Genomic DNA, 45,132 nt, shown 5'->3' on the forward strand with positions numbered 1-45,132 from the left:
GCTGATCGTGGGGGCCACCTGGGCCGAGCAGGCCTGGGGTCGCTACTGGGGATGGGACCCCAAGGAGGTCTGGACGTTCGTCATCTTCGTGGTCTACGCGGCGTACCTGCACGCTCGCGCCACCGCGGGGTGGACCACCCGAAAGGCCACCTGGATCGCGATTGCCGGAGGGATCTGCATCGTGATCAACTACGCCGTGGTCAACGTCTTCTTCTCCGGGCTCCACTCTTACTCGGGACTGTAAGACGTGCTGCGCTACACGGTCCTGCGGCTGCTGGTCTTCGCGGTCTTCCTGCTGGTCTTCATCTGGCTGGGAGTCCCGGACCTGTGGGCGCTGCTCTATGCCGCGCTCTTCTCCATGGTGACGTCCCTGTTCCTGCTGCGCGGGCAACGTCAACAGATGGCCGACCAGCTCGCCGCCAAGGTCGAGCGCCGACGGGCGCGGCGCGCGGACCGGATCGCGGCCGGCCGCACCGACGAGGACGACGAGGACACCGAGATCGAGGGTCCTCGCGGCTAGCGCCAGTTTCAGGCGGACAGCATCAGCCCGGCGGTGAACAGCACGGCGTAGCCCATCTGGAGTATGCCGGTGGCCGTCAGCACCGGCACGAGACCGCTGCCCGTCGTGCCCGCACGCACGGTGCGCACCGGTCGCCAGGCCAGGGGGGCAGCCGCCAGAGCGATCAGGACCCACCACGACCCGATGGCGGCCACCGGCACGACGGCGAAGGCGACGAGCACCAGTCGCTCGTAGAAGCGGCGTGTCTTCTCCTCACCCCAGGCGACGGCCAGCGTGCGCTTGCCCACCTGCTCGTCCCCAGGGATGTCCCGCAGGTTGTTGGCGACCAGGATCGCGCAGGACAGGGCTCCGACTCCCACGGCCCCGAGCAGGCCGGAGATGCTCAGAGCTCCCGACTGCGTCCACTGGGTGCCCAGGACAGCGACCAGCCCGAAGAAGACGAAGACGGCGGTCTCGCCCAAGCCGCGGTAGCCGTAGGGTCGGGCTCCTCCGGTGTAGCGCCACGCCGCCACGATGGCGGCGCCCCCGACGAGCAGCAGCAGCCAGGCGTTCGCCAGCGCCACGAGAGCCAGTCCGACCACGGCTGCGGTCGCCAGGGAGAGCACCGCCGCGGCTTTCACCGACCCAGGGTCGGCCAGACCCTGGCCGACCAGGCGCACCGGGCCGACCCGGGTCGCATCGGTGCCGCGCACGCCGTCGGAGTAGTCGTTCGCGTAGTTCACCCCGACCTGAAGACTGAGCGCGACCACGAGCGCGAGCAGGCCCATGCCGAAGTTGGCGCCACCCTGTTCGAAGGCGGCACCGGTGCCCACGCAGACCGGCGCGGCGGCGGCCGAGAAGGTCCGTGGTCGCGCCCCAGCGACCCACTGCGCGACGTCGGCCATCGAGGTCAGATGCCGCGCAGGAAGTCGGGGTCGTCATCGGGGCCGCGGGGCCCGCGAGGCTGTCCGCCGCCACGCTGCCGCAGACCGCCCGGACGCCCGGCGAACAGCCAGGCGAGGCCGCCGAACGGCGTGAACAACATCGTCACGGTGACCCAGGCCAGCTTCGGCAGATGCCGCACCCGTTCCTTGTCGGTGCGGACGACATCGACGACGCAGTACACGGTGAACGCCAGGAGCGCGATCGCGACCAGGAAGCGGATCAATGGTGACCTCGGGGAGACGGATACGGAACCCTTATAGTCTCTCACCTTCCTGGGTAAACGCTGCTCGGACCCCGGCGTGGTCGACCTTGCCGCTCGCGAGCCGGGGGAGGGTGTCGGACCAGCGCACCTGCGTCGGCAGGGCGTAGCGCGGCAACGTCTCCCGCAGTCGAGAACGGACCCAGCCGGTGGGTCGCGTCAGCGCCTCGACGGGCGGACCGCCCGCGGCAGGGACCAGCATGGCCACCACCCGTTCACCCCACTGCGGGTCGGGCAGTGCCACCACCGCCGCGTCGACGACCGGTTCCATGGCGCACAGCGCCGAGCTCACGTCGTCCGGATGCACCTTGTGTCCGCCCGTGTTGATGACCTCGTCCACGCGACCCAGAATCTTCCAACGCCGCCGGACTTCGTCGTAGCGGCCGAGGTCGCTGGTGCGGTACCAGCGCACACCGGCTTCGGTGACGAAGGCCTCAGCGGTCGCGACCGGGTCCTGCAGATACCCCTGCGCAAGGATCGGCCCGCTCAGCAGGATCCGGCCTCCCGCCGGCCCCTGCTCCAGGCGCACCGCGACGCCGGGCAGGGGGACGCCGTCGTAGACACAGCCGCCGGCGGTCTCGGTCATCCCGTAGGTGTGAGTCCACCGGACGCCGGCCCTGTCCAGTGCGGCCACCGACGCCGCCGGCAACGGAGCCCCACCGATGAGCACCCGGTCCAGGCTCGCCAGGGCCTCCCGCCCGGCCGGCTCGGCGAGTAGCCGGTGTACCTGCGTAGGGACCAGAGCGGCATAGTGCCTGGTGCCGGGCCGCATCGCGGCGACCGCGGCGGTGAAGGAGCCGGCGCCGAACGGACCGTCGTCCTCGAGGGTGGCCGGAGGGATGCCGGAGACGGCAGAGCGGAGGTAGACCTGCAGCCCACCGATGTGGCGCGGGCTGAGAGCGGCCAGCCACTGACCGGGGCCGCCGAGGAAGGACAGTGTGGACTCGGCAGAGGCCTTCAGTGCCGACATGGACAGCAGCACCCGCTTCGGCGGCCCGGAAGAGCCGGACGTCGGGACGACCACGGCGCGCTGCGCGGCCACAGCCTCCTGGACCAGCCGCACGACTTCGCCTCGGCCGGCTCCGGTCAGGTCGAGTGCGTCCACCGGCTCGCCGCGCTTCCGGTCCCCGCGCGGTCGACCCGAACCGTGCTCAGCTGTTCCCCTGGAAGCTGTTCTCGAGGTCGACGTACCACTGCTTCTCGACCCGCTTCAGCGTGATCTCCTCGTCGCCGAAGCCCTCGGCGAACAGGTCGGAGAGGTTGTCCTTGTCCACGATGGCGGTGTTCCCGTTGACCTCGGCGCCCTGGACCTCGATGACGTCGATGATGGCGGCCTCCTCCTCGCCGACGAGTCCCTCGAGCGTGGAGGGCAGCACGTCACGGCAGGTCTTGAGGTCCTCCGGGGAGTCCTTCATCGGTGCCTCACCGTCGAAGCCGAGGATCAGCTGGCAGATCTCCGGGTCGGCGTTGACCAGTGCGACGATGAATGCCTTGGTCCGGGCCGCGGCGGCCCGGCCCGCAGCCCCACCCTCGACCGAGCCCCCCGCGGTCCCGGCGCTGGACTCCTCGTCGTCGGCGGGAGCCTGCGTGCTCTGCTGCGCGTCGTCGGGCTCGGCGCTCGACTCCTGGGCCTCCGAGGGCTCCTCGGTGGTCTGCTGTGCCTGCTCGCTCTCCTGGCTCGAGGGCTCGTCACCGCTCGGCTCGTCGTCGGATCCGCACGCTGTCAGCAGCAGAGCCGGCACGGCCAACGTGGTCACAAGTGCGCGTCGCATCGGTGTCGGGCCTTCCACAACGTCGGATCGGAGCCTGCCGTGCTCACGGTACCCCTCCCTCACCGGCGAGGGCAGCGCGTCCACTCGATCTGCGCCGCCGGCCCGCACCCCCCGGCACGACTCAGAAGTACCACGGGTAGTCGGTCCAGTCGGGCGAACGCTTGTCCAAGAAGGCGTCCCGGCCCTCGACCGCCTCGTCGGTCATGTAGGCCAGGCGGGTGCTCTCGCCGGCGAACACCTGCTGCCCGGCCATGCCGTCGTCCGCGAGGTTGAAAGCGAACTTCAGCATGCGCTGCGCCGTCGGCGACTTGCCCAGAACCTCGTCCGCGACGCGCAGGGCCTCCTGCTCCAGCTCGCGGTGGTCCACCACCAGGTTGACCGCTCCCATCTGCTGCATCTCCCGCGCGTCGTAGGAACGCCCCAGGAAGAAGATCTCGCGGGCTCGCTTCTGGCCGACCATCCGGGCCAGGTAGGCCGATCCGTAGCCGGCGTCGAAGCTGCCGACATCGGCGTCGGTCTGCTTGAACCGGGCGTGCTGCTGGGAGGCCAGCGTGAGGTCGCACACCACGTGCAGCGAGTGCCCGCCCCCGGCAGCCCAGCCGTTGACGACGGCGATGACGACCTTGGGCATGGTGCGGATGAGTCGTTGGACCTCCAGAATGTGCAACCGGCCACCGGCCGCCTTGACCCGGGCGGTGTCGACCGTCTCGGCGGACTCGCCGGCCGCGTACTGGTAGCCGGAGCGACCGCGGATGCGCTGGTCGCCGCCGGAACAGAAGGCGTGGCCTCCGTCGGTGGGGCTCGGGCCGTTACCGGTCAGCAGCACCACGCCCACGTCGGGCGTCATCCGCGCGTGGTCCAGCGCTCGGTAGAGCTCGTCGACGGTGTGCGGACGGAAGGCGTTGCGCACCTCGGGACGGTCGAACGCCACCCGCACACAGCCCAGCCCGCGGGCCCGGTGATAGGTGATGTCGGTGAACTCGAACCCCGATACGGGATCCCACGCGTTCGGGTCGAAGAGGCTGGCTCCGCTCGCCGGCTGGTCGGTGGGGTGGGACTCGTTCGGTTCGCGGCTCACGAGGTCGACAATAGGCCCATGGTGCCCACCCCGGCCGAGCTGCTCGAGTGCGCCCACGTCGTCGACATCCCCTTGCGGGTGCCGTTCCGCGGGCTGACGCGCCGCGAGGCGGTGCTGCTGCGCGGGCCGTGCGGCTGGGCCGAGTTCGCGCCTTTCGCCGAGTACTCGGACGCGGAGGCGGCCGTCTGGCTGGCGGCCGCCGTCGAGGCGGGCTGGAACGAGCCACCGACCCCGGTCCGCGACAGCATCGACGTCAACGCCACCGTGCCGGCGGTGCCGGCGGCCCGGGTGGCCTCGGTGCTGCAGGCCTTTCCGGGTGCCCGCACGGCCAAGGTGAAAGTGGCCGGCGCGGGCCAGGACCTCGCGGCCGACACTGCCCGGGTGGCGGCCGTCCGGCAGGCTCTGGGGCCGGGGGCCGCGATCCGTGTCGACGCCAACGGGGGGTGGGACCTGCAGCAGGCCCGGAGCGCGCTGCGGGCACTGTCGGCCTACGAGCTGGAGTACGCCGAGCAGCCCGTGGCCTCGGTCGAGGACCTGGCCCGGCTGCGGGTGGCGCTGGCCCGGGACGGCATCGAGGTAGCGGTGGCTGCGGACGAGTCGGTCCGTCGGGCAGGCGACCCGATCCGCGTCGCGCGGGCCGGGGCTGCCGACCTGGTGGTCGTCAAGGTCGCGCCGCTCGGTGGTATCCGTCGCGCTTTGAGCATCGTGGCGGACTGTGGGCTCCCGGCTGTCGTGTCCTCGGCCCTTGACACCACGGTCGGCATCGCGAGCGGAGTGAGGCTGGCGGCCTGTCTGCCCACCCTCCCCTACGCGTGTGGCCTGGGGACGATGGCCCTCTTCGACGGTGACGTGAGCCGGGAGTCGCTGCGTCCCGGCGGCGGGTCGCTCACGCTGGAGCAGGCCCGCCGCGGCGTGGCCACCGTCGACCCCGAGCTGCTGGCTCGGCACGCGGCCGGTCCCATCCGGACACAGTGGTGGCGTGAGCGCCTGGAGCGCTGCGCAGGAATTTACCTCGACGAAACGTTGGGAACGCGCTCGTAACACCGAAGGTCCCGACCGGTAACACCGGCTGCTCAGACTGTGAGGACCGGCGCGCCGCGTGGAGCCGCGCCCTGAACGATTCGATGGAGACACTCATGGAACTGACCTCGGGCGACGTATGGGTCATGGTGTCATCGGCACTCGTGCTGCTGATGACTCCGGGCCTGGCCTTCTTCTACGGGGGGCTCACCCGCGCCAAAGCCTCGCTGAACATGATGATGATGAGCTTCGTCTCCATCGGCATGGTCGGCGTGATCTGGGTCCTGTGGGGCTACTCGATGAGCGGGGGCGACTCGGTCGTGGGCGGCCTGTTCGGTGACCCCACGGCCTCCTTCGGGCTCTCGAACCTGGTCGGGACGAGCGACCTGATCGGCGCCGGCTTCGGCGCCACCTTCGCCATCATCACCGTGGCCCTGATCAGCGGTGCCGTGGCCGACCGCACGAAGTTCGGCGCCTGGACCGTCTTCGTGGCCATCTGGGTGACGCTGGTCTACTGCCCGCTGGCCTTCATGGTCTGGGGCGGCGGCCTGCTCAGCGACAGCGGCTGGGTCGGTGAGAACTTCGGCGTGGCCATCGACTACGCCGGGGGCACGGTCGTGCACATCAACGCCGGCCTGGCCGCCCTGGTGCTGGTCTACATCATCGGCCAGCGCGCCGGCTTCGGGAAGATGGGCTTCCACAAGCCGCACAACGTGCCGCTGGTCATGCTGGGCGCCGCCCTGCTCTGGTTCGGCTGGTTCGGCTTCAACGGGGGTGCCGCGAGCACCAGCGACGAGGCCGGCCTGATCTGGGTCAACACGCTGGTGGCGCCCGCCGCCGCGATGCTGGGCTGGCTCCTGGTGGAGCGGATCCGCGACGGGCACCCGACCTCTGTCGGCGCCGCGTCCGGCGTGGTCGCCGGCCTGGTGGCCATCACCCCGGCGTGTGCGAACCTCAGCCCTGTCGGCTCGATCTTCCTGGGCGTGGTGGCGGGTGCCATCTCCGCTCTGGCGATCGGTCTGAAGTACAAGTTCGGCTACGACGACGCCCTCGACGTCGTCGGCGTCCACCTGGTCGCCGGCCTGGTCGGCACCATCGGCATCGGTTTCCTCATGCTGCCGATCGAGGGCGAAGGCGGCGGGCTGTTCTACGGCGGCGGTCTGGACCAGCTGGTCGCCCAGCTCGTGGCGGCGGTGTTCACGATGGCCTTCACCGGCATCCTGACCCTCGTGATCGGCCTGGCCATCGCCAAGACCATCGGCTTCCGCGTCTCGATCGAGGACGAGGAGCGTGGGGTCGACCTCGCCGCGCACGGTGAGACCGCCTACGAGTTCGACTCCGCCGTCAAGGTTCGCTCCGACGACGGTGAGCAGGAGAAGGTCTCGGTCTGACATCCGGGTCGAGCTGGACTCGACCTCGCCTCGTGCGGCGGGCAGCTTCGTCTGGGGAGTGCCCGCCGCACGAGTGTGTGCTCATCGCTGACCTGGAGCGGCTACCCTGGGAGCGGACGTTCCGCCCCCGGGAGCGCTCCGCCCGGTCGTGACCATGCGCCGGTCCACCCCATCGAGCCACGCAGAGGTGTCACAGTGCCCACGGGCAAGGTCAGGTTCTTCAACGAGGACAAAGGCTTCGGCTTCCTCGCCAGCGACGAGGGCCAAGATGTCTATGTCCACGCCAGCGCGCTGCCCGCGGGCACGGACGCGCTGCCTCGCGGGGCCCGGGTCGAGTTCGACATCGCTCGGGGTCGTCGCGGTGACCAGGCGCTCAGTGTGCGGCTGCTCGAGCCGGCGCCGTCGGTGAGCAAGAGCATGGCCATCCGTGACCGCAAACCGGCCGATGAGATGGCCGTGGTCGTGGAGGACCTCATCGCCGTCCTCGACCGGGCCGGCGGCTCGCTGCGCCGGGGGCACTACCCGGACGCCAAGACGGCGGCCGCCCTGTCCAAGACCCTGCGCGCGGTGGCCGACCAGTTCGAGGCGGGAGCCTGAGCGTGCCCGTGCGCAAGACCGACGCGACGCTCGCCGCGGCGGTGGACCTCGCCCGGTCGGCGGCCCAGGAGGTGGCTGGCGCCCCCGTCGGGGAGCACCTCGGCACGGAGATGGCCGAGGACCGTGTCCTCACCCATCGGTTCGAGTGCACCTCGCCGGGCTACCCCGGATGGGCGTGGGCGGTCACGCTGGCCCGGCCTCCGCGGGGTCGGCGGCCGACGGTCTCGGAGGTGCATCTGCTTCCGAGTGCAGCGGCTCTGGTCTCACCGGAGTGGCTCCCCTACGCCGAACGGCTTGAGCCCGGGGACATCGGGGCCGGCGACCGGACCCCCTACCGCGACGAGGACCCGCTGCTGGTCGCCGGCTTCGAGGCCACCGGTGAGCAGGAGGTCGACCGCGTCGCCCTGTTCGAGCTCGGTCTCGGCCGCGCCAGGGTGCTGTCCGCCGAGGGCCGTGACGCGGCTGCGCAGCGGTGGTACGACGAAGGCCACGGCCCGACGGCGGAGGTCGCCAAGAGCGCGCCGGCCAGTTGCGGGAGCTGCGGGTTCTACCTGCCCATGGCCGGTGCCCTGCGCGTGATGTTCGGGGTCTGCGCCAACGCGTGGTCACCCAGCGACGGCTCGGTGGTGAGCCGAGACCACGGCTGCGGCGCGCACAGCGAGGTGGACGTGGAGTCCAAGCCGGCCCCACCAGCGGTCGACCCCGTGCTCGACGACTTGGCCGTCGACCTCGTCGACCGCTGAGCAGGGGGCCGTGCCGTGAGCTAGGAGCCCGACGCGTGACCTCGCCCCCGGGAGACATAGGCGTGACCGAACAACCCGACCGCCAGCCCGGCTACCGGGACCCACGGCCACCAGGACCTGTCCCCGGCGCTCAGGGACGGGACGGTCCAGAGCACGACGAGAGCCACCAGCCACAGTGCCAGCGCCACCCGGACGATGAGCAACGCCGGGATGCGCACCTCCATCGGAGTCACCACCTGGGCGTCGCCGGAGGGTGCCTGCCCAGGACCCGGCGCTTCGGAGTCACCCATCGATCCACTCTAGACACCAACCCGGGGCACGGCTGGTGACGCGGTCCCGTGGTCTCTTTCGGAGCGGGGTCATGCACACGAGCTGACCCCGGCGTACCCCCGAGGGGAATAGTTAGCCAGGCTATGCAGTTGGCCAGCGTGTGACCCCCACCTCCTCCTCACCACGGCAGGCGCCGGACGCCGGGGACGCCGGTGTCGCCGAGCTCGCCCACGACCTGCGACTGGCCTGCATGCGCGTCTCGCGCCGGGTCCGTTTCGAGTCCTCGGATGACACCCCGCCGCACCAGTTCAGCGTCCTGGCTCGACTGGATGGTCAGCCGGCCACGGTCGGGGAGCTGGCCGAGGTGGAGCGGGTGCGCGCACCCAGCATCAGCCGTACCGTCGCGGGTCTCGAACAGCAGGGTCTGGTGCGCCGAGACGCGGACCCGGCGGACGGCCGGGTCGCGCGCATCTCGCTCACCGCTGCCGGGAGGCAGACTCTGGCCCGCGAGCGGGCCCGTCGAGACGCTTGGATGGCCGAGCGGCTCGACCGGCTGTCGGCTGCCGAGCGGCAGACTCTGCGCGTGGCGACGGCCCTGCTGGAGGAGGTCGCCGCGCAGTGAGCGCGATGTTCGCTGCGCTGTCGGTGCGCAACTACCGGATCTACGCCGCCGGAGCCCTCGTCTCCAACGTCGGAACCTGGATGGGCCGCGTCGCCCAGGACTGGGTGGTGCTGACCGAGCTCACCGACGGTTCCGCTCAGGCGCTGGGGATCGTCACCGGCCTGCAGTTCCTTCCGATGCTCCTACTGGCTCCGGTCGCGGGTGCCCTGTCCGACCGCTTCCCCAAGCGCTGGATGATGCTGTTGACCCAGGGCACGATGGCGCTCACCGCGCTGGCGATGGGGGTGCTCGTCCTGTCGGGTCACATGCAGCTCTGGCAGATGTATCTCCTGGCCTTCGTCCAGGGCGGCGCGGCCGCGATGGACGCCCCGGCGCGGCAGGCTTTCGTGTCCGAGATCGTCCCTCCCGAGCGGGTGACCAACGCCGTGGGGCTGAACAGCGCCTCCTTCAACAGCGGCCGCCTGATCGGCCCCGGCGTGGCCGGCCTGCTCATCGCCTGGGTGGGAACCGGCCCCACGTTGCTCGTCAACAGCGCGACCTTCGTCGCGGTGATGGTGGCCCTGCTGCTGATGAACGGTGCGCGTCTGAGTCCCACACCGCGCAGCCGCGGTCGCGGGCAGATCCGTGAGGGCATCTCCTATGTGCGGGGGCGACCCGACATCCTGCTGATCATGGCTCTGGTCTTCGTGCACGGGACGTTCGGCATGAACTTCCAGCTCACCAACGCGCTCATGGCCACCGAGACCTTCGGCCTCGGGGTCAAGGAGTTCGGGCTGCTCGGCTCGGTGATGGCGATCGGCTCGCTCGGCGGTGCCCTGCTCGCGGCGCGCCGCGAGCGCCCTCGGTGGCGCATGCTGCTGGGTGCGCTCGCTGGTTTCGCCGTGCTCACTCTGCTGCTCGGGCTGGCGCCGAGCTATGCCATCTACGCCGCGCTGCTGGTGCCCACGGGCCTGTGCGCGCTGACCGTCATGGTCACCGCGAACTCGATGGTCCAGCTCTCGGTGGCCCCGCAGGTGAGGGGCCGGGTGATGTCGTTGTACATGGCGGTCTTCTTCGGCGGGACCCCGCTCGGAGCCCCCATGATCGGGTGGGTCGGAGACGCGCTGGGTGCCCGGTGGACGATCTGGATCGCCACCCTGATGTGCGGCCTGGCCGTGGTTGCTGCCACGCTCTACATCATGCGCACGGACGACCTGCACGTTCGACGTGGGCACTCGCTGACCGAGCCGTTCATCCTGGACCGCGGTCACCTGCAGACGATGCCCGAGCAGGCCCGGTGATGTCAGCGCGGAGCCGCCGGGTCGTGGTGCTGGTGACCCTGGCTGCGTTGGTGGTGGCGAGCGTCGTCGGCAGCCTCGTCGGGGTCCTCGGCGGATAGCCCATGGACAGCCCCGGCTTCACCACCCGGCCCACCCTGCAGGGCTCTTTCGGCATGGTCTCCAGCACGCACTGGATCGCCTCCACCGCCGCGATGGGCACCTTGGAGCGCGGCGGCAACGCCTTCGACGCGGCGGTCTGCGCCGGTTTCGTGCTGCACGTCGTCGAGCCTCATCTCAACGGCCCCGGTGGTGACCTGCCGGCGATCGTGAGCGACCCCAGCGGGCGCGGCGCCCGGGTGCTGTGCGGCCAGGGCCCGGCGCCCGCTGGTGCCACGGTGGAGCACTTCGCCGGCCACGGCCTGGACCTGGTCCCCGGGGCCGGGCCCCTGGCCACCGCCGTCCCGGGCGCCTTCGACGCCTGGATGCTGCTGTTGCGGGACCGCGGCAGCATGAGCCCTGCCGAGGTGCTGGGGCCGGCGCGCCACTACGCGCAGCACGGGGTCCCCGTGCTGCCGGCCATGAGCAGGACCGTCGATGCCGTGCGCGAGCTGTTCACGCAGCACTGGCCCACCTCGGCGCAGACCTGGCTCGTGCGTGGTCGCGCACCGGTGCCGGGCACCCTCTTCCGCAACCCGCTCTGGGCCCGGACGCTGGACCGTCTGCTGGCGGCGGGCGAGACCGGCGGGGCCAGCCGCGAGGGCCGGATCGACGCGGTCCGACGGGCCTGGTCCTCCGGCTTCGTGGCGGAGGCGATCGAGAGGTTCGCCCGCATCCCGCACCGGCACTCCTGCGGCCGCGTGCTGCCGGGAGTGATCACGGGTGCGGACTGCGCGGCCTACCGGGCCCGGTGGGAGGAGCCGGCCACCCTGGACTTCCGCGGGCACCAGATCGCCAAGACGGGTGCCTGGGCGCAGGGTCCGGCGCTGTTGCAGGTGCTCCAGATGCTGGGGGAGGACCCCGTGGCCCCCCTGGACACGGCCGCAGGGGTGCACGAGGTGGTGGAGCGGTTCAAGCTGGCGCTGGCCGACCGGGAGGCCTGGTACGGGGACAGCGCCAGGCAGCCGCCCCCGCTGGATGACCTGCTGGCGCAGTCCTACGCTCGCTCGCGAGCCCGTCTGGTCGGTCCAAGGGCCAGCCACGAGGTACGTCCCGGCGCTCCGGGAGGCCGTCGCCCGCGGATGGCCGCTCGGGCGCTGGCCACCGACGAGGCGGGGATGAGCGAGGATGCCTCCACGGGTGAGCCCACCGTGCCGCAGTACGGAGCGCACAGCGGTGACACCTGCCACGTCGACGTCGTGGACCGGTGGGGCAACATGATCGCCGCCACGCCGAGCGGTGGCTGGCTGCAGTCCTCACCGGTGGTGGGTGACCTCGGCTTCGCGCTCGGCAGTCGGCTGCAGATGATGTGGCTCGAGCCGGGCCTGCCCTCCTCGCTGGTGCCGGGGGCGCGACCCCGGTCGACGCTGAGCCCGACGCTGGTGTTGCGCGAGGACACACCGGTGCTGGCCTGCGGATCGCCGGGTGGTGACCAGCAGGACCAGTGGCAGGCCGTCTTCCTGCTGCGTCACCTCGTCGAGGGTGCGAGCCTGCAGGAGGCCATCGACGCTCCCACGTTCCACACCACGAGCTTTCCCGGCTCCTTCGCTCCGCGGCTGGTGGAGCCGGGTGTGCTCGTCGCCGAGGACCGCCTCGGTGCGGAGGTCCTGCAGCAGCTGCGGGACCGGGGCCACCGGGTCCGGTCGGCGGGCGACTGGGCCCTGTCGCGTCTGTGTGTCGTGGCACGCGACCCGCACACCGGGCTGCTGAGCGCAGGGGCCAACCCGCGAGGCATGCAGGGGTACGCGGTAGGCCGCTGAGGCTAGGCCGGGGATGCAGGTCGCGTCGGCGGCCCGGGCTCGTCCTGACCAGGTGTGGGGCGCTCGGTGCCAGGGCTCCCGGCGGTGCTGCCGCCGTTCGGCGCCGGACGGTTCACCTCGAAGTCCGCCCGCGCGTGCTGCCGCCGCCCGGTGCTTCCCGGACGCTTCGCACCCGCTTTGCGCTGACGTGCCGAGTCACGCAGGCGCTGGGCCAGTGCCGGTTCGTCCTCGGGACGCGTGCGCTTGCTCAGGTCGGCGTTCTTCAGCAGCTGCGCGAACGGCGCGTTGGTACGCGGATGCACCGCGATGGGCTCCTCACCGGAGAAGACGACCCAGTGGGCCAGGTTGCGGTGGAAGATCCGCAGGGTGGAACCGTCGATGACGGTCTCCGCGTGCTGGATGGCCTTCTTGCGCTGGTTGCCCTTGTCGACCCTGTCCTGGACGTACCGTTCCGCGGGCTCGCGCTGCGCCTTGACCTGGTCCCAGACCCGCGGGCCGTAACGACGGGAGGTCTCGATGAGGATGGGGCCGTACTTGATCATGGCACCCACCGCCTTGCCCTTGCCAGCCACGCCCGGTCCTTTCTGCTGGGTCACGGTTCCTCCCCACTCTAGGCCGGGTCCGTGGCCCACGAGCACCGGCATGGACAATGGGCCGCATGGCAGTGCACGAGCGGGTGGACTACGACGGTGAGGGGCTGCGACGGGCCGACCTGGCCCCGACGCCGTACGAGCAGCTGCAGCTCTGGGTCGAGCAGGCCCGGATCCGCCAGGGTGAGCGCGGCGACGTCCCCGAGCCCTCCGCTCTCTCGGTGGCCACCGTCGACGAGGCGGGCCAGCCCGACGTGCGCACGGTGCTCGTGCGGCGTATCGAGCCTCGCGGCATCGCCTTCTTCACCGGCCTGGACTCGGCCAAGGCCCGGCAGCTTCGCGCGAACCCTCGCGTTGCGGCGAGCTTCACCTGGCCTTCCATGTTCCGCTCGGTGCGTCTGCGTGGTCTGGCCGTGCCCGTGGCGGCCGACGCGGTCGCCGACTACTTCTCCGGCCGCCCCTGGGGCTCACGGATCAGCGCCTGGGCCTCGGCGCAGTCCCGCCGCGTACCGTCGCGGGCGACGCTGGAGGACGCCTACGCCGAGCACGCCGCCCGCTTCCCCGACACCGGGCGCCCCGACGACGTGCCGGTGCCGCCGCGCTGGGGCGGTTTCTGGGTGGAGCCGTACTCCGTGGAGTTCTGGGCGGGCCGCTCCAACCGGCTTCACGACCGCTGGGTCTGGCAACGGGACGACGGCAGCCCGGCCGATCTCTCCTCGCCCAGCGGATGGAGCGTGCACCGCCTCGGGCCGTGAAGCGTCTGCACCTAGGATCGGCTACCACGCGCCGTGCCGGAAGGGGTCAGCGATGAGCGACTTGATCGACACCACCGAGATGTATCTCAAGGCCATCTACGAGCTCATCGAGGACGGCGTCCGGCCCATGCGCGCCCGGATCGCCGAGAGGCTGGACCACTCGGGTCCCACGGTGAGCCAGACGGTGGCGCGGATGGAACGGGACGGGCTGCTGCGGCTGGAACAGGACCGCCACCTCACCTTCACCGAGCTGGGCGAGCAGACCGCCACGCGGGTGATGCGCAAGCACCGCCTTGCGGAGCGGCTGCTGGTGGACGTGATCGGGCTGGATCCGGCGTACGTCCACGATGAGGCCTGCCGCTGGGAGCACGTGATGAGCGACCGCGTCGAGGTGCGCATCCTCGGCCTGATCCAAGACACCCAGCGTTCTCCCTACGGCAACCCCATCCCCGGTCTGGAGGAGCTGGGGAGCGCTGCTCCTACCGTTCCGGCCGACGGTGCCACCGTCCTGGAGGTCCTGGACCAGGGGCGCAGCTCCGGACGTCTGGTCCGTATCGGGGAGCCGGCGCAGGTCGAGCCGGAGACGCTGGACCTGCTGCTGCGCAGTGGGATCGTGCCCGGCGCGGTGATCAAGATCGGCTCCGAGGGCCAGCGGGTGCGCCTGCACGCGTCCGGGCACGACGCGGTGTCGGTGCCCGACGAGGTGGCCTCGCACCTGTTCGTCGTGCCCGCGGCGGGCTGAGCGACCGAGTCGACAAGCGGGGCTCCGGCGGCACGCGCAACCGCCGCAGCCCGTACCTTTATCGTCCTGTGATGTGATTTCGATCACCTGTGGCGCCGCGCGCAAGCGCAGGCATCGCCGTTTCTGCAGGTCACAGGGCCGACGCTGGGAGAGACTCGGGAGAGTCCGCGGTCGGCCTTTACCGAAACGTGACATCGAGCGACAGGCGTGTGTACTGTCGCTCCTGCGTTGGCGCTGAAGCCGCGCCCAGACCGTGGCCTGCACATTCTGTCGCTTCGGTCGAGCCCTGATCCACCGCACGAGACGAACGCAAGCATGCCCGCGGAGCCGACACGACTCCCCGGGACGCCGCGTCGGATTGCGCTGCCGCGCAAAGACGCCGGGCAACCGTGAGCCCGCGCCCGACAGGCACCCCCTAGGTCAAGGAGAGGCTTACTGTGACGGAACGCACGATCGGCCGCCACCGCGCGCCGAGCCGCATGAAGACGACGCGCACCGCGATGACCCGCTCGGCCAGGGCGACAGCGGTGGCCGCTACCTCCGGTGGTCTGCTCGCCGCGGTGACCCTGCCCGCTGTCGCCACCCCGCGCGGCGTCGTCGAGGACGTCCCCGCTCTCGCATCGGAGAAGGCCGCCGGCTCGGAGTCGATGGGCAACCTGATGGCCATGAAGCTCCCCACCGTGATGGCTCCCAGCGACAGCCCCGCCGTCGCGGCGGTGGCCCCCAAGGCGACCCCGGTCATCAAGGAGACGTCCTTCGGCACCACCGGCTTTGTCGGGGTGGACCCGCCCGACCCGGAGCCCGCGCCGGAGCCCGCGCCGGAGCCCGCGCCTGCCTCTTCCTCGACCGGCGGCTCCTCCAGCACCGGGTCCTCGGCCGGCAGCTCGTCCGCCCCGTCGTCGGGCTCGTCCGCACAGTCCGCGGGGAGCGGCTCCGCCAGCGGAACCTCTTCCCGTGCGGGCTCGACCGGCGGACCCACCTCGGGAGGGTCGTCCGCGACCTCCTCGGGAGGGTCGTCCGCGACCTCCTCGGGCGGGTCCTCCACGGGCTCCTCCTCCTCGACCAGCGAGCGCTCGTCGAGCGCCTCGAGCAGGACCCAGACTCGTCAGGCTGCCCCCGAGCCCGCCCCGGCGGCCACCGGAGGAGTCATCGGTGTGGCCTCGAGCCTCACGGGCATCATGTACCGGTACGGCGGCACGACCCCGGCCGGCTTCGACTGCTCCGGCTACACCGCCTACGTCTTCGCCCAGGTCGGCAAGAGCCTGCCGCGCACGGCCGAGGGCCAGCGCCAGGTGACCACTCCGGTGAGCAACCCGCAGCCCGGCGACCTCGTCTTCTTCGGCGCCCCGGCTCACCACGTGGGCATCTACGCGGGCAACGGCATGATGTACGACTCCGGTCGCGCGGGTCTGCCCACCCAGCTCCGCCCCGTCTTCAGCGGTGTGAGCGGGTACGGTCGCGTCGGCTGACCCACGACGTCACCACGAAGGCCCCGTCCACCAGGACGGGGCCTTCGTCGTCGGTCGGGTCCTGTGGTGTGGGCCGCGGTCCAACGCCGGTGCCTGGTCACGCCCTCATGGCCGGACGTTCGCAGCGTCGGTCTCGTCGTCGAACTCCCCGAGGATCTGCTCGAGGATGTCCTCCAGCGAGACCAGGCCCGCCAGGCTCCCGGACGCGTCGTGCACCAGCGCCATCTGGGCACGCTCCCGCCGCATGGCGGAGACGGCGTCGATCAGTGGCATGTCCCGAGCAAGCCACACGGGCTCCTGCAGCAGGTCGGTCACCGGTGTTCCGGCGTGCCCTCGCGAGGTCGAGCGCATCGCGTCGCGGACGTGCACGAGGCCGATGACCGCGCCCGTGGGGTCGCGCACGAAGAGCCGTGACCGACCGCTGTCGTGGCAGGCGAGCTCGACGTCGCGCGCGGTGCCGGTGTCCGGGATCGTGACAGCGTCGTCCAGGCCGAACATCACGGTGGACAGCTTCTCCTCCTCCAGCCGCAGCGCACCGGTCAGCATCTGATGGTCGGCGTCGGGCAGGACCCCGTGCTGGTGTGACTCGGCGAGCAGCATCTGCAGGTCGGCCGGGCCGTGGGTGGCCGACTCCACCGTGTCGACGGGCTCCACCCTCACGGCTCGCAGGCAGCTGTTGGCCAGGCCGTTGAGCACGAACAGCACCGGCCGGAAGGCCCAGGTGAAGGCCCGGAACGGCAGCGCGACCAGAAGCGCCGAGGTCTCGGGGTGGGAGATCGTCCAGGACTTCGGGGCCATCTCACCGATGACCATGTGAAGGAACACGACGATCGACACGGCGACCAGGACAGCGAAGACGTGGCTCAGCCCCTCGGGCAGGCCGGTGCTGTGGATCAGGGGCTCGAGGACGTGGGCGATCGCCGGCTCCGAGAGCGCTCCCAGACCCAGCGTGCACAGCGTGATGCCCAGCTGGGCCCCGGCCAGCATCAGCGACAGCTCCCGGTGGGCGTTGACCGCTGCGCGTGCGGCGCGAGAACCGGCCTCGGCCGCCTCCTCCAGCCGGTGCCGCTTGGCCGCGACGACAGCGAACTCGCTGGCCACGAAGAAGCCGTTCAAGGCCAGCAGCACCACCGAGATGAACAGGGCGAGGCCGGTGCTCATCGACGGCTCCGGCCCGGGAGCTCCGCTTCGCCCCGGGAGCTCGCAGAGGGGTCGTCCTCGTCCGCACGCGCCTCGGGCCCACCCGGATGGCCGGGGTCGATCTCGGTGTACGCGGGCGGGTGGACGGCCACCGTCTCCGGGACGTGGCGGGCGATGGTGAGCACGTCGATGTCGGCGCTGACCGCGAGCTCCTCCCCTTCTACGTCACGAGTGGTCCACGTGACCGTGACCGAGTCGCCATCCTGGGGCACCCGTCCCAGCCGGTGCATCACCAGGCCCGAGAGGGTGTCGTAGTCCTCGTGCTCCGGCAGCGCGATGTCGGTCAGGGACTCGACCTCGTCGATCCGCATCCGGGCGGCGAGCTGCCAGACGCCATCGTTGCGCGCGGCGGGCTCGGCCTCCTCGTCGTCGTCCTCGTCCCAGATCTCCCCGACGACCTCCTCGGCGACGTCCTCGAAGGTCAGGACCCCCGCGAAGCCGCCATGCTCGTCCACGACCACCACCAGCTGGCGGTGCCGCTGCCGCATCTCCTCCAATACGCGGGGTAGCGGCAGCGACTCCGGCAGGATGAGGGACTCGTCCGCAAGCTCGCGCACGGGGACGGAGCCGCGGTCCTCGGCGGGAACGTTCAGCAGCTCGTGCAGACCGATGACCCCCACGATGTCGTCGATGTCGCGCCCGATGACCGGAAAGCGCGAGTGACCCGTGTCCAGGAGCTCCAGCACGCGGCTGGCCGGCTCGTCGGCCTGGACGGTCTGCACGTCGATCCGGGGGGTCATCACCTCTTCGGCGGCATGACCGCGAAAGGCCAGACCGCGCCCCAGCAGCGTGGTCAGGTCCTCGTCGAGCAGGCCGCCCATCGCGGAGTCGGCGATGATGCGTGAGAGGTCCTCTGGCGTCGCTCCCTGCGGCAGCTCCTCGACGGGCTCGATGCCGAACGAGCGCAGCAGCGCGTTGGAGGTCTTGTCGAACAGCGCGATCACCGGGCCGGCGACGAGCAGGTACACCAGGGTGGACCGGGACAGTGCCCGGGCCAGCGGCACGGGCCTGGCGATGGCGAGGTTCTTCGGCCCGAGCTCGCCCAGGACCATCTGCACAGCCGTGCTGAGGCCCAGCGTGATAGCCAGCGACAGGGTCAGGGAAGCCCCGGCGGACAGGCCGGTGACCCCGATCGCCTCGGCCAGGCCACGGCCCATCAACGGCTCTCCCGCGAACCCCACGAGCAAGGCGGTCACGGTGATGCCGAACTGGGCCCCCGACAGGGTGAACGACAGCCGCGAGGTGACGTCGAGGGCGCGGCGGGAGGCGGCGTCACCGTCGTCGGCCAGCTGCTGCAGCTTGCCGCGGTCCACCGAGACGTAGGCGAACTCCTGCGCCACGAAGTAGCCCGTGGCCACCGTCAGGAGCAGGATCACCAGGAGTCCGCCGAGGATCAGCACGGACGGCAGCCACCTTCTCCGTGGAGCGGGACCGGTCGGCGCACGCCGGTGAGGGAGCCGGGTCTTCGTGCCCTCCTGCTGCTCATGACATCAGGCTACTGGACCTTCCCCGTAGGCTCGGGCCGTGAGCCGGACGGGGAGGATGGCCGGGGCGGTGGCCATCGGCGGGGCGCTCGGTGCGCTGGCCCGGGCCGGTATCGAGCTGGCGGTCGGCGTGGGCGGCGATGCCTTCGCCTGGCCCGTCCTGCTCGTGAACGTGCTCGGCAGCTTCGCGCTGGGCGCACTGAGCGTGCTCGCGCTGGCGCGTCGTGCACCGCAGTGGGTGGGTCCCGCGCTCGGCACCGGGTTCCTGGGTGGCTTCACGACCTTCTCGGCCTACGTGGTGGGCGCCGAGGTGATGCTGGGTTCCGGGGCGGCCCTGCTGGCGCTGGGCTATGCCCTGCTCACGCCGGTGCTGTGCGTGGCGGCCGCGGCGCTGGGCACGCAGACCGTTCGTCTCGTCCACGGCTCACCGGGCCCCGGCCGCCCAGCGCAGCGCTAGCGGCGGAGGGTCGAGTGACGCTGTCGATCGTCCTGGCGGTGGCCGTGGGCGGAGCCGCCGGTGCAGTGCTGCGCTACCTCAGTGGTCTGTGGTGGGGCAGCCTGCGGGGGACCTTCGTGGCGAACACGGTCGGGTGTGCGCTGCTCGGGTCGCTGGTGGCTTGGGCCCCCGGGGACACGCAGGCGGGCGCTCCGTGGTGGTATGCCCTGCTGACCCTCGGCCTCGCCGGCGCTCTGTCCACCTGGAGCACCCTGGCCATGCAGGTCTACGACCTGGCCACCCGGGACCGGGGTGCAGCCGTGGGATACCTGTTGGTGACTCTCGGCGCCGGCGGGCTGGTGGCCCTGGTTCCCCTGCTCGCGTGGGGACACTGACCCGATATCCGCGGGATTGTCGGCGCCCGGACCTAGCGTGACGGGCATGGTGACCTTTCTGCACACCGCGGACTGGCAGCTCGGGATGACACGGCGTTGGCTGGAGCCCGAGGCGCAGGCCCGTTTCGACGACGACCGGGTGCGCGCGATCCGTCGGGCAGGCCGGCTCGCGCGGGAGCAGGGTTGTGAGTTCGTGGTGGTGGCCGGCGACGTCTTCGAGCACAGCCAGCTGCGGGAGGCGACGGTGCGCCGCGCCCTGGAGGCCATGGCCGAGGTGGAGCTGCCGGTCTATCTGCTTCCCGGCAACCACGACCCGTTGGACGTGGTCAGCCTCTACCGCCAGGAGCGGTTTCGCCGACACTGCCCGGCCAACGTCACGGTGCTGGAGGAGGTGGGCCCGCATCGGGTGGCCGACGCGGTGGAGATCGTCGCGGCTCCGTGGCGAGGCAAGCATCCCGAGGAGGACCTCGTGGCCGCCGCGCTCGCGGCGGTTCCGCCGCCGGCATCGGGGACGGTGCGGCTCGTGGTGGGCCATGGCGGCGCCGATCTGCTCGACCCGCAGGGTTCCCGGCGCGCCACGGTCGGCATCGATGGCCTGCGGGCGGCTGCCGACCGGGGTGAGGTGCACTACGTCGCCCTGGGGGACCGGCACTCCCGCACCGACGTCGGCGGGTACGGCTTCGTCTGGTACTCCGGGGCGATCGAGGTCACGGACTCTCGCGAACAAGCCCCGGGCGACGTTCTCGTCGTGCAGGTCAGCGCGGGACAGGCCCCGGTGGTGCAGCCTCATCACGTCGGTTCCTGGAGCTTCGAGGAGATGGAGCGAGATCTGGTCAGCGCCCAGGACGTCGACGACCTCGTCGATGAGCTGGCGGCCCGTACCGGCAAGGAACGAGTGGTGCTGACGATGCGGCTGCGTGGCGCGCTCGCGCTGGCGGACTACACGCGGCTGCACGAGGCCCTGGAGGGCTACAGCACGGTGTTCGGTGGGCTGCGCGACTGGGATCGCCACGAGGAGCTCGTGGTGCTCCCGCGCGACGCCGAGTGGGACGGTCTCGGGTTGTCCGGGTTCGTGGCCGAGGCGATGTCCGAGATCCGAGACCTGAGCACGTCGGCTTCGACGGAGCCCGTCATCACGGCCTCGTCATCGCCGTCAGAGCACGACCGGGACGATGACGCCCAGAGCGCTCAGGACGCCCTCACGCTGCTGTACCGGCTCAGCGGGGCTGGTCGCCGATGAAGATCCACCGGTTGCGCCTGCGGCACGTCAAGGGCGTCACGGATGTCACCGTCGAGTTCCCGGACTCGGGGCTGCTCGTCATCCAGGGCCCCAACGAGGTGGGCAAGTCCACCCTGCTCGAGGCCTTGGACCGCCTCCTGGACATGAGGCTGAAGTCGACCTCCCGGGCGGCCTCCATCACCGGGCTCCAGCCGGTCGGCCTGGATGTCGGCCCCTACGTGGAGGCCGAGCTCTCGTTGGGTGGGGTCAGGCTCGTGTTCGCCAAGCAGTGGCTGCGTCAGCCGTCCACGGTGCTCACCGTGCTGGAGCCCGCTCGCGAGGTACTGACCGGCGATGACGCGGTGAGCCGCATGACGCAGATCCTGGACCGCGGCCTGGACCGGACGCTTCTCGAGGCCCTGCGGTGCGCTCAGTCCGGGTCGCTGCGGGGTATCGAGCTCGACGACAGCGATGCCTTCAGCCGAGCGCTGGACGCGGCCGGAGGCACCGAGCTGCACACCGACGAGGGCGCCGACCTGGTGAGCGCGGCGCAGCAGGAGTACGAGCGCTACTACACCGCGACAGGCCGGCCCACGGGAGCCCTGCGGGTCGCGGTCGAGACGCTCAACGCGGCTACGGACACGGTGGTGGAGACCCAACGGGCGCTGGCGGAGGCCGATGAGCTGGTCGCCCGGCGCCTCGAGGCGGCGACCACGCTGGCGGCCGCCGAGGCTGAGCTGCCCGCAGCCGACGAGGAGTGGGTCGCGGCCGGCCAGGCCGTCCAACACCTCGAAGCGGAGCGGGCACGCCGAGCCCGCGCCGAGGAACGGCTGGTCGTCGCCACCGCCGAGCTGCGCCGAGCCGAGCAGGACCAGCGGGCGCGTGCTCGGCTGGTCGAGGAGGTCGCTGAGCGCGAGACCACGGTGCAGCGCGCCGAGGCCGACGTGCTGGAGTCGGAGTCGGCGCTGAGGGACCAGTCGCAGGCCGAGAAGAGCGCCCAGGCGGAGTGCTCCAAGAGCGAGGAAGAGCTCGCCGGGGCTGATGCGGAGTACGAGGCAGCCGCCGCGGCGCTGCGGAGCGCGCGCGAGCAGGCCGAGACCGCGCAGATGACGCAGCGCCTGCGCGCGGCGCGCACGCTGACCGAGGGGCTCGAGGGTGCCCGGGAGCGGTTGGCGGCTGAGCCCGTCTCGCCGTCCGCGCTTCGAGAGCTCGAGGAGCTGGAGCGCGAGCTCGCCGTGGCCTCAGCCGGCGCGGATGCGGCGTCCACCACCTTGACGCTTCAGGCCGTGGCCGGTCCGCGCACGGTGCGGCTGAACGAGCAGACCGTCTCGCTGGAAGAGGCCGGGGCGAGCACGGAGCACCAGGTGGCCCAGGGCGTCGAGCTGATGGTCGACGGGCTGAGCGTGCAGATCCAACCGCATCCCGAGGCGGTGCGACTGGGCGGTCAGCGGGAGCGGCTGAGGGAGGAGCTGCAGCGACAGCTGAGCGCTCTCGGCTGCGCGAGCCTGGTCCAGGCCCGCCGGCGAGCCGTCGCTCGCGAGCGTGTCCAGCACGATGTCGACCGCCTGGCGGAGCAGCTGGCCAACGCGCTGGCCGGTGCTGAGCTGGACGAGCTGAGCCGGGCGGTCGCCGCTCGCGCCGACCTGGCCGGCGGTGAGGCCCCGGCCACCGACCTCGAGACCGCCACCCGGCAGACCGCTCACGGCGAGGAGCGGTTGCTCGAGGCGAGGCGAGACGCCGAGCACGCTCGTCGAGTGCTGACCGACCGGTCCACCTCGCTGCTGTCGAGCCGAAGCGCCCGCGAGCTTGCCCGGGCTCGGCGGCGTAGCGCGCTCGACGAGCTCGAGCGTGTCACCGGCGAGCTCGACCGTGCCCGGGCGGTCCACGACGACGAGGGCCTTGTCGGCTCCGTGCACGCTCACGCTCAGGCCGTCCAGGAAGCACGGGCTCTGCTCGGTGAGGCGAGCGCCTCACCGGTGGGCGATGACACCGCCTCGTCGGTGGAGCTTCGGCTCGCCGCGGCGAGCGAACGGCGCGCGCGAGCACGGGCACAGCTGGACGCAGCGCGCGCCGAGTTCCACGACGTCAAGGGCCGCTTGGAGGTGACGGCGGCCGAAGGTCGCCACGAGGCGCACGAGCGTGCCCAGCAGGTGCTCGAGGACGCACGGCGCCGCTACGAGTCGGTCGCCCGGCGTGCGCGGGCGGCACGGCATCTGCATACCACCTTGCAGCGTCACCGCGACCAGGCGCACGAGAGCTATGCGGCGCCGTACGCCCGCGAGATCGAACGCCTGGGGGCGGCCGTCTACGGCGACTCGTTCGCGGTCAGCGTGGACTCGCGGCTGGCCATCACCCACCGTGAGCTGGACGGGGTGCGCGTGCGGTTCGACCAGCTCTCCGGCGGCGCGGCCGAGCAGCTGGGCATCCTCGCCCGTCTCGCCGTGGCTGCGATGGTGGACGACCAGCACTGCGCCCCTGTGGTGATCGACGACGCCCTGGGTTTCACCGACCCCGAGCGGCTGGAGCGGATCGGGCGGGTCGTCGGAAGCTCCGGTCAGCAGCACCCGGGCCAGATCATCGTGCTGACCTGCACCCCGCACCGGTACGACGGAGTCGCTGGAGCGCACCGGGTGACGTTGAGCGCCTGAGCGCCTCGGCGATCCGCCGCAGTCGAGGGTGCACTAGCGTGGAGAGCTCTCACGGTCGGCCGCCCAGCCGGACCCGTGCGACCCACCCGTCACGAACTCAGGAGACCTGCATGACCGAGCAGCACAGCACCACCGTCCAGCGCACCATCGTGGCCTCGAACGCTGAGATCTTCGCGGTGCTGTCCAACCCGGAGAACCACGTACGTATCGACGGCTCCGGGTTCGTCCGCTCGGTGGACCACGGTGACCGCATCACCGGCACGGGCCAGGTGTTCACGATGAACATGTCCGGTGACCACATGGGCGGCGACTACCAGACCGACAACCACGTCACGGGCTTCGACGACGGGGCTCTGCTGGCCTGGCAGACCACCCCCGCCGGGACCGAGCCCTACGGGTGGGAGTGGGTCTGGCGGCTGGAGCCTCAGGGGCCCGACGCGACCTTGGTCTCGCTGACGTATGACTGGAGTAAAGTCACCGACCAGGATGTTCTGGCCCAGGTCAAGTTTCCCTTGGTGCAGCAGAGCGCGCTGGAGGAGTCGCTCGGCAATCTCGCTGCCGTAGTGGACTCCTGAGCTCAGCGGGGGGACGAGGGCGGCGTGCTGAAGTTTCAACCTTTCGTTACCTGAGCGTGACATTACAGGCGATCTGTGCGTACGCTCTGTCGCACTTCTCCACACGAGAAGTCCCAGACGGTCGTCGAGTCCTGTCACCGTTCTCGGGTGTCGCTCTACTTGCCGTCTGACAGGAGCGGGGGACCCACTCTCGTCGGCGCGTCGCGAGACGCGCCTTGGGGTGAAGTCCGGATCGCGCCCGTGTTGCGCGTCCGGGCCGGGTACATGTCTCCACCCGAACCCGACAGCTGACCCCGTAGGCGTATGGAGAGAGTTCACTCATGCCCAGATCCACTCCAGGGCGCCATCGGGCGCCTCGTCGCGCATCCGTCAAGCCCTTCATGCGAGCCAGCCTGACCATGGCGATCACCGGTGGGTTGGCGTTGTCCACCGCGTCCACCAGCGCTGCCGCGCCGGCCCCCGTCAGTGCGGCGTCACCGTCGGCACCGGCTGCTGCGCCGATGGCACTCTCGGCTGCGGCAGGGTCGGCTGCTGCGACGGTGGGTGCCGCCGCGACCTCGCCGACGCTGGTGCTGCCCACGGTGAGCGTCCCGAAGCTCAGGCGGGGCTCGCGAGGCAGCGCGGTCCGACGGGTGCAGCGAGTGGTCGGGGTCTACGCCGACGGCGTCTTCGGCCCCCGGACCCACCGCGCCGTCAAGCGCTTCCAGGGCCGCAAGGGCCTGTACCGGGATGGGATCGTCGGGCCGAGGACGGCACGAGCGATGGGCTTCACCTACTCCTCGCGCGGCTCCTACTCCGCCTCGCGTGGCTCGGCGCGGTCCTCCAGGGTGCTCTACCACGCGCGTCGTAACCTCGGGGCGCGCTATCGCTACGCGGGCAGCACCTACTACGGCGGTTTCGACTGCTCCGGCTACGTCTACCGCGTGTTCCGCAACGCGGGCATCAGCATCCCGCGAACGGCGGCCGGCATCCAGCGCCGGGCCCGTCGGGTGTACAGCCCGCGTCCAGGGGACCTGGTGTTCTACAACTGGCCCGCTACGCACGTCGGCATCTACGCCGGTGGCGGGATGATGTACGACTCCGGGCGCTCGACCCGGGGCACCACCAAGCGCCGGCTCTTCCCCGGCCGGGTGAACTACGGCCGGATCGGCTGACCTGCTTCGATGCAGACCGGGGCCCATGGTGAGATGCTCACCATGGGCCCCGCTCCGGTCTTGGCACGGCCTCCCTTGCCGACCGGTGCGCCCGCGTCTAGGTTCTGAGCAACGAAAGGTGGCCCGATGAAATCCGGTATCGCGTGGCTCTCGGGCCTGGTGGCTCTGACCCTGTCCGTCTCCGCCTGCGATGCCTTCAGCAGCGGCTCCTCGTCCCAGGACAGCCAGCAGCAGGACACCCCGGCCGAGGACTCGTCCGAGACCAGCGGTGCTTCGGGCCAGGGCGACTCCGACGCGAGCACGGCGACCGGCGACGATACCGACCTCGCCACGGCCACCGGAGGCGACACCGACTCCCAGACCGCCACCGCCCTGCCCACCGGGGGCGACATGGCGACGTCGACCGGCGACACCGACGTCAGCACGGCCACCGCGGGGGCAGAGGAGCCGGAGGGGTCGGCGGACGCCCCGACGCAGACGCCGGCCGACCGGGAGCTCGAGGAGCCGTCGCTGGACCCCGCGCAGTCTTCGCCCAGTGGACAGCCCGACCTGCTGTCCACCTCCGTGCGCATCGGCGCACACGAGGACTACGACCGGGTCGTGTTCGACCTCGAAGGTGAGGGCACGCCGGGCTACAGCGTGTCCTACGTGCAGAGCGCGGTCGAGAGCGGGAGTGGCGCCGTCCTGGACGTGGACGGCGATGCAGTGCTCCAGGTCGTGATCACCGGCACCCGGTATCCGGACGAGACCGAGGCGTACGAAGGAGGCCCGGGCGTGTACGCGCTGGACGCCGCGGATGTCGTCGAGGAGGTCAGGCTCTCCGGAACCTACGAAGGTCGCACGCAGGCCTTCATCGGCGTCGACGATCAGGACACGCCCTTCCGCGTGTTCACGTTGAGCGACCCGGCCCGCGTGGTCGTCGACGTCGCGCACGAGCAGTAGGAACGAGCCGACCGCGGGCGGCGCGGCACGGCCTACGGCCGGGGTTCGACGACCGTCCGCCCGCGGACCTGTCCGGCGAGGATCTGCCGGGCTCGCTCACTGACCTCTGACAGTGAGACCACGCTGGTCATGCCCTCGAGCAGCTCGGCCGACAGCTCGTCGGCCAGGGCCGACCAGGCGGCCTCGCGTGCCGCCACCGGCGCCTGCACGGAGTCGACGCCCTGGAGTCGCACACCCCGCAGGATGAACGGCATCACGGTGCCCGGCAGGTCGAACCCGCCCGCGAGCCCGCACGCGGCGACGGTTCCGCCGTAGCGGGTCTGTGCCAGGACCTTGGCCAACATCGTCGAGCCCACGGTGTCCACCGCCCCGACCCAGGTCTCCTGCTCCAGCGGCTTGGGCTGCGCGCTCATCTCCTCGCGGTCGCGGAAGTCGGTGGCTCCCAGCCCGCGGAGGTACTCGTGGTGCTCCGGCCGACCCGTCACCGCGGTCACCTCGAAGCCGCGCCCGGCGAGCAGTGCGATCGCGACGCTGCCCACCCCGCCGGCTGCGCCCGTCACCAGGACGGGCCCGTCCGAGGGCCGCACACCGCCCGCCTCGAGAGCCTGGACACACAGCATCGCCGTCAGCCCGGCGGTCCCGATGCTCATCGCCGTCAGCGCGCTCATGCCGTCCGGGCGCCCGACCAACCACTCCGAGCGCACGGACTGCCGGGCGGCGTACCCACCCCAGTAGCGTTCACCGACGCCCCACCCGGTCAGGATGACGGCCTCACCCGGGGCGAAGCGGTCCGAGGTGCTGGAGGCGACCGTCCCGGTGAGGTCGATCCCCGGCACCATCGGGTAGGCGCGCACGATGCGTCCCTTCCCGAGCAGCGCCATGCCGTCCTTGTAGTTCAGCGAGGAGTAGTCCACGTCCACCACCACGTCGCCCTCGGGCAGGTCGGCCTCCGTGAGCTGCTCGACGCCGCTCGTCGGTCCCTCGTCACCTTCGCGGATGACCAGGGCAGGGAAAGAGTCGGTCATGAGTTGTCCTCTCGTGGCTCAAGCGTCCTGCGAGTAGATCACGGCCGCATAGGGGCCGACGGTGACGCGTCCTCGCTGGGGATAACCGTCGCACCACTCGGGCTCGCTGTCGACGGCACTGGCGTGCACCCGGCCCAGGCCCGGGCCGAACAGCGGGGAGTCCGTGTTGCAGCGCACGTGCCAGCGACCGGCACGCGGCAGCCCCACGCTGTAGTCCCACACGGGCTCGGTCGTGAGGTTCACCACCACCACCGTGTCGTCACCGGGCCCACCGTGGTGCCAGCGGTGGAAGGCGAGGACCTTACGGTCGTCGTCGGCCCGGATCACGTGCGTGTGCCGACCGCTGAGGCCGCGAGTGCGACCGGTGAGGTTGCGGCGCAGCCCCACCAGCTGCCGGGTCAGGTGCAGGAACCCGGCGTGGCGGTGAGCCTTGTCCCAGTCCACCGGCGTGCGGTCGTCGAACCAGCGGTCCTCGGCGACGTCCTGGCCTTGGAAGAGCATCGGGATGCCCGGCGAGGTCATCGTCAGCGCGATGCCGAGGGATGCCCGGGTGCGGGCATGCCAGGAGTCGGCCCGGCCGGGCGCGATCGACTCGGTGACGCGGCTGCGGCCGTTGGCGACCTCGTCGTGGGACTCGGTGTAGATGACCCGCTCGTGCGGCGCCGACAGGTGGGAGGCACGCACCGCGGCGGCCACGGCATGCACCTGGCGCGACCCGTCGTCGTGGGTCTCCAGGGCCTCGCGCACGGGATGCACGAAGCCCGCGTCCCACTGGGAGTGGAACCCCAGCCCGCCCTGTTCGCTGGGCCGGGTGACCGTCGGGTCCTGCTGCATGTCCTCGGCGATGAGGATCTTCCACGGCTGTCGGGCGCGCAGGTCGGCGGTCATCGAGGCCAGGAAACGGTGGCCGGCCCCCAGCCGCTCGCCGGGATGGTGGATGTTGCCCCACCGCGACCGGATGAACTGCGTGGCGTCGAAGCGCAGCCCGTCGACGCGGAAGTCCTCCAGCCACATCACGGCGGAGTCGCGCAGGTAGTTGCGCACGTGCTTGCGGTCGTAGTTGGGCCGGGTCGCACCCCACGGCGTGAGCGCGCGGCGGTCGTTGTAGAAGTAGCTGCCTCCGTAGCGGGACTTGCGGCCGCCGTCCAGGCGCCACAGGTGCAGGTCGCCGGGGCCCAGGTGGTTGTAGACCACGTCGAGCAGTACGGCGATCCCGCGGTCGTGGGCCGCCTGCACGAAGCGCGCGAAAGCCTGCGGCCCACCGTAGGAGCTCTCGATCGCGAAGAGGTGCGACGGGTTGTACCCCCAGCTGACGGGCCCCGCGAAAGCGAACGGCGGCATCACCTCCACCGCCGTCACGCCCAACCAGGCCAGGTGGTCGAGGCGGTCGATGGCTCGGTCGAACGTACCGGCGCGCCAGCCCTCGGCCGCGAAGGTGGGGATGTGGACCTCGTAGATCACCAGGTCGTCCCACCCCGGCATGGAGAACGCGCGCTCCCCCCAGCTGAGCCGGCGGGGGTCGAAGACCACGGCGTCCCCGTCGGAGTGGGTCACCTCGCGTGCGACCGGGTCGATCCGCGATCGGTAGGGGCCCCCGCTGCGGATGAGATAGCGGTACTTGGCACCCGGCCAGGCGCCCGGCACGAAGGTCGACCACGTGCCGGACCGTGCGCTGTCGCGGGCCATCCGCGCACGGCTGGTCGGGTCCCAGCCGCAGAAGTCGCCTGTCACCGCCACCTGCCGGGCGTTGGGGGCCCAGACCCGGAAGGTGACGCCGCCGTCGTGGGGCACCGCCCCCATCCCGGGGTGGGTGGAGGGTGAGGCCGGCACGATGACCGATCGTAGACGGCAGCACCGACGGGACCGCTCAGGCGCACGGCTCAGCACACCGGCTTCACGAGCCCCGGGCCGGGCGCCCCGGGATGCACGTGGGATGGCGGCGGGTTCCGGCACAATGAGCCACGATGAGCCAGCCAACGTCGGGAGCGCCCGCTGCGACCCGGGGTCGACGCGACGCCGCGATGCTGGCGGCCGGGTCCACCGTCGCGGGCATCTTGGCCTACGTCTTCTTCGCCCTGGTCATCCGAGCCCTGGGCGCCGGGCCGGCCGCACCGGTGGCCGTCCTGTGGGCATGGTGGGGCTTCGCCGGGGCGGCACTGACCTTCCCGGTCCAGCACTGGATCGCGCGCACGGCGGCCACCGCGGCGGGCGAGGCCAGTGTGCGCCGGGGCCTGCCCCCCGTGGCGACAGCGGTGGTCGGAGTGTCCGCGCTGGCGGGGGTGCTGAGCTGGTTGGCGCGAGAACGCCTCTTCGGCCCGGAGGGTGGCTGGTTCCCCATCCTGGTGCTGCTGGTCGGAGTGGGCTCCGGACTGCTGGGGCTGTTGCGCGGCCTGCAGTCGGCCCGGGGTCGCTTCGGTGCCGTGGCCGCCGGGCTGGTGGTCGAGAACGGCATCCGCTGCCTGGCCGCGGTGGTGTTGGTGCTGGCGGGAAGCCACACGCCCGTCTTCTACGGGCTCGCCCTGGTCGCCGGCTACGCGGTGGCGGCGTTGTGGCCCCGGGCCCTGAGCCCGCGTGCGGACGGGCACGGGCGCGGCGTGGGCCCGATGCTCTTCGTCTCGGGTGCCTCCACCGGCCAGCTGATGGCGCAGGTGACCCTCACCGGAGGTCCCGTGCTGCTGGCGGCGATCGGCGGGGCACCGGCTACGGTCACGGCCCTCTTCGCCGGGCTCGCGCTGTTCCGCGCGCCGTACACCCTGGCCCTCGGCCTGGTCGCGGCGTTGACGGGGCGACTGACCTCTTTGGTCGAACGTCGGCGCTGGTCGACCCTGACCCGGATCCGCCGGATCGGCGGGCTGACCACGCTCGTGGCAGCGGCCGCTGGCGGGGTCGCCGGAGCGTGGCTCGGCCCACCCGCGATGGAGCTGGTGTTCGGGCAGGGAGTTCGCCTGGCTCCCGGTGACGCCGCGCTGGTGGCGGTGGGCACGGTCGTCGCCATGGCCAACCTCGTGCTCACGCTGGGGCTGTTGGCCCGCAACCGCTCCGGTGCGGTCGTGGCCGCCTGGCTGATCGCCGCCCCGTTCGGTGCCGCCGCGCACATGCTGGTCTCGCAGGACCCTCTGAGCAGCACGTGCTGGACGTTCCTGGTCGTAGAAGCCGTGGCCTTCGTGGTGCTGGTGGCGTGGGAGAGCCGGTCAGACCGGCTTGTCGGCCGCCAGGAACACCGAGGAGCCGAAGGGCAGGTCACGACGGGTGAGGAGCCGGGCCTCGGTTCGTGACAGGCCGAGGAAGAGGCGTTCCAGGGTGGGGGATACCTCGGGGAGGGTCGCACCCGAGGCCGCCGGTCGCACGCGCCGCAGCACTCGCTCGGCGGCGAAGAAGGGGAACACCCCGGCGAAGCCGTGACTGACCCGTCGGACCGAGTAGCCGGCGCCCGTGACGGCCCGCACCAGACGGCCCCGGGTGTAGCGGCGATGGTGCCCGGCGCGTACGTCGTGGTCGGTCCAGGCCCACTCGTAGGCCGGAACCGACAGCAGCAGCCGGCCACCGGGCTGCAGCACCCGGTGGAACTCCCGGAGCACGGTCGACTCGGGCTCGCAGTGCTCGACCACGTCGAAGGCGCTGACCAGGTCGAAGCTGGCGTCGGCGAACGGCAGCGACAGCGCGGACGCGCAGACGCCGTCCCCGGGGCGCAGGCCGCGCAGGTCCATGTCGAGGCAGGCATGCCTGGGGCTGTCGAGCCAGGCCACGCTGGGCCCGTCGGCACTGCCCACGTCGAGCAGGCGCGTCGGCCCCTGGGCGTGGGGTCCCAGAGCGGCCCGGAGCAGCTCCGAGCGGGCGCGGTACCACCAGTAGTCGGGCTGCTCGATCGACGCCGAGCCCGGTTGCCGGGTGCTCACGAGGTCGACCGCACGGCGTCAATGAGCCCGGTGGCCACCCGGTCGACCTGCTCCGGAGTCAGCGTGTTGTAGAAGGGCAGTCGCACCAGTCGGGCGCTGATGTCACTGGAGACCGGGCACGAGGTCGGCCGGGCGCTGAACCGGCGCCCACCGTCACTGGTGTGCAGGGGGACGTAGTGGAACGTGGTGCGGATGCCCTGCTCCTGCAGCTCCTTCATGACCAGTGGTCGTTGGTGGGCCGAGGGCAGCAGCACGTAGAAGAGGTGCCAGGCCGGGTCACAGGCGTCGGGGACGACGGGCAGGCGGACCCCCAGCTCGGCCGCGGGGTCCGCGAGCGCTTCGGCGTACCCGGTGAAGACCCGACGGCGTCGCTGCTGGATGGAGTCGGCCTGCTCCAGCTGCGCCGTCAGGCACGCCGCGAGCAGGTCGGAGATGCCGAACGAGGAGCCGGTGTCCCGCCAGGAGTACTTGTCCACCTGCCCGAGGAAGAACGCCTGGCGGTCGGTGCCCTTGTCGTACAGGACGCGCGCCCGGTTCACGTCGGCGTCGTCGTGGAGCAGCAGGGCCCCGCCCTCGCCGCAGGTGAAGTTCTTGGTCTCGTGGAACGACAGGCTGCTGTACCGGCCGAGGCCGCCCAGTGGCTCGCCGTGGTAGGCGCCGTAGAGGCCGTGGGCAGCGTCCTCGACGATCACCACGTCGGGGCGGTCGGCGAGCACGCGACGGACCCCGTCGACGTCGCAGGCGATCCCGGCGTAGTGCACGAGGACGACGGCTCGGACCGAGTCGTCCAGCAGCTCGGCCAGGTGCGAGGGGTCGAGCCCGAGCGTCTCCGGCTCGATGTCACAGAACAGGATCTTCGCGCCTTGCCGGGCGAAGGCGAGCGCGCTGGAGGTGAACGTGAAGGAGGGGACGACCACCGTGTCGTCCGGGCCGAGGTCCAGCAGCATCGCGCTCAGCTCGAGCGCAGCGGTGCAGGAGGTCGTGAGCAGCACCTCCTTCGCGCCGGTGGCTTCCGCGAGCATCCGACCCGCCTGCTTCGAGAACGGTCCGCCCGAGGAGGTGTGACCGCTGGCCAGGGCGCGCTGGACGTACTCCAGCTCGGCTCCGGCGATCTCGGGGGCGTTGAAGGGGATGACGGTCATGGGCTCCTCCGGTGAGGCCAAGGCAAGGGGCGAGCGAGCAGCGCGGCCAGCGCTGTGTCGCTGTCGGCATAGTGCTCACGCAGGTCGGCCTCGAGGCCGGGGTCGAGACGATCGTCGGTCGGGGCGCTGGCGTTGACCAGCTCGCCACCGGCGTCGTGGCGGAAGCCCTCGTCGACGCCCAGCCACCGGTAGAGCAGGCCGATCCGATCCGGCTCGGAGCGCACCTCCTCGAGGAACTGCACGTGGACCTCGAAACGCTGGGTCCATCGGCGCAGCTGCTCGGCGTACCGCCCCCGGGAGACATACGCGAACGGGGACACCGAGGTCTTGGCCGGGTCCCACTCCCGAGGCGAGACCAGGTCGGCGCGCAGCGCCTCGTTCAGCGAACGGTCCTCCACCCCGTGGGCGCGGCTGAAGCGGTAGTTGGAGACGGCGCGTGCCACCGGGTCCCGCAGCTGCACGACGATGCGGGGCGCTCCGAGCGTGGTGGCGACCCGGTCGGGTGCGCCGGGCGCCTCGAGGTAGGAGGTGCTCTTCTCCCCGAGCGCGCGCTCGTCGGTGGCGTGGGCGAAGTACTGCTCCCGGTAGCTCGGTGCGTCGTGCGGCCCCGGATGCAGGAAGACCTTGGGCTCGGGGCGCGCCGGGCGCGCCATCGCGATCTGGGGATGGGCTGCCAGCTGGTCGTGCAGCCAGGTCGTGCCACATCGCTGCCCCCCGACGACCAGGAAATGGCGGAGGTGGCGGTCCTGTCGGCTCACCGTCCGACCCTGCGGGTGATGTGGAACGAGGTGTCGTGACTGACGGTGTTCAGGGTGCGGACCACGTACTCACCGATCATCGACAGCAGTGCGATGGTCACGCCGTTGAAGATCGACAGCAGGACCATGATCGAGGTCCACCCGGGCACGCTGACGTCGAAGGCGATGGCGCGCACCACGAGGTAGCCGCCGAACAGGAAGCTGAGCGCCGAGATCGCGAAGCCCACCGTCGCCGCGGCTCGCAGAGGCCAGGAGCTGTAGCTGAACAGGATGGTCAGCACGAGGCGCACGATGCGCGTGAGGTTGTAGTTGCTCTTGCCGACCGGCCGGGCGTCGTGCCGGACGGTGACGTTGGCGCGGTTCTGGGAGAACATCAACGCCTGCCCGGTGATGTACGGGTAGGCAGTGCGTGAGGCCAGGATGCGGTCGACCACGTCACGGCGCAGGATGCGGAAGTTGGAGACCACCAGGTCGTTCGGCTGGCCGAAGACCCGGCGGTTCAGCCGCCCCACCATCATGCTGCCCAGCCGGCGCGGCCCGGCCGCCTGCTTCTGCTCGAACTTGCCGAACACCACCTCGTGTCCACCGCTCACCGCCGCCTCGATGAGGCGCAGCGCCTCCTCGGGGGGGTTCTGCAGGTCGTCGTCCATGGTGATGACGTAGTCGCCGGTCGCCTCCGCGAACCCGGCCAGGTTGGCGTAGTGCTGTCCGTAGTTGCGCATCAGGTCGACCGCGAGCACACGCGGGACGGACTCCGCCCGCTCGGAGATGACCCGCCAGCTCGCGTCCGGGCTCCCGTCGTTGACGCAGATCAGCTCGAAGTCCAGGCCCGCCTGGGTGAAGGTCTCGACGACCCGGTCGATGGTCGTGCCCACGACCTGCTCGCTGTTGTAGACCGGGATGACGATCGAGTACCGGAAGCGCGTGCGGTCCTCGGACACGGGCATGGACGCGGGCATGGTGGGGATGGTGTCACGTTCGCTCACGGGTCGCCCGACACGACATCACGCAGTTCGGCGATGCGCTCCTCGCCGACGTCGAGGCTGACGTACCAGAGGATCCGCGAGGTGCGCCCGATGTACCGGTAGTTCTCCCGCAGGGTGGGCATCAGCCACGGGTAGTAGGCGGGCCGGTCCACCGTGACGAACGTGGGTCGTCGCTGCTCGATGTCGGCGGTGATCCCGGCGAGGCCACCCGGCTCGGTCTCGTCGACGTAGTCCTGCAGGCCGGTGAGGAACATCTGGTGCCGGATCGGGTTGCGCAGTCCTTCGAACACCAGCGGCTGGGGAGAGCCGATCGACTGCACCGTCGCGTCCGGGCCGGCCACGTCCATGATCGCGTCGTGCTCCGCGCGCATCTGGTACATGGTGTCCGGCGAGCGGCTCCAGGCCACGTAACCGGCTCCGGCCGAGACCGCGAGCACGTAGGCCGTGCCCAGTGCCACACCGCCTCGCGCTGAGAAGCGGCCCGCCACGGCACCCACGGCACCGCCGAGCCCGACGGCGGCCAACGGAACGACGAACACCGCGTCCGCCCACCCGTTGAACACCAGCAGCGACCACAGGAACGAGGCCACGGTCGCAGCGCCGGCCGCCACGACCATGCGCCCCGCGGCGTCGGTCGAGCCCCGGGCTCTCCAGCCCAGGACCACGGCGCTGACCAGGCCCGCGATGAGCAGCCACAGCGACCATCCCCACGCGCGTGGCATCTCCCCGGGTAACCGCCAGACGAACTCGGCCAGCCCGACCTGTCTGGTGCTGGTGGCGTTGATGAACAGGAAGCCCTCGAAGAAGGCGTCGAGGGCACCGGCGAAGGCGAAGTAGGCCATGACCGCTGCGGTGGCGAGGATCCCGCCCGACACGAAGCGGACCCAGGCGCCGAACGTGGCGCGCCACCGCCGACGCCAGGGAAGGTGCCCCGCGGCGACCAGGGCGGCCACCAGGCACAGCCAGAACGAGGGTTGCCACGTCAGGGTGGCCAACGCGGTCGCCACCCCGGCCAGCACCCACCGTCGGTGCCGGGTGGCCAGCAACGCGCACACCACCAGCAGCATCATGGTCGTCTTCTCCCGAGGGCCGCCCCCGGCGTAGAGCACCACAGCCCGTGAGGACAGCAGGGTGGCCGCTGCGGCAGCACCGGCGACCCGGGAGGCGAAGGTGTCGCGGCCCAGCAGGTAGGTGAGGTACACGGCCAGCACCGTGAGGACGAACATCATCACCCGCATGGTGACCAGGTCGTCGGTGCCCAGGGCGCGGGCCAGCATGGCGAAGAGGCCGGGAACCATGTGGGCCAGGGGACCGGCCCGGTTCAGCACCCCCTCGTACGGGGGGACGCCCTCGGCGAACTGCTGTCCCGCGTAGGCGTAGAGGGCGAGGTCTCGGGAGAGGACGCCACCGAAACCATGTAACAGGTAGACGCAGGCGCCGAGAGCGGCGACCGCCAGTCCCCACGGGTCGACTCGGCGCACGCGCCACACCCTATAGAGGGTTGCAGGGTGCAGGCTGCGAGGTCTCGCGTGAGCAGTGGTGAGCCGGTCGTGCCGATCGAGCCGCTCGAGCGCGGCGGGTCACCGCAGAGCGGCGACGAGGTCCGACTTGCTCGCTCCCGACATCCCGGTGAGCCCCCGGGCGCGGGCCTCGGCGCGCAGCTGCACGACGGTCCAGCTCTCGTCGGGGGTTCCGGTGCCATCGCTCCCGGTGGTGCCCGGCTCGTCCACGCTGGCCGCCTCGACCTGGTCCTCCGAGGGAGTCGATCGCAACGTCGCCGAGGCCTCCTCGAGCTGCTCCTTGAGCAGGTCGGCCCGGGCCCCCGCCTTGGCGGCCGACTTCTTGTGTGCCTTGGCTTCCTTCTTCCAGCGGTCCTTGCGGTCCTCGGCTTTCGCGAGCTTCTTCTCCGTCTTGGTCAGCTGACCCTTCACCGTGGACAGGTCCTTCTTCAGCTGCTTCTGCTTCTTCTTGGCCATGGTGACTCACTTAGGTCGGACGCTCGGCTGGTTTCGGCGACCCTAGCCCAGCCCCCCTCGGCCCGCACTCACAACGGTGGATGGCTGGATCCGGCCGGATCGCTGACGACCTGCTGGGCTCTGTCCCGGAGCGAGGCGACCACGGCCTCCGCGGCTTCGGCCAGGTCGAGCCAGGACCCGCCGTGGGCCGGGTCCTCCCGGTTCTGCGCAACGCGCAGCGACTCCGCGAGCGCTTCCGCCTCGGTGCCGTAGGAGACGTGCTCCGTGGGCACGTGCTCCAACGTGTCGCCGACCAAGACCGCCTCACGGTCCAGACCCGCGCGCACCAGCAGGGGCACGGCGTTGCGCAGACAGGTCAGCAGCATCGCGGTGCTCCCGTGACCCTTCCAGTGCTCGACGGTGGCGGCGACGGCGGTCAGGGTCGCCGGGGACACCGGGCCGCCGCGCCCCAGCAGGGCGGCCGTGGCGGTCAGCGACACCGAGTGGCTCAGCGATGACACCGGGCCGACATCCACGGCGCGGGCCCGATCCAGCGACGCCAGGGCACCCTCCAGGTCACCGTCGCCACGAGCCTCACCGTCGACGTACCAGGCCAGGCCGATGGCCGAGGGGTTGCGGCTGCGGTGTGCCATCCCCAGGGCCTCCCTGGCGCGAGGTCGACCGTCCTGCCCGCCATAAGCCTCGGCGAGGGCCATCGAGGCTCGTCCGATGGCGGCGTCCGCCAGGTTGCCTCTGCGCAGCGCCGCCTCGCTGGAGAGGCTGTAGTGCTCCCATCCGAGGTCCGGGTCGCCGGTGAACAGGGCGGCATCGCCCAGGATCTCGTGGGCCAGGTACGCGGCCACCCGGTCATCCGCACCGGCCTCTTCCAGTGCCCTCCGGGCCAGCTCCATGCTGCTGGTGTGGTCGTCGCGCAGCCACGCGTGGGTTGCGGCGGCCACCAGCACCCGCGGGGGCGGGGTCGGGTCGACCGCGACGACCCTGTCGGCCCACCCCAGGATCTCCGTGTTCAGCGTGAGGTAGGCCCACCGGCCCAGTGCCTCCACGATCCGCCGGGCAGGCACCACGTCGCCGGCGGAGACGACCTGGTCGAACACCTCGCGCAGGTCGGGCAGGATGCTCGTCAGCCGGGCGGCCCAGGTTGCCTCGTCTGGGCCCGAGAGGGCCGGGTTGGCGTCTTCGGCCACGCGAAGCACCCAGTCCAGGCGCGCCTGAGCCAGCGCCTCTCGCTCCTCGTCGCCACGCAGCTCCCCGGCGAAGGTGCGCAGCGTCTGCAGCAGCCGGAAGCGGCCGGACCCCGGAGGCGAGGGGGCCACCACCATGGAGCGACGCACCAGCTCGGTCACCGCCAGAGAAACCTGCTCCCGGTCCAGCCCGATGCGGCCCAGCACCCGCTGGGCCGCGGCCAGCTCGAACTCCGCAGCGAAGACCCCCACCCCGCGGAAGACCGCTTGCTCGGCCGGGGTCAGCATGTCGTAGGACCACCGCATCGTCTCTCGCAGGGCCCGGTGTCTTTGCGCGCCGACCCTGCTGGTGGTCTGCAGCAGGTCCAGGTGCTCGCGCAGGTCCGACTCCAGGTCGCGCAGGCTCACCGAGTCGACCTGCGAGGCAGCCAGCTCGATCGCCAGGGGCAACCCGTCCAGCCGGCGACAGATCTCGGTGGCTGCACGACGCAGGTCCTCATCGACCTCGAGGCCATGGGCCGCTTCCTGCGCCCGGGTCAGGAACAGCTCGACCGCAGGCGCCGGCTCCGAGCCCACCTGGTCGACCCGGAGCGGCGGGACGGGCAGGACGACCTCGCCCGGCACGTCCAGGCGCCGCCGGCTCGTCACGAGAACGCTCAGCCGGGTCCCACTGGTCACGGCGGTCCGGGCGACCCACGACGCCGGCTCTGCGACGTGCTCGCAGTTGTCCAGTACCAGCAGGCCACTGGCGGTGGTCAGTCGGCGCGTGAGGGTCACGTCCCCGGCCCCGCCGGCGCCGTCGGGGCCACCCGTCGCCGCCAGGACGGCCTGCACCACCGCCTCCGCCCGGGTCACCTGCTGCAGGTCCACCCACCAGCACACCGCCGCGTCCGCCTCGAGGTGCCGGGCCAGGGAGGTCTTACCGACTCCGCCGGGCCCGACGAGCGTCACCACCCGGCCCGGTGCAAGCCGGTCGCGCAGCAGAGCAACGAGCTCGGTGCGGCCCAGGAGCTCACCTGCTTGGTTCACCGGATGGGGCGGCTCGGCCATCGGGCCGGCGCCACCGCTCGCTGTGGACGACCTCTCTCGCCGCAGGACCCGCTGGTGCAACGCGCTGACCTCGGCCGAGGGGTCCAGCCCCAGCTCTTCGGCCAGCAGCCGCCGATACCGGTCGAGCTCTTCCAGCGCCTGGACGCTGTCGCCGGAACGGTCCAAGGCGTCGGCCAGGGGCAGCACCGTCTGCTCTCGCAGCGGGCGTTCGAGCGTGAGGGCCCTCAGCTCCGAGACGGCCTCACCCCACCGGCCCATCTCGGCCAGGGTCGAGGCACGTGTCTCCAGTGCCTGCCAGCGCAGGTCGGTCAGCCGTCCGGCCTCGCCCACGGCGAGGTCGTCCGCGACGTCGTGCCAGGCTGCTCCGCGCCACAGACCCAGGGCCTGCTCGAGAAGGCGCAGCCGGGCCGGCCCGGTGACGGCCTGCGCTGCCGCCACGAGCTCGGTGAAGTGGCAGTCGTCGCGGTCCTGCAGTCGCACGGCGAGCTGGTAGCCGCCGGGCCCCGTGCGCAGCAGGTCTCTGGCCGCGCCGAGAGATCGGCGCAGCCGGGCCACGGCCGTGTGCACGGAGGCGTCGGGGGATGCGGGCGGGTCGTCGCGCCACACATCGTCGACCAGGGTCGAGGTGCGAACGACGCGGCCACGGGCCAGCAGCAGCGACCCGAGCAGCCGGCGCTGGTTCCCCGCGGGAACGGTGCGGTCGCTGCCGTCGACCTGCACCCGCAGGGGGCCGAGGACGCCGATGGCGACCGAGGGGCTGGTCTGTGCGGTGCGAGCCGCCCGGGCTGCCATGACGGCCAGTATGACCGGGACGCGGCACCCCTGGCGAGCAGGCGGAGCGCAGGTCGGACCGCGCGTCAGAGGCGTGTCAGACGTGTGTGAGGGCAGGGCACGACGGTGGAGGCATCGCACCGACACCGGGTCGGTGCCGGAGCAAGGAGGACGACATGACGACCACGATGGATACCGCCGAGGCCGCCCAGCCCGCCCACGACGCGCCTGCCGGCGCGACCCCGGAGAGCGCCGAGGGGTTCCTGGAACGGCTCAGCGAGTCGATGCTGGGCGCCCTTGATGTGCTGTCGGTCTACCTCGGTGACCAGCTGGGCCTGTACGACCAGCTTGTCGATCGTCGCCTGACCAGCGCGGAGCTGGCCGAGCGCGCCGGCGTGCACGAGCGCTATGCGCGCGAGTGGCTGGAGCAGCAGACGGTCTGCCAGATCGTCGACTGCGACGACCCGCATGCCTCGTCGGCTCAGCGACGCTACGGGTTGTCCGGGGCTCACGCCGAAGTGCTCGCCGACCGCGACAGTCTCGCCTATCTCGTGCCGTTCTTCCGGGTCATCGCCTCCTCGGCAGTCCGGCTTCCGGCCCTGTTGGAGGCCTACCGCAGCGGAGGCGGCGTGTCCTGGGCGCAGTACGGCGAGGCGATGCGCACCGGTCAGGCGGACGCGAACCGCCCGCTGTTCCTGCACGAGATGGGCCGCTCATGGCTGCCCTCCCTCCCCGGGGTGCACCAGAAGCTCGGCGCGGGCGGCCGCGTCGCGGACATCGGTTGTGGCGAGGGGTGGTCGGCCATCGCCATGGCGCTGGCCTACCCGAACGTCCGGGTCGACGGAATGGACCTCGACGCGGAGTCGATCGAGGCCGCCCGTGGCCATGCCGCCGCGTACGGCGTGGGTGACCGGGTGCGCTTCCACCTCATCGACGCGGCATCCGCCCCTCAGGGTGACTACGACCTGGTGACCGCCTTCGAGTGCGTCCACGACATGGCCGACCCGGTGGCGGTGCTGTCGGCGATGCGCCAGCTGGCGGCACACGGGGCCACCGTGCTGGTGATGGACGAGCGGGTGAACGAGACCTTCACCGGCGAGCCGGACTTCGCGGAGCGGCTGATGTACGGCCTCTCGCTCATGGTCTGCCTGCCCGACGGGATGTCGCACAGCCCGTCAGCGGGGACGGGAACCGTCATGCGCCCGGACACTCTGCGCCACTACGCGGAGCAGGCCGGCTTCCGTGGCGTCGACATCCTGCCGATCGAGCACGAGCTGTTCCGCTTCTACTCCCTGCAGGGCTGAGGCGGCGAAAGAACGGGTGCCGGCAGTCGTCGTGCGACTGCCGGCACCCGGGTCCATCAGCGAGACGCTCAGTCAGGGATGACGTTCATCTCGTCGGGGTTGGGCCCGCGGCGTCCGTCTTCGCCCCGGTCGAGCCCGTCGATGCGGCGCATCTGGTCCTCGCTGAGCTCGAAGTCGAAGATGGCGAAGTTGCTCCTCATCCGGTCGGGAGTGACCGACTTGGGAAAGATGATGTCCCCGCGCTGCACGTGCCAGCGCAAGGTCACCTGCGCCGTCGTCCGGTCGACCTCGCCGGCGATCGCGGTCACGGTCTCGTCGTCCAGAATCTCGCCTTGGGCGATGGGTGACCATGCCTCGACGAGAGCTCCGTGCTTGGCCGTGGCGTCGCGGGCGGTGTTGTTGGCGAAGTACGGGTGGACCTCGATCTGGTTGATCACCGGGGCCTGTCCGGTCTCGTCGACGATACGGTCCAGATGATGCGGCTCGAAGTTCGAGACGCCGGGAGAGATGACCTTGCCCTCGTCCCGCGCTTCGAGCATGGCTCGCCACGTCGAGGGGAAGTCGCCGTCGTACTCCCCGGGCATCGGCCAGTGGATGAGAAACAGGTCCACCCGGTCCAGCCCGAGCTTGGTGAGCGACTCGTCGAGCGAGCGACGGACGTCCTCGGGACGGTGGTTGTTGTTGTTCAGCTTCGTCGTGACGAAGATGTCCTCACGGGCCAGCCCGGACTCGGCGATGGCTTCGCCGACCTCCTTCTCGTTGCCGTACATCTGCGCGGTGTCGATGTGCCGGTAGCCGGTCTCGAAGGCCGTCAGCACGGCCTCCTTGGTGTCCTCCGGCGGGATCTGGAAGGTCCCGAAGCCCAGCTGCGGGATGGTCGTGCCGTCTTTGAGGTCGAGATTCGGAACAGTCATACCTACCTCCAGCGAGTGCGGCCTCTGCAGTATTCCGATGCCGCTGCGGCGCAGACCGAGCAAGCCGGCTGACTTCGTCGCCGTCCAGGCTCTAGGGTCAGGGCGTGGGCTCCACCGACGACGGTCAGCGCCGCGGCTCGACCACTCTGCGCTTTCTCGCCGCACCGACGGACGTGGCCGACCTCGGGGGCACGGCCGTCTCCGGTGGGCGGGTGCTGGAGTGGGTGGACCGCGCGGCCTACGCCTGCGCGGCCGCCTGGTCGTCCGGCTACTGCGTCACCGCCTACGTGGGAGACGTCGCGTTCGAGAAGCCGATCAACACCGGAGAGCTGGTGGAGGTCCGGGCCCACCTGATCCTCACCGGGCGCTCGTCCATGCACGTCCGGGTGGTGGTCAGCGCCGGGCCGGTGCAGACCGGTGAGCTGGACGAGCGGGCGACGTGCATCGTCATCTTCATCGCCTTGGACGCCAAGGGTGGGCGCCCCACGCAGGTGCGTGAGTGGGAGCCGAGGTCGCAGGAGCAGCACCGAGAAGCCGGGGCGGCCCGGGACCGGATCGGGGTGCGCTCGGCCATCGAGCGCGAGATGGCCGATCAGACGTACTCCGGGGCCGGAACCGCACCGCGGGCAGTGCTGCGCTTCCTCGCTGCGCCCACCGACGTGAACTGGGGTGGCAAGACCCACGGCGGCACCGTCATGCGGTGGATCGACGAGGCCGCCGGCGTCTGCGCCATGCAGTGGACGGGGGAGCGGTGTCTGGCGGTCTACTCCGGTGGCATCCGCTTCTACCGTCCGATCCCGATCGGCAACCTGGTCGAGGTCTCCGCTCGGCTGTTACACACCGGCCGCAGCAGCATGCATATCGCGGTGCACGTGCGCACCGCTGACCCGATGGGTGGTGAGCTGGAGCTGACGACCCACTGCCTGACCGTGTTCGTGGCCGTACGCGACGGCGGCTCGGTGCCGGTGCCGCAGTGGGAGCCGGCCTCGGAGGAGGACCAGCACCTGGACCGGCACGCGCTGCAGCTCACCGCGCTGCGCGGCGGGGAGCGCGGCGGCCCCATGGCCGCTCCACAGCACGATGGCTCACCATCGAGCTCCGGGTAGGCGCTACCGGCCTGCTTCCGATACCGCAGCCGCGGCGGCCCCGGCTCGTGCCAACCACGCCGGGGCACTGCCGTACCGCTCGGGCGGGATCAGCCGACCGTCGGCGCACAGCTCGACGAGCTGGGACATCCTCCGGTCTCTCGTGGCCTGCTGCTTGGCGCTGCACACCCAGAGGATGCAGGCGCGGCGGTAGCCGGGTGCGGCCTGGTCCCAGAAGGCCTGCGCAGCCGCGTCGCCCGGCAGGGCCTCTGCGTACTCGGTCGGGAGCTGCATCGTCTGGGCCTGTGCTCGGGCGTTCTCCCAGTGGGCGTCCACCCGCCGCCGCTCCCACGCAGCGATTCCCGAGGGGTGCATCCGCCCCTGCGCCATCAGGCGGTCCACCATCTCGAGGTTGACCTGGCTCCAGGTGCTGGTCGGCTTGCGGGGCGTCCACCGCTGACGCCTGGCACGGTCATCGATGCGCTCGACGCGGGAGTCGATCCACCCGAAACACAGCGCCTCCGGGACGGCCTCCTCCCACGTCAAGCCGCGAGGTTCTTCAGTCTTGCGGCGCAGACCCATCCACAGTTCGGTCTCGGTGGCATGGTGCTCCTGCAGCCATTGCCGGAAGTCCTCCGGCCCGTCGAAGAAGAGCGCCGGCTGCTCCTGGCTGCCGCCTCGCTGTGCCACATCGTCATGGTAGACGCGGGTGTTCGCCACTGGCAGCCTGCAGACCGTGGTGTAGGAACCCCACCAACCAGGTGAAGCTGTCGTTCACGTCGGTGTCCATCTGGAACCCTCCGGCGGCCTCGAGCACGGCGAAGCCGTGGAGGAGGCTGCGCATCGTCCTCAGGGCGTGGATCGCGTCGCAGTCCGGGATCCCGTAGCCGGCCAGCACCGCCGAGAGGGCGGCGACCACCCGTGCCCCCGCGGTGACCAGCGGGTCGTCCGGGCCGTTGGTGTCGAGGCGCACCGTGGCCGCGTACCGCCCCGGGTGCTCGGTGACGAACGTGCGGAAGGTGGTCGCCGCCGCCGCCAGGGCGTCGCGCTGGGCGCGGCCCTGCAGCTCATCGCGCAGGTTGTCCGCGAGCTCGTTCAGCGCGATGACACCGATGCGCCGGGTGAGGTCGGACTGGCCGCCGACGTGCTTGTAGAGGGAGGGGGTGCGCACCCCGAGCCGCTCGGCCACCTGAGCCATGGTGACGTTGGCCAGGCCGATCTCGTCGGCCAGGTCTGCGGCCGCAGCAGCGACCATCTCGGGCCCCAGCCCGGCTCTAGGCATCCGCGTGGGCTCTCAGGAAGGACAGGATCAGCGCTGCCGTCTCGTCATGATGCTGGGTGTGTGGATAGTGCCCCGCGCCGTCGATGACCACGAGCTCGGCGAGACCGTCGGGCATCTCGGCCACGATCGCCTCACCCTCAGCGCGCGGGTCGGCCCAGTCCGGGTCGAGGGACCCCTGCACGACCAGCACCGGGCACCGGACGTTGCCGAGCTGAGCACCGGCGTCCTTGGGCGCTGACCGCCCCATGCGTTGCAGTGCCTTCATCCGCCCAGGTTCGCGAAGCTCGCGGTCCATGCGCTGCAGCTGGTCCTCCCAGTCCTCGGGCTTGTCGCCGGGAAAGGCCAGGTCGAGGTAGCGATGCCAGGCGCGGACGCTGCCCAGCACGTTGCTCAACAGCAACCGTGTCATGGCGGTGCGGTAGCGCTTCACGGTCAGATCGGCAGGCCGAACGGCTTGCGCCCGGGTGAACGGCGCCAGCTCGACGACTCCGGCGACCGCAGTCGGATCCTTCGCCGCGGCGATGGTGGCGGCGCCGCCGGAGATGGAGTGTCCGACCAGCACGGCCGGGCCACCCAGATGCTGGATGACGGCGAGCAGGTCACCGGCGATGGCGGTGCGGCTGTAGTCCGGCCACTCGGCGCTGGAATCGCCACAGCCCCGCAGGTCCATCGCCGCGACCCGGTAGCCCGCCGCGACCAGCTGGGGCACGACGAAGCGGTAAGCGGCGCGGCTGTCTCCCATGCCGTGCGCCAGGACGACGAGCTGTCCGGCGCCGGTGGTCTCGATGGCGATGGTGCCGTGGTCAAGGGCGAGGTGATGAAGCATCGTCATCCTCCTAAGCTAATGATATTAGCCCTGAGACTAATACCATTAGCCACGTTGTCGCAAGCGGTCGCCCACGAGGTGCGGTTGCTCGTGGACGGGGCTGCGGGGAGGATCGCGACACGAGTAGCGGGCTTGTCGACCCGTTGTGAAGAGGAGGCGCATCATGACGGAGCAACCGCCACCGGTCGTCGCGTGGACCCGCAAGCTCGAGGAGGCCTCTGCGCTGGACGCGGTCGTGGGAGCCATCGAGCCGACGATCGAGACGGTTTTCGGCACCGGGACCCGAGCAGCGTTCCTGCGCGGGGAATGGCTGGGGCACGCTCTCCACCCCGTTCTCACCGATGCCGTGCTGGGTTCGTGGACGTCCGCCAGCGTGCTCGACCTCGTCGGGGGCCCGGAGTCTCGCACCGCCGCGCGGACGCTCGTCGGCACCGGTCTGCTCGCTGTCCCGCTGACCGCCTGGACAGGCTGGGCGGAGTGGTCCGGATCGGGGACGCGCGAGAAGCGCGTCGGTCTCGTTCACGCAGCCACCGTCGGAAGCTCCATCGGGCTCTACCTGTCGTCCTGGCTCGCCCGCCGACGGGGCAACCACAGCGCCGGAGCCGCGTTGGCTCTCGGTGGGGCCGCGACGGGTAGTGCCGCGGCCTACCTCGGCGGGCACCTGGCCGTCGCGCGCAATGTGGGCAGCCATCACCGGGCGTTCGACGAGCCCTGCGCGCAGGCATGATGCCCGGCGGATGCCCGGCGCAGCCCAGGTGAGGTGAGCGAAAACGAGCCAGGGCCGGGGCATGCTTCCGCTCCCAGCCAACCAAGGCCGGCCCGGGGCGGGGTCATGGTCGTTCCCAGTGCACGCCGTCTGCCTCGATGGTGGCGTTGAGGTCGTGGTGGTGGACCAGGGTGTGGTGGCGCCCGCAGAGCAGGGTCATGTTGGTGATGTCGGTGCGGCCGCCGCGGGA

At 71.3% G+C, this 45,132-nt stretch carries 46 protein-coding genes and 1 riboswitch; of the genes, 23 read left to right on the forward strand and 23 right to left on the reverse strand.

Annotated features, from left to right (window positions below; translation table 11 throughout):
- A partial coding sequence (ccsA, locus tag VJ976_RS00045) for a cytochrome c biogenesis protein CcsA (RefSeq protein WP_324097681.1) occupies nt 1–244 on the forward strand: 244 nt, incomplete at its 5' end.
- A 3-nt stretch (nt 245–247) separates the two neighbouring features.
- Nucleotides 248–520, forward strand: a complete 273-nt coding sequence (locus tag VJ976_RS00050) for a DUF4229 domain-containing protein (protein ID WP_324097683.1) — start codon at nt 248–250, stop codon at nt 518–520.
- A gap of 8 nt (nt 521–528) precedes the next feature.
- On the opposite strand, the gene VJ976_RS00055 is transcribed toward VJ976_RS00050, so the two are convergent.
- From VJ976_RS00055 to VJ976_RS00075, 5 genes are all read right to left on the reverse strand, one after another.
- Nucleotides 529–1,404 carry a 1,4-dihydroxy-2-naphthoate polyprenyltransferase gene (locus VJ976_RS00055; RefSeq protein WP_324097685.1) on the reverse strand — a complete coding sequence of 292 codons (876 nt, stop codon included), beginning with the start codon at nt 1,402–1,404 and terminating at the stop codon, nt 529–531.
- A 5-nt stretch (nt 1,405–1,409) separates the two neighbouring features.
- Nucleotides 1,410–1,667, reverse strand: coding sequence for a PLDc N-terminal domain-containing protein (locus VJ976_RS00060; protein ID WP_324097687.1), 258 nt, complete (start codon nt 1,665–1,667; stop codon nt 1,410–1,412).
- A gap of 31 nt (nt 1,668–1,698) precedes the next feature.
- Nucleotides 1,699–2,808, reverse strand: coding sequence for an AMP-binding protein (locus tag VJ976_RS00065; protein ID WP_324097689.1), 1,110 nt, complete (start codon nt 2,806–2,808; stop codon nt 1,699–1,701).
- 46 nt (nt 2,809–2,854) lie between these two features.
- Nucleotides 2,855–3,475: a hypothetical protein gene (locus VJ976_RS00070; protein ID WP_324097691.1), complete on the reverse strand. Its 621-nt coding sequence runs from the start codon at nt 3,473–3,475 to the stop codon at nt 2,855–2,857.
- A 121-nt stretch (nt 3,476–3,596) separates the two neighbouring features.
- Entirely contained in the window at nt 3,597–4,553 is a 957-nt protein-coding gene (locus VJ976_RS00075) for a 1,4-dihydroxy-2-naphthoyl-CoA synthase (protein ID WP_324097693.1), read from the reverse strand.
- Nucleotides 4,554–4,571: 18 nt separating this feature from the next.
- Here VJ976_RS00075 and VJ976_RS00080 point away from each other — a divergent pair, with 18 nt between their 5' ends.
- From VJ976_RS00080 to VJ976_RS00095, 4 genes are all read left to right on the forward strand, one after another.
- Nucleotides 4,572–5,594: an o-succinylbenzoate synthase gene (locus VJ976_RS00080; RefSeq protein ID WP_324097696.1), complete on the forward strand. Its 1,023-nt coding sequence runs from the start codon at nt 4,572–4,574 to the stop codon at nt 5,592–5,594.
- 95 nt (nt 5,595–5,689) lie between these two features.
- The gene (locus VJ976_RS00085) at nt 5,690–6,964 is read left to right on the forward strand and encodes an ammonium transporter (protein ID WP_324097698.1); all 1,275 of its coding nucleotides are present in this window, start codon (nt 5,690–5,692) and stop codon (nt 6,962–6,964) included.
- Between the two features lie 195 nt (nt 6,965–7,159).
- Entirely contained in the window at nt 7,160–7,561 is a 402-nt protein-coding gene (locus VJ976_RS00090) for a cold-shock protein (protein ID WP_324097700.1), read from the forward strand.
- Between the two features lie 2 nt (nt 7,562–7,563).
- Nucleotides 7,564–8,304 carry a DUF3027 domain-containing protein gene (locus VJ976_RS00095; protein ID WP_324097702.1) on the forward strand — a complete coding sequence of 247 codons (741 nt, stop codon included), beginning with the start codon at nt 7,564–7,566 and terminating at the stop codon, nt 8,302–8,304.
- A gap of 20 nt (nt 8,305–8,324) precedes the next feature.
- On the opposite strand, the gene VJ976_RS00100 is transcribed toward VJ976_RS00095, so the two are convergent.
- Entirely contained in the window at nt 8,325–8,594 is a 270-nt protein-coding gene (locus VJ976_RS00100) for a DUF2530 domain-containing protein (protein ID WP_324097704.1), read from the reverse strand.
- A 140-nt stretch (nt 8,595–8,734) separates the two neighbouring features.
- On the opposite strand from VJ976_RS00100, the gene VJ976_RS00105 reads away from it, so the two are divergent.
- From VJ976_RS00105 to VJ976_RS00115, 3 genes are all read left to right on the forward strand, one after another.
- Nucleotides 8,735–9,196, forward strand: a complete 462-nt coding sequence (locus VJ976_RS00105; RefSeq protein ID WP_324097706.1) for a MarR family transcriptional regulator — start codon at nt 8,735–8,737, stop codon at nt 9,194–9,196.
- Between the two features lie 5 nt (nt 9,197–9,201).
- Nucleotides 9,202–10,476: an MFS transporter gene (locus VJ976_RS00110; RefSeq protein WP_324097763.1), complete on the forward strand. Its 1,275-nt coding sequence runs from the start codon at nt 9,202–9,204 to the stop codon at nt 10,474–10,476.
- Between the two features lie 101 nt (nt 10,477–10,577).
- On the forward strand, nt 10,578–12,371 hold the full coding sequence (locus tag VJ976_RS00115; RefSeq protein WP_324097708.1) for a gamma-glutamyltransferase family protein: 1,794 nt from the start codon (nt 10,578–10,580) through the stop codon (nt 12,369–12,371).
- A gap of 2 nt (nt 12,372–12,373) precedes the next feature.
- Here the strand turns inward: VJ976_RS00115 and VJ976_RS00120 are convergent, their stop codons facing one another.
- Nucleotides 12,374–12,967 carry a hypothetical protein gene (locus VJ976_RS00120; protein ID WP_324097710.1) on the reverse strand — a complete coding sequence of 198 codons (594 nt, stop codon included), beginning with the start codon at nt 12,965–12,967 and terminating at the stop codon, nt 12,374–12,376.
- Between the two features lie 62 nt (nt 12,968–13,029).
- Between VJ976_RS00120 and pdxH the strand changes: the two genes are divergently transcribed.
- Together pdxH and VJ976_RS00130 are read left to right on the forward strand one after the other, a co-directional pair.
- Complete coding sequence (gene pdxH / locus VJ976_RS00125; protein WP_324097712.1) at nt 13,030–13,716, forward strand: pyridoxamine 5'-phosphate oxidase; 687 nt, start codon at nt 13,030–13,032, stop codon at nt 13,714–13,716.
- A gap of 52 nt (nt 13,717–13,768) precedes the next feature.
- Nucleotides 13,769–14,458: a metal-dependent transcriptional regulator gene (locus VJ976_RS00130; RefSeq protein WP_324097713.1), complete on the forward strand. Its 690-nt coding sequence runs from the start codon at nt 13,769–13,771 to the stop codon at nt 14,456–14,458.
- A gap of 415 nt (nt 14,459–14,873) precedes the next feature.
- Here VJ976_RS00130 and VJ976_RS00135 read toward each other — a convergent pair whose 3' ends face one another.
- Nucleotides 14,874–15,503 carry a hypothetical protein gene (locus VJ976_RS00135; RefSeq protein WP_324097714.1) on the reverse strand — a complete coding sequence of 210 codons (630 nt, stop codon included), beginning with the start codon at nt 15,501–15,503 and terminating at the stop codon, nt 14,874–14,876.
- 109 nt (nt 15,504–15,612) lie between these two features.
- On the opposite strand from VJ976_RS00135, the gene VJ976_RS00140 reads away from it, so the two are divergent.
- A complete protein-coding gene (locus VJ976_RS00140) occupies nt 15,613–15,927 on the forward strand; it encodes a C40 family peptidase (RefSeq protein ID WP_324097715.1) in 315 nt (104 codons plus the stop codon).
- Nucleotides 15,928–16,032: 105 nt separating this feature from the next.
- Here VJ976_RS00140 and VJ976_RS00145 read toward each other — a convergent pair whose 3' ends face one another.
- Complete coding sequence (locus VJ976_RS00145; RefSeq protein ID WP_324097717.1) at nt 16,033–17,088, reverse strand: hemolysin family protein; 1,056 nt, start codon at nt 17,086–17,088, stop codon at nt 16,033–16,035.
- Nucleotides 17,085–18,527: a hemolysin family protein gene (locus VJ976_RS00150; RefSeq protein ID WP_324097718.1), complete on the reverse strand. Its 1,443-nt coding sequence runs from the start codon at nt 18,525–18,527 to the stop codon at nt 17,085–17,087. Before VJ976_RS00150 ends, VJ976_RS00145 begins: the two co-directional genes overlap by 4 nt.
- A gap of 124 nt (nt 18,528–18,651) precedes the next feature.
- Here VJ976_RS00150 and VJ976_RS00155 point away from each other — a divergent pair, with 124 nt between their 5' ends.
- The 7 genes from VJ976_RS00155 (at nt 18,652) to VJ976_RS00185 (ending at nt 25,980) form a co-directional block, all read left to right on the forward strand.
- Nucleotides 18,652–19,068 carry a CrcB family protein gene (locus tag VJ976_RS00155; RefSeq protein WP_324097720.1) on the forward strand — a complete coding sequence of 139 codons (417 nt, stop codon included), beginning with the start codon at nt 18,652–18,654 and terminating at the stop codon, nt 19,066–19,068.
- Nucleotides 19,069–19,082: 14 nt separating this feature from the next.
- Nucleotides 19,083–19,442, forward strand: a complete 360-nt coding sequence (locus tag VJ976_RS00160; RefSeq protein ID WP_324097722.1) for a CrcB family protein — start codon at nt 19,083–19,085, stop codon at nt 19,440–19,442.
- A 46-nt stretch (nt 19,443–19,488) separates the two neighbouring features.
- Nucleotides 19,489–20,682: a DNA repair exonuclease gene (locus VJ976_RS00165; RefSeq protein WP_324097724.1), complete on the forward strand. Its 1,194-nt coding sequence runs from the start codon at nt 19,489–19,491 to the stop codon at nt 20,680–20,682.
- Nucleotides 20,679–23,309: an AAA family ATPase gene (locus tag VJ976_RS00170; protein ID WP_324097726.1), complete on the forward strand. Its 2,631-nt coding sequence runs from the start codon at nt 20,679–20,681 to the stop codon at nt 23,307–23,309. Before VJ976_RS00165 ends, VJ976_RS00170 begins: the two co-directional genes overlap by 4 nt.
- 110 nt (nt 23,310–23,419) lie before the next feature.
- The gene (locus VJ976_RS00175; RefSeq protein WP_324097728.1) at nt 23,420–23,884 is read left to right on the forward strand and encodes an SRPBCC family protein; all 465 of its coding nucleotides are present in this window, start codon (nt 23,420–23,422) and stop codon (nt 23,882–23,884) included.
- 150 nt (nt 23,885–24,034) lie between these two features.
- Nucleotides 24,035–24,202: riboswitch (cyclic di-AMP (ydaO/yuaA leader) on the forward strand.
- A 2-nt stretch (nt 24,203–24,204) separates the two neighbouring features.
- Nucleotides 24,205–25,038, forward strand: a complete 834-nt coding sequence (locus VJ976_RS00180; protein WP_324097730.1) for an NlpC/P60 family protein — start codon at nt 24,205–24,207, stop codon at nt 25,036–25,038.
- Between the two features lie 126 nt (nt 25,039–25,164).
- On the forward strand, nt 25,165–25,980 hold the full coding sequence (locus VJ976_RS00185) for an AMIN-like domain-containing (lipo)protein (RefSeq protein WP_324097732.1): 816 nt from the start codon (nt 25,165–25,167) through the stop codon (nt 25,978–25,980).
- A 32-nt stretch (nt 25,981–26,012) separates the two neighbouring features.
- On the opposite strand, the gene VJ976_RS00190 is transcribed toward VJ976_RS00185, so the two are convergent.
- Together VJ976_RS00190 and VJ976_RS00195 are read right to left on the reverse strand one after the other, a co-directional pair.
- The gene (locus tag VJ976_RS00190; RefSeq protein ID WP_324097734.1) at nt 26,013–27,005 is read right to left on the reverse strand and encodes an MDR family oxidoreductase; all 993 of its coding nucleotides are present in this window, start codon (nt 27,003–27,005) and stop codon (nt 26,013–26,015) included.
- Between the two features lie 18 nt (nt 27,006–27,023).
- Complete coding sequence (locus VJ976_RS00195) at nt 27,024–28,835, reverse strand: alpha-amylase family glycosyl hydrolase (RefSeq protein ID WP_324097736.1); 1,812 nt, start codon at nt 28,833–28,835, stop codon at nt 27,024–27,026.
- A 134-nt stretch (nt 28,836–28,969) separates the two neighbouring features.
- Between VJ976_RS00195 and VJ976_RS00200 the strand changes: the two genes are divergently transcribed.
- A complete protein-coding gene (locus VJ976_RS00200) occupies nt 28,970–30,280 on the forward strand; it encodes a hypothetical protein (protein ID WP_324097738.1) in 1,311 nt (436 codons plus the stop codon).
- Here the strand turns inward: VJ976_RS00200 and VJ976_RS00205 are convergent.
- The 7 genes from VJ976_RS00205 to VJ976_RS00235 form a co-directional block, all read right to left on the reverse strand.
- A complete protein-coding gene (locus tag VJ976_RS00205; protein ID WP_324097739.1) occupies nt 30,197–30,901 on the reverse strand; it encodes a class I SAM-dependent methyltransferase in 705 nt (234 codons plus the stop codon). The genes VJ976_RS00200 and VJ976_RS00205 overlap by 84 nt on opposite strands.
- Entirely contained in the window at nt 30,898–32,043 is a 1,146-nt protein-coding gene (gene rffA, locus VJ976_RS00210) for a dTDP-4-amino-4,6-dideoxygalactose transaminase (RefSeq protein WP_324097740.1), read from the reverse strand. The genes VJ976_RS00205 and rffA overlap by 4 nt, the downstream gene beginning before the upstream one ends.
- Nucleotides 32,040–32,801 carry a sulfotransferase domain-containing protein gene (locus tag VJ976_RS00215; RefSeq protein ID WP_324097742.1) on the reverse strand — a complete coding sequence of 254 codons (762 nt, stop codon included), beginning with the start codon at nt 32,799–32,801 and terminating at the stop codon, nt 32,040–32,042. The genes rffA and VJ976_RS00215 overlap by 4 nt, the downstream gene beginning before the upstream one ends.
- Nucleotides 32,798–33,760, reverse strand: coding sequence for a glycosyltransferase family 2 protein (locus VJ976_RS00220; protein WP_324097744.1), 963 nt, complete (start codon nt 33,758–33,760; stop codon nt 32,798–32,800). Before VJ976_RS00220 ends, VJ976_RS00215 begins: the two co-directional genes overlap by 4 nt.
- A gap of 23 nt (nt 33,761–33,783) precedes the next feature.
- Nucleotides 33,784–35,268, reverse strand: coding sequence for a glycosyltransferase family 87 protein (locus tag VJ976_RS00225; protein ID WP_324097746.1), 1,485 nt, complete (start codon nt 35,266–35,268; stop codon nt 33,784–33,786).
- 99 nt (nt 35,269–35,367) lie between these two features.
- Entirely contained in the window at nt 35,368–35,763 is a 396-nt protein-coding gene (locus VJ976_RS00230) for a hypothetical protein (RefSeq protein ID WP_324097748.1), read from the reverse strand.
- 68 nt (nt 35,764–35,831) lie between these two features.
- Nucleotides 35,832–38,786 carry a BTAD domain-containing putative transcriptional regulator gene (locus VJ976_RS00235; protein WP_324097750.1) on the reverse strand — a complete coding sequence of 985 codons (2,955 nt, stop codon included), beginning with the start codon at nt 38,784–38,786 and terminating at the stop codon, nt 35,832–35,834.
- A gap of 155 nt (nt 38,787–38,941) precedes the next feature.
- Here VJ976_RS00235 and VJ976_RS00240 point away from each other — a divergent pair, with 155 nt between their 5' ends.
- Nucleotides 38,942–40,069: a class I SAM-dependent methyltransferase gene (locus VJ976_RS00240; protein WP_324097751.1), complete on the forward strand. Its 1,128-nt coding sequence runs from the start codon at nt 38,942–38,944 to the stop codon at nt 40,067–40,069.
- A gap of 68 nt (nt 40,070–40,137) precedes the next feature.
- Here the strand turns inward: VJ976_RS00240 and VJ976_RS00245 are convergent, their stop codons facing one another.
- A complete protein-coding gene (locus VJ976_RS00245; RefSeq protein ID WP_324097752.1) occupies nt 40,138–40,983 on the reverse strand; it encodes an aldo/keto reductase in 846 nt (281 codons plus the stop codon).
- Between the two features lie 104 nt (nt 40,984–41,087).
- On the opposite strand from VJ976_RS00245, the gene VJ976_RS00250 reads away from it, so the two are divergent.
- Nucleotides 41,088–42,089, forward strand: coding sequence for an acyl-CoA thioesterase (locus tag VJ976_RS00250; protein ID WP_324097754.1), 1,002 nt, complete (start codon nt 41,088–41,090; stop codon nt 42,087–42,089).
- Between the two features lie 3 nt (nt 42,090–42,092).
- On the opposite strand, the gene VJ976_RS00255 is transcribed toward VJ976_RS00250, so the two are convergent.
- Genes VJ976_RS00255 through VJ976_RS00265 form a run of 3 tightly spaced genes read right to left on the reverse strand, consistent with a single transcriptional unit; the run spans nt 42,093 to nt 44,182 of the window.
- Entirely contained in the window at nt 42,093–42,758 is a 666-nt protein-coding gene (locus VJ976_RS00255; RefSeq protein WP_324097756.1) for a YdeI/OmpD-associated family protein, read from the reverse strand.
- 4 nt (nt 42,759–42,762) lie between these two features.
- Nucleotides 42,763–43,350 (reverse strand): TetR-like C-terminal domain-containing protein, encoded by a 588-nt coding sequence (locus VJ976_RS00260; protein ID WP_324097757.1) that lies wholly within the window; start codon nt 43,348–43,350, stop codon nt 42,763–42,765.
- Nucleotides 43,343–44,182: an alpha/beta hydrolase gene (locus tag VJ976_RS00265; protein WP_324097759.1), complete on the reverse strand. Its 840-nt coding sequence runs from the start codon at nt 44,180–44,182 to the stop codon at nt 43,343–43,345. Before VJ976_RS00265 ends, VJ976_RS00260 begins: the two co-directional genes overlap by 8 nt.
- A gap of 157 nt (nt 44,183–44,339) precedes the next feature.
- Between VJ976_RS00265 and VJ976_RS00270 the strand changes: the two genes are divergently transcribed.
- Nucleotides 44,340–44,903, forward strand: a complete 564-nt coding sequence (locus tag VJ976_RS00270; protein WP_324097761.1) for a (2Fe-2S)-binding protein — start codon at nt 44,340–44,342, stop codon at nt 44,901–44,903.
- The last annotated feature ends 229 nt before the right edge of the window (nt 44,904–45,132 follow it).

This window comes from Ornithinimicrobium sp. (assembly GCF_035267225.1).
In the GTDB taxonomy this organism is placed as follows: domain Bacteria; phylum Actinomycetota; class Actinomycetes; order Actinomycetales; family Dermatophilaceae; genus Ornithinicoccus.

What these genes read in the sequence shown, in the direction of transcription:
- VJ976_RS00055 (WP_324097685.1), bottom strand. Translation starts at nt 1,404, where the DNA reads ATGGCCGACGTCGCGCAGTGGGTCGCTGGGGCGCGACCACGGACCTTC.
- VJ976_RS00070 (WP_324097691.1), bottom strand. Translation starts at nt 3,475, where the DNA reads ATGCGACGCGCACTTGTGACCACGTTGGCCGTGCCGGCTCTGCTGCTG.
- VJ976_RS00080 (WP_324097696.1), top strand. Translation starts at nt 4,572, where the DNA reads ATGGTGCCCACCCCGGCCGAGCTGCTCGAGTGCGCCCACGTCGTCGAC.
- VJ976_RS00085 (WP_324097698.1), top strand. Translation starts at nt 5,690, where the DNA reads ATGGAACTGACCTCGGGCGACGTATGGGTCATGGTGTCATCGGCACTC.
- VJ976_RS00100 (WP_324097704.1), bottom strand. Translation starts at nt 8,594, where the DNA reads ATGGGTGACTCCGAAGCGCCGGGTCCTGGGCAGGCACCCTCCGGCGAC.
- VJ976_RS00110 (WP_324097763.1), top strand. Translation starts at nt 9,202, where the DNA reads ATGTTCGCTGCGCTGTCGGTGCGCAACTACCGGATCTACGCCGCCGGA.
- VJ976_RS00115 (WP_324097708.1), top strand. Translation starts at nt 10,578, where the DNA reads ATGGACAGCCCCGGCTTCACCACCCGGCCCACCCTGCAGGGCTCTTTC.
- pdxH (WP_324097712.1), top strand. Translation starts at nt 13,030, where the DNA reads ATGGCAGTGCACGAGCGGGTGGACTACGACGGTGAGGGGCTGCGACGG.
- VJ976_RS00130 (WP_324097713.1), top strand. Translation starts at nt 13,769, where the DNA reads ATGAGCGACTTGATCGACACCACCGAGATGTATCTCAAGGCCATCTAC.
- VJ976_RS00145 (WP_324097717.1), bottom strand. Translation starts at nt 17,088, where the DNA reads ATGAGCACCGGCCTCGCCCTGTTCATCTCGGTGGTGCTGCTGGCCTTG.
- VJ976_RS00165 (WP_324097724.1), top strand. Translation starts at nt 19,489, where the DNA reads ATGGTGACCTTTCTGCACACCGCGGACTGGCAGCTCGGGATGACACGG.
- VJ976_RS00170 (WP_324097726.1), top strand. Translation starts at nt 20,679, where the DNA reads ATGAAGATCCACCGGTTGCGCCTGCGGCACGTCAAGGGCGTCACGGAT.
- VJ976_RS00175 (WP_324097728.1), top strand. Translation starts at nt 23,420, where the DNA reads ATGACCGAGCAGCACAGCACCACCGTCCAGCGCACCATCGTGGCCTCG.
- VJ976_RS00180 (WP_324097730.1), top strand. Translation starts at nt 24,205, where the DNA reads ATGCCCAGATCCACTCCAGGGCGCCATCGGGCGCCTCGTCGCGCATCC.
- VJ976_RS00185 (WP_324097732.1), top strand. Translation starts at nt 25,165, where the DNA reads ATGAAATCCGGTATCGCGTGGCTCTCGGGCCTGGTGGCTCTGACCCTG.
- VJ976_RS00190 (WP_324097734.1), bottom strand. Translation starts at nt 27,005, where the DNA reads ATGACCGACTCTTTCCCTGCCCTGGTCATCCGCGAAGGTGACGAGGGA.
- VJ976_RS00200 (WP_324097738.1), top strand. Translation starts at nt 28,970, where the DNA reads ATGAGCCAGCCAACGTCGGGAGCGCCCGCTGCGACCCGGGGTCGACGC.
- rffA (WP_324097740.1), bottom strand. Translation starts at nt 32,043, where the DNA reads ATGACCGTCATCCCCTTCAACGCCCCCGAGATCGCCGGAGCCGAGCTG.
- VJ976_RS00220 (WP_324097744.1), bottom strand. Translation starts at nt 33,760, where the DNA reads ATGCCCGCGTCCATGCCCGTGTCCGAGGACCGCACGCGCTTCCGGTAC.
- VJ976_RS00230 (WP_324097748.1), bottom strand. Translation starts at nt 35,763, where the DNA reads ATGGCCAAGAAGAAGCAGAAGCAGCTGAAGAAGGACCTGTCCACGGTG.
- VJ976_RS00235 (WP_324097750.1), bottom strand. Translation starts at nt 38,786, where the DNA reads ATGGCAGCCCGGGCGGCTCGCACCGCACAGACCAGCCCCTCGGTCGCC.
- VJ976_RS00240 (WP_324097751.1), top strand. Translation starts at nt 38,942, where the DNA reads ATGACGACCACGATGGATACCGCCGAGGCCGCCCAGCCCGCCCACGAC.
- VJ976_RS00245 (WP_324097752.1), bottom strand. Translation starts at nt 40,983, where the DNA reads ATGACTGTTCCGAATCTCGACCTCAAAGACGGCACGACCATCCCGCAG.
- VJ976_RS00260 (WP_324097757.1), bottom strand. Translation starts at nt 43,350, where the DNA reads ATGCCTAGAGCCGGGCTGGGGCCCGAGATGGTCGCTGCTGCGGCCGCA.
- VJ976_RS00265 (WP_324097759.1), bottom strand. Translation starts at nt 44,182, where the DNA reads ATGACGATGCTTCATCACCTCGCCCTTGACCACGGCACCATCGCCATC.
- VJ976_RS00270 (WP_324097761.1), top strand. Translation starts at nt 44,340, where the DNA reads ATGACGGAGCAACCGCCACCGGTCGTCGCGTGGACCCGCAAGCTCGAG.